General features: G+C 71.0%; 47 protein-coding genes. 17 read left to right on the top strand and 30 right to left on the bottom strand.

Annotated features, from left to right (window positions below; translation table 11 throughout):
• Window positions 1-418 precede the first annotated feature (418 nt).
• Genes guaA through DO944_RS14855 form a run of 5 tightly spaced genes read right to left on the bottom strand, consistent with a single transcriptional unit; the run spans window position 419 to window position 6,275 of the window.
• Window positions 419-1,999, bottom strand: coding sequence for a glutamine-hydrolyzing GMP synthase (guaA, locus tag DO944_RS14875; protein WP_112617904.1), 1,581 nt, complete (start codon window positions 1,997-1,999; stop codon window positions 419-421).
• The gene (locus tag DO944_RS14870) at window positions 1,996-2,517 is read right to left on the bottom strand and encodes a DUF3817 domain-containing protein (RefSeq protein WP_112617903.1); all 522 of its coding nucleotides are present in this window, start codon (window positions 2,515-2,517) and stop codon (window positions 1,996-1,998) included. Before DO944_RS14870 ends, guaA begins: the two co-directional genes overlap by 4 nt.
• 10 nt (window positions 2,518-2,527) lie before the next feature.
• Window positions 2,528-3,409, bottom strand: a complete 882-nt coding sequence (locus DO944_RS14865) for an SURF1 family protein (RefSeq protein WP_240309638.1) — start codon at window positions 3,407-3,409, stop codon at window positions 2,528-2,530.
• 1 nt (window position 3,410) lies between these two features.
• Window positions 3,411-4,529 (bottom strand): GuaB3 family IMP dehydrogenase-related protein, encoded by a 1,119-nt coding sequence (locus tag DO944_RS14860; protein ID WP_112617902.1) that lies wholly within the window; start codon window positions 4,527-4,529, stop codon window positions 3,411-3,413.
• Between the two features lie 57 nt (window positions 4,530-4,586).
• Window positions 4,587-6,275, bottom strand: coding sequence for an ABC-F family ATP-binding cassette domain-containing protein (locus DO944_RS14855; RefSeq protein WP_112617901.1), 1,689 nt, complete (start codon window positions 6,273-6,275; stop codon window positions 4,587-4,589).
• Between the two features lie 104 nt (window positions 6,276-6,379).
• On the opposite strand from DO944_RS14855, the gene DO944_RS14850 reads away from it, so the two are divergent.
• Window positions 6,380-7,492, top strand: a complete 1,113-nt coding sequence (locus tag DO944_RS14850; RefSeq protein ID WP_112617900.1) for an FAD-dependent oxidoreductase — start codon at window positions 6,380-6,382, stop codon at window positions 7,490-7,492.
• A gap of 205 nt (window positions 7,493-7,697) precedes the next feature.
• A complete protein-coding gene (locus DO944_RS14845) occupies window positions 7,698-8,531 on the top strand; it encodes a DUF559 domain-containing protein (RefSeq protein WP_112617899.1) in 834 nt (277 codons plus the stop codon).
• Window positions 8,532-8,649: 118 nt separating this feature from the next.
• Here the strand turns inward: DO944_RS14845 and guaB are convergent, their stop codons facing one another.
• The gene (gene guaB, locus DO944_RS14840; protein WP_112617898.1) at window positions 8,650-10,155 is read right to left on the bottom strand and encodes an IMP dehydrogenase; all 1,506 of its coding nucleotides are present in this window, start codon (window positions 10,153-10,155) and stop codon (window positions 8,650-8,652) included.
• Between the two features lie 251 nt (window positions 10,156-10,406).
• Between guaB and DO944_RS14835 the strand changes: the two genes are divergently transcribed.
• The 5 genes from DO944_RS14835 to DO944_RS14815 all read left to right on the top strand — a co-directional run bounded on the left by DO944_RS14835 (window position 10,407) and on the right by DO944_RS14815 (window position 15,527).
• Window positions 10,407-11,681 carry a branched-chain amino acid ABC transporter permease gene (locus DO944_RS14835; protein ID WP_181574274.1) on the top strand — a complete coding sequence of 425 codons (1,275 nt, stop codon included), beginning with the start codon at window positions 10,407-10,409 and terminating at the stop codon, window positions 11,679-11,681.
• Between the two features lie 5 nt (window positions 11,682-11,686).
• Window positions 11,687-12,667 (top strand): branched-chain amino acid ABC transporter permease, encoded by a 981-nt coding sequence (locus tag DO944_RS14830; RefSeq protein WP_112617897.1) that lies wholly within the window; start codon window positions 11,687-11,689, stop codon window positions 12,665-12,667.
• Entirely contained in the window at window positions 12,657-13,694 is a 1,038-nt protein-coding gene (locus DO944_RS14825) for an ABC transporter ATP-binding protein (RefSeq protein ID WP_112617896.1), read from the top strand. Before DO944_RS14830 ends, DO944_RS14825 begins: the two co-directional genes overlap by 11 nt.
• A complete protein-coding gene (locus DO944_RS14820) occupies window positions 13,691-14,413 on the top strand; it encodes an ABC transporter ATP-binding protein (protein ID WP_112617895.1) in 723 nt (240 codons plus the stop codon). The genes DO944_RS14825 and DO944_RS14820 overlap by 4 nt, the downstream gene beginning before the upstream one ends.
• A gap of 133 nt (window positions 14,414-14,546) precedes the next feature.
• Window positions 14,547-15,527, top strand: a complete 981-nt coding sequence (locus DO944_RS14815; RefSeq protein WP_112617894.1) for a hypothetical protein — start codon at window positions 14,547-14,549, stop codon at window positions 15,525-15,527.
• A 492-nt stretch (window positions 15,528-16,019) separates the two neighbouring features.
• On the opposite strand, the gene DO944_RS14810 is transcribed toward DO944_RS14815, so the two are convergent.
• The 3 genes from DO944_RS14810 to groES all read right to left on the bottom strand — a co-directional run bounded on the left by DO944_RS14810 (window position 16,020) and on the right by groES (window position 18,912).
• Window positions 16,020-17,378 carry an ABC transporter substrate-binding protein gene (locus DO944_RS14810; RefSeq protein WP_112617893.1) on the bottom strand — a complete coding sequence of 453 codons (1,359 nt, stop codon included), beginning with the start codon at window positions 17,376-17,378 and terminating at the stop codon, window positions 16,020-16,022.
• A gap of 173 nt (window positions 17,379-17,551) precedes the next feature.
• Window positions 17,552-18,493, bottom strand: coding sequence for an EamA family transporter RarD (rarD, locus tag DO944_RS14805; protein ID WP_112617892.1), 942 nt, complete (start codon window positions 18,491-18,493; stop codon window positions 17,552-17,554).
• 122 nt (window positions 18,494-18,615) lie between these two features.
• The gene (gene groES, locus DO944_RS14800; protein WP_023954390.1) at window positions 18,616-18,912 is read right to left on the bottom strand and encodes a co-chaperone GroES; all 297 of its coding nucleotides are present in this window, start codon (window positions 18,910-18,912) and stop codon (window positions 18,616-18,618) included.
• Window positions 18,913-19,054: 142 nt separating this feature from the next.
• On the opposite strand from groES, the gene DO944_RS14795 reads away from it, so the two are divergent.
• Window positions 19,055-20,290, top strand: coding sequence for a class I SAM-dependent methyltransferase (locus tag DO944_RS14795; RefSeq protein ID WP_112617891.1), 1,236 nt, complete (start codon window positions 19,055-19,057; stop codon window positions 20,288-20,290).
• Here the strand turns inward: DO944_RS14795 and DO944_RS14790 are convergent.
• The 10 genes from DO944_RS14790 to coaA form a co-directional block, all read right to left on the bottom strand.
• Window positions 20,269-20,730 (bottom strand): hypothetical protein, encoded by a 462-nt coding sequence (locus tag DO944_RS14790; protein WP_112617890.1) that lies wholly within the window; start codon window positions 20,728-20,730, stop codon window positions 20,269-20,271. The genes DO944_RS14795 and DO944_RS14790 overlap by 22 nt on opposite strands.
• Entirely contained in the window at window positions 20,727-21,782 is a 1,056-nt protein-coding gene (tsaD, locus tag DO944_RS14785) for a tRNA (adenosine(37)-N6)-threonylcarbamoyltransferase complex transferase subunit TsaD (RefSeq protein ID WP_112617939.1), read from the bottom strand. The genes DO944_RS14790 and tsaD overlap by 4 nt, the downstream gene beginning before the upstream one ends.
• 8 nt (window positions 21,783-21,790) lie before the next feature.
• Window positions 21,791-22,258: a ribosomal protein S18-alanine N-acetyltransferase gene (gene rimI / locus DO944_RS14780; protein WP_112617889.1), complete on the bottom strand. Its 468-nt coding sequence runs from the start codon at window positions 22,256-22,258 to the stop codon at window positions 21,791-21,793.
• Window positions 22,255-22,917, bottom strand: coding sequence for a tRNA (adenosine(37)-N6)-threonylcarbamoyltransferase complex dimerization subunit type 1 TsaB (gene tsaB / locus DO944_RS14775; protein ID WP_112617888.1), 663 nt, complete (start codon window positions 22,915-22,917; stop codon window positions 22,255-22,257). Before tsaB ends, rimI begins: the two co-directional genes overlap by 4 nt.
• A gap of 36 nt (window positions 22,918-22,953) precedes the next feature.
• Window positions 22,954-23,457 (bottom strand): tRNA (adenosine(37)-N6)-threonylcarbamoyltransferase complex ATPase subunit type 1 TsaE, encoded by a 504-nt coding sequence (gene tsaE, locus DO944_RS14770; protein WP_112617887.1) that lies wholly within the window; start codon window positions 23,455-23,457, stop codon window positions 22,954-22,956.
• Window positions 23,454-24,590 (bottom strand): alanine racemase, encoded by a 1,137-nt coding sequence (gene alr / locus DO944_RS14765; RefSeq protein ID WP_112617886.1) that lies wholly within the window; start codon window positions 24,588-24,590, stop codon window positions 23,454-23,456. The genes tsaE and alr overlap by 4 nt, the downstream gene beginning before the upstream one ends.
• Window positions 24,587-24,943 (bottom strand): holo-ACP synthase, encoded by a 357-nt coding sequence (locus tag DO944_RS14760; protein WP_112617885.1) that lies wholly within the window; start codon window positions 24,941-24,943, stop codon window positions 24,587-24,589. Before DO944_RS14760 ends, alr begins: the two co-directional genes overlap by 4 nt.
• A 25-nt stretch (window positions 24,944-24,968) precedes the next feature.
• Complete coding sequence (glmS, locus tag DO944_RS14755; RefSeq protein WP_112617884.1) at window positions 24,969-26,819, bottom strand: glutamine--fructose-6-phosphate transaminase (isomerizing); 1,851 nt, start codon at window positions 26,817-26,819, stop codon at window positions 24,969-24,971.
• 37 nt (window positions 26,820-26,856) lie between these two features.
• The gene (locus DO944_RS14750; protein ID WP_112617883.1) at window positions 26,857-28,071 is read right to left on the bottom strand and encodes a triacylglycerol lipase; all 1,215 of its coding nucleotides are present in this window, start codon (window positions 28,069-28,071) and stop codon (window positions 26,857-26,859) included.
• A 93-nt stretch (window positions 28,072-28,164) separates the two neighbouring features.
• Window positions 28,165-29,121, bottom strand: a complete 957-nt coding sequence (coaA, locus tag DO944_RS14745) for a type I pantothenate kinase (protein WP_378720060.1) — start codon at window positions 29,119-29,121, stop codon at window positions 28,165-28,167.
• Between the two features lie 64 nt (window positions 29,122-29,185).
• Here coaA and DO944_RS14740 point away from each other — a divergent pair, with 64 nt between their 5' ends.
• Window positions 29,186-30,130 carry a Ppx/GppA phosphatase family protein gene (locus tag DO944_RS14740; protein WP_112617881.1) on the top strand — a complete coding sequence of 315 codons (945 nt, stop codon included), beginning with the start codon at window positions 29,186-29,188 and terminating at the stop codon, window positions 30,128-30,130.
• 7 nt (window positions 30,131-30,137) lie between these two features.
• Here the strand turns inward: DO944_RS14740 and DO944_RS14735 are convergent, their stop codons facing one another.
• Window positions 30,138-31,868, bottom strand: a complete 1,731-nt coding sequence (locus DO944_RS14735) for a hypothetical protein (RefSeq protein ID WP_146752073.1) — start codon at window positions 31,866-31,868, stop codon at window positions 30,138-30,140.
• Window positions 31,869-32,019: 151 nt separating this feature from the next.
• Here DO944_RS14735 and DO944_RS14730 point away from each other — a divergent pair, with 151 nt between their 5' ends.
• Both DO944_RS14730 and DO944_RS14725 read left to right on the top strand, forming a co-directional pair.
• Window positions 32,020-33,222, top strand: a complete 1,203-nt coding sequence (locus DO944_RS14730; RefSeq protein ID WP_112617879.1) for an NAD(P)/FAD-dependent oxidoreductase — start codon at window positions 32,020-32,022, stop codon at window positions 33,220-33,222.
• 173 nt (window positions 33,223-33,395) lie between these two features.
• A complete protein-coding gene (locus DO944_RS14725; protein ID WP_112617878.1) occupies window positions 33,396-37,448 on the top strand; it encodes an IPT/TIG domain-containing protein in 4,053 nt (1,350 codons plus the stop codon).
• A gap of 72 nt (window positions 37,449-37,520) precedes the next feature.
• Here the strand turns inward: DO944_RS14725 and glmM are convergent, their stop codons facing one another.
• From glmM to rplM, 3 genes are read right to left on the bottom strand one after another with little or no spacing between them, the layout of a single operon-like run.
• A complete protein-coding gene (gene glmM, locus DO944_RS14720; protein WP_112617877.1) occupies window positions 37,521-38,879 on the bottom strand; it encodes a phosphoglucosamine mutase in 1,359 nt (452 codons plus the stop codon).
• A 5-nt stretch (window positions 38,880-38,884) separates the two neighbouring features.
• Complete coding sequence (gene rpsI, locus DO944_RS14715; protein ID WP_023954328.1) at window positions 38,885-39,376, bottom strand: 30S ribosomal protein S9; 492 nt, start codon at window positions 39,374-39,376, stop codon at window positions 38,885-38,887.
• Window positions 39,377-39,405: 29 nt separating this feature from the next.
• Window positions 39,406-39,852: a 50S ribosomal protein L13 gene (rplM, locus tag DO944_RS14710; protein WP_112617876.1), complete on the bottom strand. Its 447-nt coding sequence runs from the start codon at window positions 39,850-39,852 to the stop codon at window positions 39,406-39,408.
• A 228-nt stretch (window positions 39,853-40,080) separates the two neighbouring features.
• Here rplM and DO944_RS14705 point away from each other — a divergent pair, with 228 nt between their 5' ends.
• Together DO944_RS14705 and DO944_RS14700 are read left to right on the top strand one after the other, a co-directional pair.
• Window positions 40,081-41,778, top strand: a complete 1,698-nt coding sequence (locus DO944_RS14705; RefSeq protein WP_181574271.1) for a PAS domain-containing sensor histidine kinase — start codon at window positions 40,081-40,083, stop codon at window positions 41,776-41,778.
• Between the two features lie 51 nt (window positions 41,779-41,829).
• Window positions 41,830-42,891 carry a HAMP domain-containing sensor histidine kinase gene (locus DO944_RS14700; RefSeq protein ID WP_112617938.1) on the top strand — a complete coding sequence of 354 codons (1,062 nt, stop codon included), beginning with the start codon at window positions 41,830-41,832 and terminating at the stop codon, window positions 42,889-42,891.
• On the opposite strand, the gene DO944_RS14695 is transcribed toward DO944_RS14700, so the two are convergent.
• Window positions 42,883-44,529 carry a hypothetical protein gene (locus tag DO944_RS14695; RefSeq protein WP_112617874.1) on the bottom strand — a complete coding sequence of 549 codons (1,647 nt, stop codon included), beginning with the start codon at window positions 44,527-44,529 and terminating at the stop codon, window positions 42,883-42,885. The two genes, DO944_RS14700 and DO944_RS14695, sit on opposite strands and share 9 nt — an antisense overlap.
• 25 nt (window positions 44,530-44,554) lie before the next feature.
• Window positions 44,555-45,322 (bottom strand): CPBP family intramembrane glutamic endopeptidase, encoded by a 768-nt coding sequence (locus tag DO944_RS14690; protein ID WP_258524783.1) that lies wholly within the window; start codon window positions 45,320-45,322, stop codon window positions 44,555-44,557.
• Window positions 45,323-45,345: 23 nt separating this feature from the next.
• Between DO944_RS14690 and DO944_RS14685 the strand changes: the two genes are divergently transcribed.
• The 3 genes from DO944_RS14685 to DO944_RS14675 all read left to right on the top strand — a co-directional run bounded on the left by DO944_RS14685 (window position 45,346) and on the right by DO944_RS14675 (window position 48,507).
• Complete coding sequence (locus DO944_RS14685) at window positions 45,346-45,945, top strand: low molecular weight phosphatase family protein (RefSeq protein ID WP_112617872.1); 600 nt, start codon at window positions 45,346-45,348, stop codon at window positions 45,943-45,945.
• A gap of 96 nt (window positions 45,946-46,041) precedes the next feature.
• Window positions 46,042-47,580, top strand: a complete 1,539-nt coding sequence (locus DO944_RS14680; protein WP_112617871.1) for a polysaccharide biosynthesis tyrosine autokinase — start codon at window positions 46,042-46,044, stop codon at window positions 47,578-47,580.
• A 6-nt stretch (window positions 47,581-47,586) separates the two neighbouring features.
• Entirely contained in the window at window positions 47,587-48,507 is a 921-nt protein-coding gene (locus DO944_RS14675) for a hypothetical protein (RefSeq protein ID WP_112617870.1), read from the top strand.
• 154 nt (window positions 48,508-48,661) lie between these two features.
• On the opposite strand, the gene DO944_RS14670 is transcribed toward DO944_RS14675, so the two are convergent.
• The 5 genes from DO944_RS14670 to bsh all read right to left on the bottom strand — a co-directional run bounded on the left by DO944_RS14670 (window position 48,662) and on the right by bsh (window position 53,215).
• Entirely contained in the window at window positions 48,662-50,314 is a 1,653-nt protein-coding gene (locus tag DO944_RS14670) for an alpha-amylase family protein (protein ID WP_112617869.1), read from the bottom strand.
• Window positions 50,311-51,321, bottom strand: a complete 1,011-nt coding sequence (locus DO944_RS14665; protein WP_112617868.1) for an LLM class flavin-dependent oxidoreductase — start codon at window positions 51,319-51,321, stop codon at window positions 50,311-50,313. The genes DO944_RS14670 and DO944_RS14665 overlap by 4 nt, the downstream gene beginning before the upstream one ends.
• 75 nt (window positions 51,322-51,396) lie before the next feature.
• On the bottom strand, window positions 51,397-51,768 hold the full coding sequence (locus tag DO944_RS14660; RefSeq protein WP_146752072.1) for a sigma factor: 372 nt from the start codon (window positions 51,766-51,768) through the stop codon (window positions 51,397-51,399).
• A gap of 159 nt (window positions 51,769-51,927) precedes the next feature.
• Entirely contained in the window at window positions 51,928-52,098 is a 171-nt protein-coding gene (locus DO944_RS14655; protein ID WP_094260399.1) for a CsbD family protein, read from the bottom strand.
• A 139-nt stretch (window positions 52,099-52,237) separates the two neighbouring features.
• Window positions 52,238-53,215, bottom strand: coding sequence for a choloylglycine hydrolase (gene bsh, locus DO944_RS14650; RefSeq protein ID WP_112617866.1), 978 nt, complete (start codon window positions 53,213-53,215; stop codon window positions 52,238-52,240).
• 316 nt (window positions 53,216-53,531) lie between these two features.
• Here bsh and DO944_RS14645 point away from each other — a divergent pair.
• Window positions 53,532-54,450 (top strand): ABC transporter substrate-binding protein (locus tag DO944_RS14645; RefSeq protein WP_112617937.1); only part of this gene is annotated, 919 nt, incomplete at its 3' end.

Below are 54,450 nucleotides of genomic sequence, written 5' to 3'. Positions count from 1 at the left end.
ATCGGACGCTCCCCCAACTGACCTCACAGCCAGCCCAGAGGGCAACTTCACAACCATACCCCACCGCGACGCGCTTCGATCTGTCGTCGGAACGAGGTTCCGTGTCAGTCCAGGACTGCTGTTCGGGGTGGAGGTTCCATCCTAGACGCAAGCGCCTTGTTCTCGCAAGAGGTTTGGGATGGGATTCGTTCTCCGCTTGAGGGGGCGTAGGCCTTCCGGCCTTCTCGCTCTTCCCTGTGGGGCGAACAAGTAATAAGTTACGCGGCTCCCGGCATCGTGGCAAAGCGGCGTGACATCCCGGGCGTGTCGCGCGGCCTCGGGAGGCCTGCGATCCGCGCCATGACGCGGAAAACGGCGGGTGCCGCGGCTTGTTCGGCCGCGGCATCCGCCGTCTCGCTGTGGAGCGTCGCTCGCGCGCTCACTCCCACTCGATCGTCCCCGGGGGCTTCGACGTGACATCGAGCACCACGCGGTTGACCTCGCGGACCTCGTTCGTGATGCGGTTCGAGATCTTCGACAGCACGTCGTAGGGCAGCCGCGTCCAGTCGGCGGTCATGGCGTCTTCGCTCGAGACGGGACGGAGGACGATCGGGTGACCGTAGGTGCGGCCATCCCCCTGGACGCCCACCGATCGGACATCGGCGAGCAGCACGACGGGGCACTGCCAGATCTCGGCATCGAGCCCCGCCTTCGTCAGCTCGGCGCGCGCGATGGCGTCGGCGTCACGCAGGATCTCGAGACGATCAGCGGTGACCTCGCCCACGATGCGGATTCCGAGGCCGGGCCCCGGAAACGGCTGGCGCCCGACGATGGCCTCGGGCAGACCCAGCTCGCGCCCGATGGCACGGACCTCGTCCTTGAACAGGGTTCGCAGCGGCTCGATCAGCTCGAACTGCAGGTCTTCGGGCAATCCGCCGACGTTGTGGTGACTCTTGATGTTCGCCGTGCCGGCACCGCCGCCGGACTCCACGACATCCGGGTACAGCGTCCCCTGCACGAGGAAGCGGATCGGCTCCCCGTCGGCGGCCGCCTCGGCCATCAGGTCGCGCTCGGCCTGTTCGAACGCGCGGATGAACTCGCGGCCGATGATCTTGCGCTTCTGCTCCGGATCGCTGACGCCCGCGAGGGCCTCGAGGAAACGCTCGCGCGCATCGACCGTGATCAGCCGGACTCCCGTCGACGCGACGTAGTCGTTCTCGACCTGTTCCCGCTCACCCTTCCGGAGCAGCCCGTGGTCGACGAAGATCGCGGTCAGCTTGTCGCCGACCGCCTTGTGCACGAGCGCGGTCGATACCGCTGAGTCCACACCGCCCGACAGCGCCGAGATCACCCGGCCCGAGCCCACCTGCTGGCGGATGCGCTCGACCTGCTCGGCGATGACGTTGCCGCTGTTCCAGTCCGCCGGGAGTCCCGCGGCCTTGTGCAGGAAGTTCTCGAGCACGTTCTGCCCGTGGTCGGAGTGCTTCACCTCGGGGTGCCACTGCACGCCGTAGAACTTGCGCACGTCGTTGGCGAACGCTGCCACCGGGGTCGCCGCAGTCCGGGCGAGCACCTCGAAGCCCTCCGGCGCACGCGAGACCTGGTCGCCGTGGCTCATCCACACGTTCTGCTCGGGGGGCTGCCCCTCGAGCAGCGTGCCCTCCGTCACGATGGTCGCGTCGGTCGCGCCGTACTCGCGGAGTCCGGTGTTGGCGACCTCGCCGCCGAGCGTCTGAGCCATCACCTGGAAGCCGTAGCAGATGCCGAGCGTCGGGACGCCGAGATCGAACACTCCCGGATCGAGAGCCGGGGCACCGGGCTCGTACACCGACGAGGGGCCACCGGAGAGGATGATGCCCACCGGCTCCTTCGCTGCGATCTCCTCGGCCGTCGCGGTGTGCGGGACGAGCTCGCTGTACACCCCCGCCTCACGCACGCGGCGGGCGATGAGCTGGGCGTACTGCGCGCCGAAGTCGACGACGAGGACAGGACGCTGCGACGTTTCGGTCTGTGTGGTCATCGGGTGCCTTCCGTGGCGGGGATGGATGCGGCTGCCTCAGCGGCTTCGCGCTCGGCGAGGTACGTCCTCACCTCGCGTGCGACGCGGGCCTCCATGAAGAACGACAGGGCGGGAACGACGCCGCCGAGCGCGAGCAGGATGAAGCGGGGGAACGACCAGCGCATGAGACTCCACACGCGGAAGCACGAAAACAGGTACACGACGTAGAACCAACCGTGCACCACGAGGATCGCGAGCGAGATGTTGAACCCGTCGCCCGTCGAGAGCATCTCGCACGAGTTCGTCTGCGGCAGGAACAGCGACCACCACTCGCAGTCGGCGCCCGCGATCACCGGCGCGAACCAGAGCAACCCACCCGAGCCGCCGGCGAAGAGCTCGGTGTGGATCGGGGTGTACTTCAGGATCATCTCCGCGAGCAGGAGCAGCAGGCCGACACCCGTGATCACCGAACAGATCTGGTAGAAGCGCAGAGCGTTCCGGATCGCCGGGAACGTGGCGAGTTTCGGGGCGCGAGGCATGGCGTCCAGTCTAGTCGCGGCCCGACGGCGCGCTTCCCGCTGCGGGGACGTCGGCGTCCTCGTGCTCGTCCTCGAGGTCTTCGAGCTCCTTCTCCCACGCGTCCTTGGCGAGGCGGTACCACATGTAGAACGCGAAGCCCGCGAAGACCGCCCACTCCACGGCGTAGAAGATGTTGAGCCAGTTGACGTTCGACCGCTCTTCGGGTGCCGGCGAGTGGATCGCGGTGAGTCCCCCGAAGGATTCCGCGGAGGTGAGGTAGCCGCGGTAGACGTCGAGCCCCGCGGTGTCGTGCCAGCGGCTGAGGAGAGCTGCCGGCGACATCCGCGTCATCTCCTGCGGACCGGCCCCGCGTCCGGGCAGAGCAGGCCCCTCGTCGGAGATGATTCGCCCCGTGAGCACGACATCCTGCGGCGGATCGGCGTCGAGGGCTGCCGCAACGGCATCCGCCTCGGCCCGATCCGAGGTCCATCCCACCGCGACGGCGAGCGAGGTCGGCTCCGACGATCGCGCGGACTCGGGATCGACCCGCAATTGCCCCGTGACCCAGTACCCCTCTTCACCCCGGTCGAATCGCGACGACACGACGTCGAAGTCGCCGGCGACGAACGAGCCGCTCACCTCTACCCGCTGACCGACGAGCGGCTCGGGGAGATACTCCCCGGGTTCGGCGACGTCGGCGAGCGGGCGCACCTGCTCGGTCTGACCTGGCGGCGGGGGCGACGTGTCGACGGCGCGCGAGAGCTGCCATTGGCCGAGCCACGCGAAGACCGCCGCCACGAGCAGGGCGAACGCGAGCATGCCCAGCCACCACGGGCGCAGCATGACCTCGCGCAACGTCGGCGCGAAGGCCGCCGTCGACGCCTGTGGCGGAACCGAGTCGGTCGAGCTCATGTCACCGCACGCTGTACGGCGCCACCACGACCTCCACGCGCTGGAACTCCTTGAGATCGGAGTAGCCGGTCGTCGCCATCGACTTCTTCAGCGCGCCGATGAGGTTCGCGGTGCCGTCGGCCACCGGTGCCGGGCCGTAGAGCACCTCTTCGAGGGAGCCGACCTGCTCGACGGCGACGCGGCGGCCGCGCGGGAGCTGAGCGTGGTGGGCCTCGGGGCCCCAGTGGAACCCCTGGCCGGGGGCATCCGTCGCGCGCGCCAGGGCGACGCCGAGCATGACCGCGTCGGCGCCCATGGCGAGCGCCTTGACGATGTCGCCGGACGTGCCGACGCCGCCGTCGGCGATGACGTGGACGTACCGTCCGCCCGACTCGTCGAGGTAGTCACGGCGGGCCCCGGCGACATCGGCGACCGCCGTGGCCATGGGAGCGTGGAGGCCCAGCGTCGCGCGCGTGGTCGAGGCGGCACCGCCGCCGAAGCCGACGAGCACGCCCGCAGCACCGGTGCGCATGAGGTGCAGGGCCGCGGTGTAAGTCGCGGCGCCGCCGACGATCACCGGGACGTCGAGGTCGTAGATGAACTTCTTGAGGTTCAGCGGCTCGTCGACGCTCGAGACGTGCTCGGCCGACACCGTGGTGCCGCGGATGACGAACAGGTCGACGCCGGCGGCGACGACGGTCTCGTACAGCTCCTGCGTGCGCTGCGGGGTCAGCGAGCCGGCGACCGTGACGCCGGCCGCGCGGATCTCGGCCAGGCGGTCGCGCACGAGCTCGGGCTTGATCGGCTCGGCGTAGAGCTCTTGCATGCGTCGGGTCGCCGACGCGTCGGGCAGCCCCGCGATCTCGGCGAGCAGCGGCTCGGGGTCGTCGTACCGCGTCCAGAGCCCTTCGAGATCGAGCACGCCGAGTCCGCCGAGCTGACCGAGCATGATGGCCGTCCGAGGGCTCATGACCGAGTCCATCGGGGCGCCGAGCACCGGGATCGAGAACTGGAAGGCGTCGATCGACCACGCGGTCGACACGTCCTCGGTGTTGCGGGTGCGCCGCGAGGGCACCACAGCGATGTCGTCGAACGCGTAGGCCCGACGGGCGCGCTTGGCGCGGCCGAGCTCGATCTCCATGGTCACTCCTCCAGCCTACCGGCCGGTCCGGACACGACCGCCGGACCGGCCGTCAGCTCAACGGGCGCGCGCGACCCGCTGCTCGTCCCAGACGGGCTCATTCGACTCGTAGACGCGTCCGTCGCCGCCGAAGACGACGAAGCGGTCGAACGAACGCGCGAACCAACGGTCGTGGGTCACCGCGAGCACCGTCCCCTCGAAAGCGGTGAGCGCGAGCTCGAGCGCCTCGGCCGACGTGAGGTCGAGGTTGTCGGTGGGCTCGTCGAGCAGCAGCAGCGTCGCACCCGACAGCTCGAGCAGCAGCACCTGGAACCGCGCCTGCTGACCACCGGACAGGCTGTCGAAGCTCTGCTCCGCCTGGCGGACGAGCCCATAGCGGTCGAGCGCCGAGCTCGCGGCATCCCGCGGCATCCCGGCTCGGCGATCGTCGCCCCGATGCAGGATCTCGAGCAGCGTGCGGCCGGTGAACTCCGGATGCCGGTGGGTCTGGGCGAACCAGCCCGGGACGACCCGCGCGCCGAGCGTCACGGTCCCCGCGTGCTCGACCGGCTCGAGGGCGGAGCCGACGGCGGTGACGTGTCCGAGCAGGGCGTCGGGCTCCGTGCCGCCTGCGGCGAGGAGACGCAGGAAGTGCGACTTGCCCGAGCCGTTGGAGCCCAGCACCGCGACACGGTCGCCGAACCAGACCTCCAGGTCGAACGGCCGCATGAGGCCGACGAGTTCCAGCCCGTCGGCGACGACCGCGCGTTTGCCGGTGCGCGAGCCGCGCAGGCGCAGCTCGAGGTTCTGCTCGGCCGGCCGCTCCTCGGGCGGCCCGGCCTCCTCGAACCGGCGCAGCCGCGTCTGCGCCGCGCGGTATCGCGACGCGAACTCGTCGCTGGCCGCGGCCTTCGCCTTCATATCGGCGACGAATCTCTTCAGCTTCGCGTGCTCCTCGTCCCACCGGCGGCGCAGCTCGTCGAGCCGGGCCATCCGGTCGTCGCGGGCGCGGTGATAGGTCTCGAAGCTCCCGCCGTGGACCCAGGCGGTGCTGCCCGCTCCCCCGGCCTCGAGAGTGACGATGCGGTCGGCGGCACGGGCGAGCAGCTCGCGGTCGTGCGAAACGAGCAGGACCGTCTTCGCCGTCTCGCGCAGGCGGTCCTCGAGCCAGCGCTTGCCCGGGACGTCGAGATAGTTGTCGGGCTCGTCGAGGAGCAGCACCTCGTCGGGCCCGCGGAGCAGTGCCTCGAGAGCGAGCCGCTTCTGCTCGCCGCCCGAGAGCGTCGTCAGCTCGCGGTAGCGCGCCCGCTCGAACGGCACACCGAGGGCCGCCGTCGTGCAGGTGTCCCACACCGTCTCGTATTCGTAGCCGCCCGCGTCGGCGTAGTCGGCGATCGCGGCGGCGTAGCGCATCTGGGTGTCGAGCTCGTCGGACGCGATCACGGCGTTCTCGGCGTCATCCAGCTCACGGGCCGCACGACGGACGCGATCGGGCGCGACCGCGATCAGCAGGTCGTGGACGGTCTCACCGGCGCCGCCGTGCCCCACGAACTGGTCCATGACCCCGAGGCCGCCGTCGATCTGGACGACACCGCCGTGGGCCGCGGCATCCCCTCGGATGATGCGCAGCAGCGTCGTCTTTCCCGCGCCGTTCTGCCCGATCAGCGCGGTCGTCGAACCCGCGCCGACGCGGAACGTGACCTCGTCGAGCAGCGGCCTGCCGTCGGGGAGGGTGTACGAGACACCCTGTATGTCGAGCGATCCCATCGTGGACCGGGCCTTTCCGCTCCACTGCGGAGCCGACCAGGCTATCGCACGCCGGGGCGCGCTCGTGCGCGCGCCCGGACCGCGGCGGGTGGGATGCTGGCGGCATGACACGCATCGTGATCGTCGGCGCGGGCATCATGGGCCTCGCCACCGCGTGGGCCCTCGTCCGCCGGGGTGAGCGCCCCCTCGTCCTCGAGCGCTTCGGTCGGGGGCACACCCACGGCGCGTCGCACGGCGCGACCCGGAACTTCAACAACGCCTACGCCGACGCGCACTACCTCGATCTGCTGCAGCGGGCCCGCGACGGGTGGGACGCTCTCGGCGAGGTCGGCGGGGAGCCGCTGCTGCGACGGCACGGGCTGGTGACGCACGGCGTCGGCGGCGACCTCGGCGGCGGCGCGGACGACGCCGACGGGCTCGAGACGATCGCGCGGAGCCTCGGCGCGCGCGGCATCCCCGCGGAGATGCTGTCTGCCGTGGAGGCGGGCGCGCGGTGGCCGGGGATGCGATTCGAGACCGACGTCCTGTACTCGTCGGACGCCGGCGTGGCGCGGGCGTCGGCGGCGATGCTCGAGCTGGAGCGCCGCGTGCAGGGCGGCGGCGGCGAAGTGCGCTGGGGCGCGCCTGTCGCCGGCATCGAGGATCTCGGCGAGCGCGGCGCGCGGGTGCGGCTGGCGAGCGGCGGCGAGGTCGACGCGGATGTCGTCGTCGCGACGGCCGGAGCTTGGACCGAGGGCCTGCTGCCCGGCATCCGCTTGCCCCGCCTCACGGTCACGGAGGAGACCCCGGCGCATTTCGCTTCGACGACCGGTCCCTGGCCCTCGTTCAATCATCGGCTCGACCCCGCGCGCTACCCGGCGCCGGTGTACGGGATGCCGACGCCGGGCGAAGGGGTCAAGGTCGGGTTTCACCGCGTCGGGGACGTCGTCGATCCCGATGCGCGCCCGCACCGGGTGACGCACCACGAGACGCTCGTCGAGTACGTGCGGGAATGGATGCCGGGGCTCGACCCCGAATCCGCCGTGCACCTGTCGTGCACCTACACCTCGACCGACGACAGCGCCTTCGTGCTGGATCGCGTCGGCTCGGTGGTGGTGGGCGCGGGATTCTCGGGCCACGGCTTCAAGTTCGCGCCCGGTGTCGGCGCCACTCTGGCCGACCTCGCGCTGGATGCGACGGCGCGCGCGGCCGCGCCCTTCCGGCTGCCGGCGGGGTGAGTCCGGGTCGGGCGGGCTGCGTAGCGGAGGAGATCAGGGCAGCGGAGGAGGCGCAAGGCGCGAGCTCCCTCCCTGGCGCAGAACTCCTCTCGTAGGGGTGGGAAACCCCGGGGGGCGCTCCTCCCCCGCGCGTATCGGTGGGAGGGCGTCCCCAAACCGCCTCGGAGCCTCACCTCGGAGGCCGCGTGCGCCCGAGCATCGAGGCATGGACGAAAGCCAGCTCGCGTCGTGGATGCGGCGAAACGGCGGCGTCGCTCGAACTGCCGCGCTGCACGACGCCGGCGCCTCGCGCCACCGACTGCAGACCGCCATTGCGACGGGAGCTCTGCTCCGGGTGCGCCGTGGATGGGTCGCGCTCCCGGACACGGACCCGGAACTCCTCGCGGCCGCGCGTCACGGCGTCGTCATCGCGTGCATCAGCGCAGCGCGGCGACTCGGCCTGTGGGTCCTCGCCGATGATCGGCCCCACGTCGCGGCGAGACCGCACGCGGGCCGGGCCCCCACCCAGCGGGCGACGGTGCACTGGCACACGCCCGCCGTGCCGCGGCATCCGGACGCGCTCGTCGACCCGATCGAGAACGTCCTGGTCACCGTGGCGCGGTGTCAGCCGTTCGAACCCGCGCTCGTGATCTGGGAGTCCGCGCTGCGACGGCAGCTGACCTCGCGTGAGGTGCTGGGCAGGCTCGACCTGCCGCCGGCCGCGCGCCGACTGTGGGCTCAGGCGTCGCCTTACTCCGACTCCGGTCTCGAGACGATGCTTCCCCCGAGGTTGCGGTGGCTCGGGGTGCCGCTCCGGCAGCAGGTGTGGATACTGGGGCGGCCGGTCGACCTTCTCGTGGGCGAGCGCCTCGTCGTGCAGATCGACGGCGGTCACCACGTCGGGCGCCAACGTGCGTCCGACATCGAGCACGACGCACGGCTGATGCTGCAGGGCTATCACGTCATCCGCGTCACGTACGCGCAGGTCGTCAACGACTGGCCGCACGTGCACGGGCTCATCGCGACCGCCGTCGCCCAGGGGCTGCACCGTGCGAGCTGATGTGGGGCGCCGTAGGTTCCCGGCATACAGAAGGAGATCTGCAGATCAGAGGGGGGGCCGCCGCGTGACGGGCCTCCGAAGTGCAGATCTCCTCCGTGTGCGCGCGGGCGTGCGCGGATCAGCGCTTGTAGTTCGGGGCCTCCACCACGATCTGGACGTCGTGGGGGTGCGACTCCTTGAGCCCGGCCGAGGTGATGCGCACGAACTTGCCGCGAGCCTTCAGCTCTTCGACGGTGCGCGCGCCCACGTAGAACATCGACTGACGCAGGCCGCCGATGAGCTGGTAGGCCACGGCCGACACGGGGCCGCGGTAGGCGACCTGACCCTCGATGCCCTCGGGGATGAGCTTGTCGTCGCTCGGGACGTCGGCCTGGAAGTACCGGTCCTTGGAGTACGAGGTCTTCTTGCCGCGGGTCTGCAGCGCGCCGAGCGACCCCATGCCGCGGTACTGCTTGAACTGCTTGCCGCCCTGGAAGACGATCTCGCCCGGCGACTCGTCGGTTCCGGCGAGCAGCGACCCGAGCATGACCGAGTCGGCGCCGGCGACGAGGGCCTTGGCGATATCGCCCGAGTACTGCAGACCGCCGTCGGCGATGATCGGGATGCCGGCTTCGCGTGCGGCCAGCGACGCCTCGTAGATCGCGGTGACCTGGGGCACGCCGACACCCGCGACGACGCGCGTGGTGCAGATCGAGCCCGGACCGACGCCGACCTTGACGGCATCCACACCCGCGTCGATGAGCGCCTGCGCACCCTCGCGGGTCGCGACGTTGCCGCCGATGACGTCGATGTGCTCGAAGGATGCATCCGCCTTCAGGCGCTTGACCATGTCGATGACGCCCGCGGACTGTCCGTTCGCGGTGTCGACGACGATCACGTCGACGCCGGCGTCGCGGAGATCCTCGGCCCGCTGCCACGCGTCACCGAAGAAGCCGATGGCCGCGCCGACGCGCAGGCGCCCCTGGTCGTCCTTCGTCGCGAGGGGGTACTTCTCGCTCTTGTCGAAGTCCTTGATCGTGATGAGACCGGCGAGCTTGCCCTCCTCGTCGAGGAGGGGGAGCTTCTCGACGCGGTGGTGGGCGAAGAGTGCGATGACCTCGTTCGCCCCGATGCCGACGCGACCGGTGACGAGGTTCTCGCTCGTCATGACGTCGCGCACCTTGGTAGTCTGCCGCTCGAAGCCCGAGACGAAGCGCATGTCGCGGTTCGTGACGATGCCGAGCAGGTGCCCCTCGTCGTCGACGACCGGCAGGCCCGAGATGCGGTACTGCCCGCAGAGCGCGTCGACCTCTTCGATCGTCGCGTCGGGGGTCGTCGTGATCGGGTCGGTGATCATGCCCGACTCGCTGCGCTTGACCCGGTCGACCATCGCCGCCTGCTCCTCGATGGAGAGGTTGCGGTGGATGATGCCGATGCCGCCCTCACGCGCGATGGCGATCGCGAGGCGCGCCTCGGTGACGGTGTCCATTGCGGCCGACAGCAGCGGGGTGGCCACGGTGATGCGCCGCGTCACGCGCGACGACGTATCGGCCTCGGACGGGATGACGTCGGTGTGCCCCGGCAGGAGCAGGACGTCGTCGTAGGTGAGGCCGACGAATCCGAACGGGTCGTTGTAGTCGCTCATGCGCACTCCTTGGAAGTCTCAACGATTCTAAGCGCCCGGCGCCGCGCGGCATTCCCTCGCCCGAGATCCGCGAAACGACACACCGCATTCGTTGTTGCGCACCGGAAACACGCAAGCAACAATCAGCGCATACGTTCAGGTGTCGCCGAAGCCACCAGCAGAACCGGTACCTCTCGGCGTTCGTCCACTTATCTCAGGAGGTGCCAGTGGCGATCACTTCGATGACGCGCGCTGCTCGTCGCCCGAGGCGCATGTTCTCGACGTTGATCGCCGGCCTCCTGGCCGTCGTGGCGTTCCTGGGCATCGCCTCCCCCGCCATGGCCGCAGGAGACGACGCCGAGTCGTTGCCCTTCACGATCGCGGGCAACGTCCGCACCGGTGGTGAACCCGTCGAGGGTGCCACCATCGTCGTGACCGGCGGCGACTTCGAAGCCGAAGGCGAGACGAACGAGAGAGGCAGCTTCTCGATCGGCGTTCCGACGAAGGATGTCGCGTACACCGTCGAACTCGTCGAGGACAGCCTCCCCTCGGGGGTGACCGTCCCGGAGGGCTTCGAGTCGACGCTCGAGGTGGAGTTCGGCGCGACGAGCACGATCACGCGCAACTTCACACTCGAGGCGGCCGAGCGGCAGACGACGAGCTTCGTCGACCAGCTGCTCTCCCGCGCCGTCAACGGCCTGAACTTCGGCCTCATGCTGGCCCTCGCCGCGATCGGCCTCTCGCTCGTGTTCGGCACGACGGGACTGTCGAACTTCGCGCACGGCGAGATGGTCACCTTCGGAGCGCTCGCCGCGCTGCTCTTCTCGGCCGGGTTCAGCCTGCCGATCTGGATCGCGATCCCGTTGGCGGTCGCCGTCTCGGCCCTGTTCGGCCTGACGATGGATGCCGGCCTCTGGCGGCCGCTGCGACGCCGCGGCCTCGGCACCGTGCAACTCATGATCGTCTCGATCGGTCTCTCGCTCGCGCTGCGCTACATCTTCCAGATGTTCGTCGGCGGCGGGACGGCCCAGCTGCCCGGCGGCTCGACCTCGGTCATCCCCGGGCTCGGCCCCATCCGCCTCACCCTCACCGACGTGATCAGCATGGGCGTCTCGCTCGTGGTCATCGCCGGCTTCGCGTGGTGGCTCATGCGCACGCGCATCGGCCGCGCGACGCGGGCCGTGTCGGACAACCCCTCGCTCGCCGCCGCCAGCGGCATCGACGTCGATGCGGTGGTCCGGGTCGTGTGGGTCGTCGCCGCGGCGCTCGCCGGCCTGTCGGGTGTGCTGTGGGCCTACTTCCGTCCGGGCATCAAGTGGGACATGGGCACCAGCATCCTGCTGCTCATCTTCGCCGCCGTCACGCTCGGCGGCCTCGGAACCGCGTTCGGTGCGCTCGTGGGCGCCATCATCGTGGGGCTCCTCGTCGAGGTCTCGACGCTGTGGATCCCCTCCGACCTCAAGTACGTCGGCGCGCTGGTCGTGCTGATCGTCATCCTGCTGTTCCGCCCGCAGGGTCTCCTCGGGCGCCGAGAGCGAATCGGATAGGCATCGTGAACTTCCTTCAGATCCTCAGCAACACCGCGGCGCAGATCCTCGCCCCGGCGACCCTCGGGTACATCCTCGCGGCCATCGGCCTGTCGGTTCACTTCGGCTTCGCGGGCCTGCTCAACATGGGCGTCGCGGGCTTCATGGCGATCGGCGCCTACGGGTTCGCGATCTCGATCCTCACCTTCGGTCTCGCCTGGCCGGTGGCCGCCCTCATCGGCCTCATCGCCGCCGTGATCTTCGCGCTCGTCATGGGCATCCCGACCCTGCGGCTGCGCGGCGACTACCTCGCCATCGTGACGATCGCGGCTGCCGAGGTGCTGCGCCTGCTCTTCCTCACGTCGGCGTTCCGCAACCAGACGGGATCGGCCGACGGCCTCTCGGGCTTCCAGGCCGGGTTCCGCGCCAGCAACCCGCTTCCGCCCGGACGGTGGGGCTTCGGGCCGTGGACCTACCAGTCCGACCAGTGGTGGGTCATCATCGTCGGTCTGATCACGATCGCGATCGTCGTCACCCTCGTGTGGCTGCTCATGAGCAGCCCCTGGGGCCGCGTCATCCGCGGCATCCGCGAGGACGAGGACGCCGTCCGCTCGCTCGGCAAGAACGTCTTCGCATTCAAGATGCAGGCGCTCATCGTCGGCGGTGTCATCATCGCGGCCGGCGGCATCGTCACCGCCATGGGCACCAACGTCAACCCGAACGTCTACGTCACCTCGCAGACGTTCTACGTCTGGACGGCGCTGCTGCTCGGCGGCGCGGCCACCATCTTCGGCCCGGTGCTCGGCGCCGTGCTGTTCTGGGTGGTCCGCGCGTTCCTGTCGAACCTGCTGCCGGCCCTCGTCAACATCGGCTGGCTGCCGTTCCTGACCACCGAGCAGAGCCAGATGCTCGTGTTCGTGCTGGTCGGCGTCGCGCTCATGCTGCTGGTGATCTTCCGCCCGCAGGGCATCCTCGGAAGCAAGAAGGAGCTGACCTTTGTCCGCTGATGTCGTACCCCCGACGCCGCGCCCCAAGGCGACCGGCCTGCACAAAGACGACGGCAGCGGCGAGGTCCGCCCCGGCGTCGCGAAGAACGACCCGATCATCGTCGCAGACGGCGTCAAGCGCGTCTTCGGCGGCCTGACCGCCGTCGACGTCGAGCACCTCGAGATCCCGCGCGGCGCGATCACGGCCCTCATCGGCCCGAACGGTGCCGGCAAGACGACCCTGTTCAACCTGCTGACCGGCTTCGACAAGCCCAACGCGGGGTCGTGGTCGTTCGATGGGACCAACCTCGCCGGCATCCCCGCCTTCAAGGCCGCTCGCATGGGTCAGGTGCGCACGTTTCAGCTGACGAAGTCGCTCGGCCTGCTCACGGTGCTCGAGAACATGAAGCTCGGCGCTCCGAAGCAGAAGGGCGAGGGGATCCTCGCCGGCATCCTGCCCTTCCTCTGGCGCAAGCAGGAGGCCGAGATCGAGGAGAAGGCGCGCGGTCTGCTCGCCCGCTTCAAGCTCGACGCCAAGGAGAAGGACTTCGCCGCGTCGCTCTCGGGCGGACAGCGCAAGCTCCTCGAGATGGCGCGCGCTCTCATGAGCGACCCCGTGCTCGTCATGCTCGACGAGCCCATGGCCGGGGTGAACCCCGCGCTGACGCAGTCGCTGCTCGACCACATCCTCGACCTGAAGGACCTCGGCATGACCGTCGTGTTCGTCGAGCACGACATGCACATGGTGCGTCACATCGCCGACTGGGTCGTCGTGATGGCCGAAGGACGCGTCGTCGCCGAGGGCCCGCCCGACACCGTGATGCAGAACCCCGCGGTGATCGACGCCTACCTCGGCGCACATCAGGACGTCGACCTCGGCGTCGTGACGGGCCGGCACGCCGGCGAGCTGCCGCCCGAGGCGGAAGAGCTCGTCGAGACGGTTCACGAGCTCGACCAAGCGATCGACGAGGCGCCGACGACGGATGCCGCAGGCACGACGGATGCCGCGAGCGCCGTGGATGCCGAGAAGGATGGGGACCGCAAGTGACCGAGAACGTCGTCGAGCTGTCGGATGTGCACGCTGGCTATCTGCCCGGGGTGAACATCCTCAACGGCGCGAACCTCACCGCGGCTCCCGGCGAGCTCGTGGGGATCATCGGCCCCAACGGCGCCGGCAAGTCCACGATGCTCAAGGCCATCTTCGGGCAGGTGAAGGTGCGCTCCGGCTCGGTGAAGCTGAACGGCGAGGAGATCACCGGGCTGCGTGCCAACAAGCTCGTATCGAAGGGCATCGGCTTCGTGCCGCAGACGAACAACGTCTTCCCGAGCCTGACAATCGCGGAGAACCTGCAGATGGGGGCGTATCAGCGACCGAAGGTCGTCGCGGAGCGCACCGACTTCGTGACATCCATCTTCCCCGACCTCGCCAAGCGCCTGCAGCAGCGGGCCGGATCGCTGTCGGGCGGAGAGCGCCAGATGGTCGCGATGGGGCGCGCGCTGATGATGGATCCCTACGTGCTGCTGCTCGACGAGCCCTCCGCGGGGCTGTCGCCGTCGCGCCAGGACGAGGCGTTCCTGCGGGTGTCGGAGATCAACAAGGCCGGCGTGACGACGATCATGGTCGAGCAGAACGCCCGACGCTGCCTGCAGATCTGCGACCGGGGCTACGTGCTCGACCAGGGCCGCGACGCCTACACGGGCACCGGCCGTGAGCTGCTCAACGACCCCAAGGTCATCGGCCTGTACCTCGGCACGCTGGGGACCTGAGCCCGCTTCGCCTGGATCGCCTGGTTCGCCTGGTTCAGGGCGATTCCTCCCCCGCGAGGGATGCGCGCGGGCGACGCACAGGGCGTGGGCGTTGAGCCCCGCGGGGCGGACTACACCGGGAGAATCGGGGGGGATGCCGCGACTCCCGGAACCTCTGCCTGACGCCCTCGGCGAAGCGTTCTCGTGCGCCGACGCGTCGGCCGCAGGCGTATCGCTCAAGCGTCTGCGTGCCCTGGATCTCGACATCCCGTTCCGCGGGGTGCGCCGGAGAGCGGGAGCCGAGGATGCCGCGGCGACCGGCCCGCTCGCCGAGGATCACGCTGCGCGGCAGGGGGTGCTCGACCGCGCGCGGGCGTATGCCCAGATCATGAGCGGACACGCCTTCTACTGCGGGCGCACAGCCGCGGTGCTGTGGGGAACGGGTGCTCTGCCCTCCGGTGAGCTCGAGGTCGGGGTGGTCGCTCCAGAGCGAGCGCCGCGCCGGCGCGGCATCCGCGGACGCCAGCTCGCCCCGACGCACGTCGAGGTGAGGACTCTCGAGGGCCTGCGGCTGTCGTCGCCGGCGTCGACGTGGGCGATGCTCGGGCGGGATGCCGGGGTACGCGAGCTGGTCAGGATCGGCGATGTGCTCGTGCGGGTGCCGCGCGGTGAGCGGGGGCGGCGCCTGCCGGAGGAGCGGCTGAGCACGCTCGAGGAGCTGACCGATGCGGTCGCCGCGGGCCGACGAGTCGGCGCGGCGAAGCTCGTCGAAGCGCTGGGACTCATCCGCGAGGGGGCGATGTCTCCGCTGGAGACCGACTTCCGGCTCGCCGTCGTCGGGGCGGGGCTGCCCGAACCGCTGCTCGACCAGGAGATCCGCGATGGCTCGGGGCGGCTGGCGGGGATCGCGGATGCCGTCTGGCCCGAGTACCGCGTCATCGCCGAGGTCGAGGGCGACCACCATCGCACATCGCGGAGCCAGTGGGCGCGCGACATCGAGAAGCACACCGCCTACGTCGCTCTCGGCTTCGAGGTGGTGAGGCTCACCTCGGCGCACATCAGGCCATCGGGCTCGCCGGCGGTGGCTCTCGTCAGCGGTGCTCTCCGGCGACGCGGAGGGTCTCCCTCGCGCTGACGGCGCGCTTCACCTGGCAGCTCACGCCCCTTCGGCCCGAAGAAGAGGCGCATACTGCCAACTCAGTCCCAGCCCCAGCCCCAGCCCCAGCCCCAGCTCCAGCCCCAGCTCCAGCTCCAGCTCCAGCTCCAGCTCCAGCCCCAGTTCACCTGGCAGCTCACGCCCACTCAGCCCTCCGGATGGGGCACAAAGTGTCAACCCAAGCTCGGGCACGGGGCTCAGTTGACAGCTCACGCCCACTCAGACTCAGCGAAGGGGCACATAGTGCCAACCCAAGCCCAAGCCCAACCCCGACCCACGCCCAGACCCAGACCCGGACCCGGACCGAGACCCAGACCCAGACCCAGGCCCAAGCCCAAGCCCCGGCGCAGGGCTCACCTGGCAGCTCGCGCCTACTCGTGGCATATGAAGGGGCACAAACTGACAACCCAACCCAACCCCGCGCACGACGAAGGGCCCCGGCCGGGAGACCGGGGCCCTCGTGCGCGGGGATCAGCCGACGCGGACGAACTCGTAGTTGTTGTCGTCGCCGTACTCGAAGACGCCGATGGATGCCTCCGTCGGGTCGCCCACCTCGTTGAAGGTGATCGGGCCCGAGACACCGTCGTAGTCCGCGGCCTCACCGGCGATGATCAGGTCGGCGCACTCCGCGAAGGTCGTGCACTTCGTGCCCTCGCCCGAGCCGCCGGAGACCGCCTGCAGGTTCGCGGCGACGTCGGGGCCGGCCGTCGATCCGGCCTGCAGCGCCGCGAGGGCCAGCAGCACGACGGCGTCATACGACTCCGGCCCGTAGGTGAAGTCCTGCAGCTCGGCGTTGCCGGCACCGGTCCAGAACGCCTGCAGGTTGTCGCGGAAGGTTGCGATCGACGCGGGGTCGACGGCGGGGTAGGTGCCCTTCGCGCCGGCCATGGTGCCGGCTTCGAAGTCGTCGCCGAAGTTCGCCAGGTTCCCGTCGACGAGGTACAGCTGCTCGGGGGCTACCTCGGCACCGATCAGCTCGGGGATGATCGTCTTGACCTCTTCGAACGTGATCAGGGCGATCGCGTCCGGGCCGGCTGCGAGCACGTCCTCGACCTGGGCCGAGAAGTTCGTGTCACCGGTGTTGTAGAGCGAGGTCGCGACGACCTCGCCGCCGGCAGCCTCGAAGGCGGCCTTGGTGAAGCACGCGAGGCCGGTGCCGTAGGCGTCGTTGAGGACGATCATGCCGAGCGTCTCGTTGCCGTCGGCGCCGATCAGGTTGCCGAGCACCTCGCCCTGCAGGACGTCCGAGGGAGCGGTGCGCCAGTAGAGACCCTTGTCCTCGTAGCCGGTGAAGGCCGCCGAGGTGTTCGCCGGCGAGAACTGGATGGCGTTGGCGGCGATGACCTGGTCGATGAACTGCAGCGACGTGCCCGAGGATGCCGCGCCGATGATCGCCGTGGCGCCTTCGCCCAGCAGTCGCGGGATCTCCGTCTCGTACGCCTTGTTGTCGGTGTCACCCGAGTCGCCCTGCTTGAGGTCGATCGTGATGCCCTTGCCCGCGGCGTTGATCTCGGATGCGGCGAACTCGGTCGCCGAGATCTCGGGCGGGCCGAGGAAGGCGAGGTTGCCGGTCACGGGCAGAGCCGTGCCGATCGTGTAGGTGAGGTCGGTGCCGGGACCGGTGGAGGTCGAGGTGTACTCGGGGGTGTACGACGCCGGCTCGGCCGCTTCGCAGTCGATGGGGAAATCGGCCGAGGAGTTCCCTTCGGCGTCACCCGATGCAGCCGGTTCGCTGCCTCCGGCACAGCCTGCGAGGACGAGGGCACTCGCGCCGATCACGGCGATACCGCCGAGGACCTTCGCGGTGCGGGAACGGGTGAGAACGCCCATTGTGCTCCTTGATGAGTGGGAACGCGGCACCGAAGCCCCGCGAGGTTGGGTCAAACCTAGTGGTGCCGCTGCATCAGGGATGTTGCGATGTGTTAACGGTCTGTTACGCGACCTAATCGTTACTTCCGGCCCGCCGCGTCTCGCGCGATGACGCGCGTGGGACCGGTGCCACGTCAGACGACGGGGGCGACGTCGGATGCCTCGTCGACGCGTTTCGGACGACGAGCGGCGCGCAGCGAGTCGACGCTGAGCACGACGAGGGCGAGCCAGACGAGCCCGAAGCCGATCCAGCGCTCGAGAGGCATCGGCTCGCCGAGGATCCAGGCTCCCGTGATGAACTGCAGGATCGGCGCGACGAACTGCAGCAGGCCGATCACCGTGAGGCTGCTGCGACGGGCGCCGGCGGCGAAGAACAGCAGGGGCACGGCGGTGACGACCCCGGCGAGGGTGACCAGCGCGGTGTGGCCGGGGCTGACCGAGCCGAACACGAGCCCGCCGGTGACCGCGACGATGATCGCCTGCACGATCGCGACGGGCGCCAGCCAGAGCGACTCGAGGGTCAGGCCGCTGACGGCGTCGACCGAGGGCCCGATCTGCTTCTTGACCAGTCCGTAGGTGCCGAAGCTCGCGGCGAGGGTCAGGGCGATCCACGGGAAGGCCCCGTAGCCGATGACGATGACGCCGACCGCGACGGCGGCGATGCCGATCGCGACCCACTGGGCCACCCGCAGCCGCTCCTTCAGGACGAGGACGCCGAGGAGCACCGTGACGATCGGGTTGATGAAGTACCCGAGGCTCCCCTCGATCACGTGCCCCGTGAGGGTGCTGATGAGGAAGACCTGCCAGTTCACGTAGATGAGCAGCCCAGCCACGATGGTCCACAGCACCAGGCGCGGCGTGCGCAGGATCGCGATCAGCTTGCCCCAGGCCCGGAGCACCGTGAGGAGGATCGCGCAGAACACCAGCGAGAACAGGATGCGCCACGACACGACCTCGAACGGCCCCATCGGGGCGAGCGTGAGGAAGTAGAGGGGCATGAAGCCCCAGAGCACGTACGCCGAGAAAGCGTAGATCCCGCCGAGCGAGCGTTCACGGGCGGGATCGAGGGGTGTCACGAGCCAAGCATAGGACGGTCATGACACGGCGAGGCCACGACGGACTGCCATCCGCCGCCGCCCTCCTGCCATGACGAAGGCCCGGATGCGATGCACCCGGGCCTTCGTGGAAGAGCTCTGCGTCAGCGGACGACGACGGCGAGGACGTCGCGGGCCGAGAGCACGAGGAACTCGTCAGCGCCGAACTTGACCTCGGTTCCGCCGTACTTGCTGTAGATCACGCGGTCGCCGACGGCGACGTCGAGCGGAACACGGTTGCCGTTGTCATCGATGCGGCCGGGGCCGACCGCCACGACCTCGCCCTCCTGGGGCTTCTCCTTGGCGGTGTCGGGGATGACCAGACCACTCGCAGTGGTCTGCTCGGCCTCGACCTGCTTGATGACGATGCGGTCCTCGAGCGGCTTGATGGAAACCGACACGGTCTACCTCTTTCTTCGACAAGACTTGTTGGCAATCTCACCCTGAGAGTGCCAACTCCGAGTCTAGGGGGACGTTGGCACTCACGCAACGCGAGTGCCAACGTCCCTGAACCGGCCGCGCCGCCCCGCGTAGGCTGTCGTGGTGGATCACGCCGAGCTCTCCGCGTTGCTGACCCCTGAGGGACTCCGACTGGTCGACTCCCTCCGGATCTCGTCGACGGCGGATGCCGCGTCGGCGGTGTCGCGGCTGCGACGCGAGGGTCTCTCCCCCGACCTCGTGTCGGCCGTCGTCGGGCAAGCGCGGCTGCGCGAGCGCGCGCGGGCGAAGTTCGGTCCGTTCGCCGATCGGATGCTGTTCACCCGGGCCGGCCTCGAGCAGGCTACGCGTCTCGCTGTCGCTGCCCGCCACGCCGGCAGGTTCCGCGATGCCGGCATCGCCCGCGTCGCCGACCTCGGCTGCGGCATCGGCGGCGACTCGCTCGGCTTCGCCGGCATCGGACTCGAGGTCCTGGCCGTCGACGCAGACGAGATCACCGCCGCCCTGGCCGCCTACAACCTCGCCCCGTTCGGTGCAGCCGCTCGCGTGCGCCACGGGCGGGCGGAGGAGACCGATCTCGACGGCGTCGATGCCGTCTGGCTCGACCCCGCTCGCCGCACCTCGGGCCACAGCGAGACGCGGCGCATCGCGGCATCCGACTACACGCCGTCGCTCGAGTGGGCCTTCGACCTCGCAGGTCGGATGCCGACGGGCATCAAGCTCGGCCCTGCGTTCGACCGCGACGACCTTCCCGCCGACGGCGAGGCGCAGTGGATCAGCGCGGACGGCTCGACGATCGAGCTCGTCCTGTGGTGGGGCGCTCTCGCTCGCCCGGGCGTACGGCGGTCCGCCCTCGTGATCCGCGGCGATCGTGCCGCCGAGCTCACCGCCGCCGATGATGCTCCGGATGTCGATCCGCGCGATCTGGGCGCCTACCTGCACGAGCCCGACGGCGCCGTCATCCGCGCTCGACTGATCGGCGACGTGGCCCGCTCCCTCGACGCGGGGATGCTCGCCGGCGGCACGGCGTACATGACCTCCGACACGGGGCGTACCAGCGCGTTCGCGACGACGTTCCGGGTGCGCGAGGTCCTGCCGCTGAAGACCCGCGAGATCGGCGCCGCGCTCAAGCGCGCAGGGATCGGCATCCTGGAGATCAAGAAGCGCGGGGTCGACATCGATCCTGCGCAGTTCCGCAAGAAGCTGAGCCTGTCGGGGACCGCGTCGGCGACCCTCTTCCTCACGCGCGTCGGAGACCGCCGGGTGGCCGTCCTCGCCGACCGCGTCGAGGACGGTGAGGGCCACCCCGGCGACGGGGCTCAGTCCAGCAGCCCGGCCTGAGCCGCCGCCCAGACGAGCCAGCCCGCGCTGTAGAGGATCGACAACGCGGCGAGGCCGAGCGCCCACACCGCGACCCCGCGACGCTCCCACGGTCGGCGCAGCGCCAGCACCGCCATCACGACCGCTGCGATACCCAGCGGGAACGCCCACCCGACGAACAGCGACAGTACGAGCGCCACGATCGCCAGGGCCAGCGCCCACGCCCCCGACCGCGGCAGAATTTCGGGCGCCGGGGCCCACTCGACGCGCGGCTGCGACGCAGCGGGCTCGGCGCGCGGGCCGACCTCGGGGCTGCTCAGCAGCGGTGTCGGCTGCGTGAACTCGCGCTGGAACCCGCCGCGGTGCTCGCCTGGAAGCCTCGCGGCCTCGGGAGCCGACGCGACGTCATCCGTCGGCGCTGCCACGGCGGGGCGCCGACTGCGCCGACGGTCGTCGCTCACCCGCGTACCTGGATCTCGGTGACCGGAAGCGTCGAGTCGGCGCCGAACGAGAGGGTCGACGGCTCGGCGCCCGAGGAGATGAGCTCGGCGGCGAGCGCAGCGATCATCGCCCCGTTGTCGGTGCACAGGCTCAGCGGCGGGATGCGCACCGCGACGCCCGCGGCGGCGGCTCGTTCGAGCGCGACCTCGCGCAGCCGGCGATTGGCGATCACGCCGCCGCCGAGGAGCAGCCGGGGCACGCCGTGCTGCGCGCACGCGTCGAGCGCCTTGGTCACGAGGACGTCGACGACCGCTTCGCGGAAGGATGCCGCGACGTCGGCGACGGGCACGGACTCGCCCGCCGCCTCGCACTGCTCGATCCAGCGCGCCACGGCGGTCTTCAGCCCGGAGAAGGAGAAGTCGTACCGGTGCGCGGCCAGGTCGGACGCTCGGGAGAGTCCGCGCGGGAATCGGATGGCGTCGGGGTCGCCGCTGGCTGCGGCGCGATCGATCTCGGGGCCCCCGGGGTAGGGCAGACCGAGGATGCGGGCGATCTTGTCGAAGGCCTCGCCGGCGGCGTCATCCATCGTCTCGCCGAGCATCTCGACGTCGGAGACCAGATCGCGGACGAGGAGGAGCGAGGTGTGTCCGCCGCTGACCAGGAGGGCGACGGTCGGGTACTCGACGTCGTCACCGGTCAGGATGTCGGCCGCGATGTGACCGACCAGATGGTTGACCGCGTAGAGCGGCTTCCCGAGCGACACGGCGAGGGCCTTCGCAGCCCCGACGCCGACCATGAGCGCGCCGGCCAGCCCTGGGCCGCTCGTGACGGCGACCGCGTCGAGCTCCTGCAGCGAGACACCCGCTTCGGCCACGGCGGCCTCGATCGCCGGCTGGAGCGCCTCGAGGTGGGCGCGCGCGGCGACCTCGGGCACGACGCCGCCGTAACGGGCATGCTCGGCCATCGAGCTCGCGATCGTGTTCGACAGCAGCGTGCGCCCCCGGACGATGCCGATGCCGGTCTCGTCGCAGCTGGTCTCGATCCCCAGCACGAGGGGTTCGGAGCGGGTCAGGTCGGTGGTCACCGGTCGGTCCCTCCCTCACCGCGGAGGTTCAGCTGCATGATGATCGCGTCGACGTCGTCGGGCTGGTAGTACCGCGGACGGCGGGCGATCTCGACGAACCCCTCCGAGACGTAGAGCGCTTGGGCGACGGGGTTGTCAGCGCGCACCTCGAGGAAGAGCTCGCGAGCGCCGCGGTCGCGGGCTTCGGCGATGAGCGCCCGCAGCAGGGTTCGGCCGCGACCGGTGCCGCGCCGGGACGGTTCGAGGGCGATGGTCTGGATGTCGGCGTCATCCGCGCCCCGCACCGACCGGACACCGCCGTAACCGACGACGCGATCGTCCTCGACGTCGACGAGGTAGCGCCCGTGCGGCGAGGCGAGCTCTGCGGACATGGCGGTGCGGCTCCACGCATCGGTGGGGAACGACGCCTGCTCGAGCGCCATGATCGCGTCGAGGTCGTCACCGGTCGCGGTCCGCAGGCTCACGTGCCCACCTTCTTCGGTCCGGCCGGCACCGTCACGTCCGGGGCGCGGAGGTACAGGGGCTCGGCGGCCGACGCGTCGGCGGCGCCGGCGGACAGCCGTTCGGCCGCGATCCGGGCGAGGGCTGCGGCACTGATGGATGTCGTCTCCGGCAGCTCGGAGGCCGGAGCTCCGAACAGGGCGAGGGGCTCGGTCGACGCGCGCGGCACGAGATGCGCGTCGGTGAGGCGCACCGGCATCCCCCGTTCGACGCGATAGATCGAGACGGCGACCTCGCGACGGCGGGCATCGGTCACGATCGCGACCGGCTCGCCCTCGACGGGAGCCGCGCCGGCGGTGGCGTACGCGGGATCGACGTGTGCGCGCGCCGCCGCATCGTGGCTCGCGACCGCGATCAGGGGGACGCCGCGCCCGAGGGCGAACGCCCGCGCGGCCGCGATCCCGACCCGCAGTCCCGTGAACGGACCCGGCCCCATGCCTGCGGCGACGGCCGTGATCTCGACGGGGTCGACCCCCGCTTCGCGGAAGACGCGCACGAGCAGATCGCCGATGACCTCGGCGTGACCGCGGGGGTCGCGGCTGACGACCTCGGCGAGGACACGGCCCGCGGGGTCGACGATCGCGACGGCCGTGCCGATCGAGGTGTCGATGCCCAGAATCACGTCACCCAGGGTAGCCCGGGCCGTGCGGCCTCGCGCTCAGGGGCGTCGCGTGACCGTCACGAGGCGCGGGGCCGCGTCGGCCATCTCCGCTGCCGCCGGGCCGCTCGTGCCGCAGGCGTTGTCGAGCCCGGTGCCGCTCCAGCCCCGCTCGAGCTCGATCTCCCACCAGCTGTCGCGAAGACCGTCGACCATGCCGTGTCCCCACTCGACGATCGTGACACTGGCGTCCAGGTCGAGATCGAGGTCCGACAGCTCCTCCGGGGACCCCAGGCGGTAGGCGTCGACGTGGATCAGCGGCGGACCGTCGACGAGCGAGGGGTGGGTGCGTGCGATGACGAAGGTCGGACTCTGGATCGGTCCGCGGACGCCGAGGCCGGCGCCGATCCCCCGGGTCAGCGTCGTCTTGCCGGCGCCGAGAGGCCCGGTGAGGACGACGAGATCGCCGGCGCGGAGCCGCGATCCGATCTCCCTCCCCCAGGCCTCCATCTCGTCGGCCGAGGTCACCTCGCGTTCGCCGAGGTAGTCGTCCATTCCGCTCATCGCAGGCCTCCCGTCATCTCGGACGATACCGCCGTGCGGTGCACCCGCGGGCCGATACGGGTGACGATCTCGTAATCGATCGTGTCCGCAGCATCACCCCAGTCGGCGGCGGCCGGAAAACCCAGCGTAGGGTCGCCGAAGAGCACGACCTCGTCGCCGATCGAGACGTCGGCGTCACCGACGTCGACGACGAACTGGTCCATCGCGATCCGGCCCGAGACCGTGAACCGCCGGCCGCCGATGACCACCGGCCCGCGGCCGGAGGCCTGCCGGGGCACGCCGTCGGCATAGCCGAGCGGGACCAGGGCGAGCGTCGTCTCGGACGCGGTGCGGTGCGTGTAGCCGTAGGACACGCCTTGGCCGGCCGGCACGCGTCGCACCGCGGCGACCGAGGTGCGCAGGGTCATCGCCGGCCGCAGCCCGAGGTCTGCCGAGGAGCGACCCGGAAGCGGAGAGAGTCCGTAGATCGCGAGCCCCAGGCGGACGCAGTTCAGCCGCGTCTCGGGCAGCGCGATCGCCGCGTTCGACGCGGCGATGTGGCGCAGCGGCGGATGCACCCCCGCCGCGCTCGCCTCAGCGAGAGCGTCGTGGAATCGGGCGAGCGCGGCGCGGTCGTCCTCGATGCTCGTGTTGGAGAGGTGACTGAAGACGCCGATGACGCGCAGCTGGCCGATGCGCTCGAGTCTCGCCGCCTCCGCGCAGACGCGCTGCCACTCGCGCGGCTCGACGCCGTTGCGCCCGAGCCCTGTCTCCACCTTGAGGTGCACACCGACGGAGCGCCCGACGGACGCTGCCGCCGCGGCGGCCTGCAGCTGCGCGAAGCTCGAGATCCCGAGCTCGACGCCGTGCTCGGCCGCCTCGCGGAAATCCGCGCCGGGCGCGTGCAGCCACGCGACGATGGGTGCGGTGATTCCCGCTCGGCGCAGGGCGACGGCCTCGGCGATGTCCGCCACGCCGAGTCGCGTCGCGCCACCCGACAGGGCCGCGGTCGCCGCACGCACGGCGCCGTGCCCGTAACCATCGGCTTTCACGACGGCGATGATCTCGGTCTGGACGAGACGCCGCAGATGACGGACGTTGTGCTCGATCGCCTCGACGTCGATGAGGGCTTCGCGCAGCGGGCGTACGGTCACGATGCGGCCTCGGCGATCACGTAGGCGGTGGCGAGGTTCGCATCGTGCGAGAGCGACAGGTGCACCGCCGTCACGCCCCGTGCGGCCACCGTGGCGGCCGTCTCACCGGTGAGGGCGAAGACCGGACGCCCCGAAGACTCCGACGCCACCTCGATGTCGACCCAGTGCACGCCCTCCGAGCCGCCGAGGGCCTTGATGAGCGCCTCCTTCGCGGCGTACCGGGCCGCGAGGGACCGGGGCTTGAGGGCGCGCTCGGCGGGCGAGAAGAGCCTGTCGAGCAGGCGAGGGGTGCGTTCGAGCGAGCGCTCGAAGCGCGGGACGTCGACGAGATCGACGCCGATGCCGACGATCACGGCATCCCCTTCCAGCCCGACGGACTCACTCGACGGTGACCGACTTGGCGAGGTTGCGCGGCTGGTCGACGTCGAGGCCCTTGGCGGTGGCCAGGCCCATGGCGAAGATGTGCAGCGGAACGACCGCGAGGAGGGGCTCGAACAGCGGCTCGGCGAGCGGGATGCGCAGCACCTCGTCGGCGAACGGGAGGACGGCGGCATCCCCCTCTTCGGCGACCGCGATGATGCGCGCGCCGCGGGCACGGATCTCCTGGATGTTGGACACGACCTTCGCGTGCAGAAGCGGCGAGCTCGTCGGCGAGGGCACCATGACGAACACCGGCTGACCGGGCTCGATGAGCGCGATCGGGCCGTGCTTGAGCTCTCCGGCGGCGAAGCCCTCGGCGTGGATGTAGGAGATCTCCTTGAGCTTGAGCGCGCCCTCGAGCGCGATCGGGTAGCCGACGTGACGGCCGAGGAAGATCACCGAGCGGGTGTCGGCCATCCAGTGGGCGAACTGCTCGATGTGCTCCTGCTCGCTCGCGAGCACCCGGGCGATCTTCTCGGGCACCGCTTCGAGCTGAGCGACCTGCTCGGCGATCGCCTCAGCGCTCAGCGCACCTCGCACACGGCCAACGTGCAGGGCCAGCAGGTACAGCGCGGTGATCTGCGCGACGAACGCCTTCGTGGACGCGACGGCGACCTCGGGACCGGCGTGGGTGTAGACGATGGCATCGGACTCGCGCGGGATCGTCGCGCCCTGGGTGTTGCAGATCGACAGCGTCTTCGCGCCGGCCTCGCGGGCGTACTTGACTGCCATGAGCGTGTCCATCGTCTCGCCCGACTGGCTGATCGAGACGACGAGCGTGCGCGGGCCGATGACGGGATCCCGATAGCGGAACTCGTGGGCGAGCTCGACGTCGACGGGAACGCGCGCCCACTGCTCGAGGGCGTACTTGCCGACCATGCCGGCGTACGCGGCGGTGCCGCACGCGATGACGATGACGCGATCGATGCCGGTGAACAGCTCGTCGAGGCCGTCGAGCTCGGGGATCTGCACGAGACCGTCGTGCACGCGCCCGCGGATGGTGTTCGCGACGGCCTCGGGCTCCTCCGAGACTTCCTTGGCCATGAACGACGACCAGCCGCCCTTGTCCGCGGCGGCGGCATCCCATACGACCTCGAACGGCTCGACGTCGACGGCGGCACCGGAGAAGTCGGTGACCGTGACCTCCTGTGGGGTGATCGCGACGATCTCGTCCTGGCCGATCGCGAGCGCGTGGCGGGTGTGCTCGACGAAGGCGGCGACGTCGGAGCCGAGGAAGTTCTCGCCGTCGCCGAGGCCGATCACCAGCGGCGAGTTGCGGCGGGCGCCCACGACGAGACCGGGCTGGTCGCGGTGCAGGGCCAGGAGCGTGAATGCCCCCTCCAGGCGCGACACCGTCGCGCGGAACGCCTCGACCAGATCGCCGGATGCCCGGTACTCGCGGCCCAGCAGCACAGCGGCGACCTCGGTGTCGGTCTCGCTGCGGAAGGTGTGGCCCTCGGCGACGAGCTCGGACTTCAGCTCGGAGAAGTTCTCGATGATGCCGTTGTGGATGACCGCGAGCTTGTCGTCGTCGGCCAGGTGGGGGTGCGCGTTCGCGTCGGTCGGGCCGCCGTGCGTCGCCCACCGGGTGTGGCCGATCCCGGTCGTGCCGTCGGCCAGGGGGTGCGCCGCCAGGTCGTCGCGCAGGATCTGCAGCTTGCCCGCGCGCTTGCGCGTTCCCAGACCGCCCTCGCCGTCGATGACGGCGATGCCGGCGGAGTCGTAGCCGCGGTATTCGAGGCGGGCCAGACCCGAGATGAGGATGTCCTGCGAGGGACGAGGACCCACATAGCCGATGATTCCGCACATGGGGTCCATCCTAGATCGGGAGCCCGGGCGCTCGAGCTCAGCCGGACGCGGGCCCGCGCAACGCTGCTAGCACGGCGTCGACCACCTCGAGATTGGAGAAGACCGCGTCGTGCCCGCACGCGCCGCCGAACGGCGGTGCGGCGACCTGGCCCGACAGGATCATCCCGACTCCGCCGACGCCGGGCGGGAGGTCCGTGCGGCATGTGACCACCGTCGTGTCCGCCGCTCCGGCGAGGGCGGACGTCTCGGCGACCAGACCGTCGCCGAGGCGGGCCTCCCCGGTCTTCCCCGATGGGAGCGGCATCGCGACGACGGCGGACGCCGCGATCGCGTGCACGTGCAGACCCGCCGGCCAGTCGGGCAGATCGGCGAGCTCCGCCGACCCGGCGCGCAGGGACGTACCTGCCGGGCCGAGGGCGGCGATACCCGTCCGGATGACGGGTGGCAGATCGCAGCCGCCGCGCGCGTCATCCGCGAGCTGCTTGTTGCAGACCGCGCCGATCCAGGGCAGCACGAGGTTCTGCAGCACCGGCACCGTCGACATCGTGGCGCGGATAGCCCCGGCGATGTCGACCGCGACATTGGCGATGTCCGAGCCTTGCGTGGGAGCGGCGACCGTGACGACCTCGCCGATGAGCGCGGCGATGTCCGGGGCGTCGCGCAGGGCGTACCGCAGGGCCAGCCCGCCCATCGAATGGGTCACGACGTCGACGGGGCCGTGGACGGTGTCGGCTATCGAACGGATCGCGGCGGCGAGATTGTCGGCCGAACCGGTCGAGCCGACCCACCCGGCGGAGTTCGCGGAATAGTCGAACGCGTACACGGCGACCCCCGGCCGCGCTTCGAGCCGCTGCTGCAGCGACGCCGTCATCCCCCGCGCCACCGGCGCACCGGAACCGTCGCGCCACTGCACCGGGCGAGCGAACGGCGACCGGGCGTAGGAGCGCTGGCCGTCGGCGTCGGGGAGGACGGTGCTCAGCCACCCGTGGACGAGCAGCACCGCCCGCGAGTCCGGTTCCGCCTGCTCGCTCAGCCGCACGACACGGTCGCCGAGCGCCACGGCCGGGCCGGCCACTGCCGCAGGCGCGAACGCGGACGACGCCGCCGCGGGAGCGAGGGTCGCAGTCGCCGCGAGCACGACGACCGTGCTCAGCGCGACGAGGGACCGCCACCGGGACCGCCGGCGGCGCAGCCGCGAGCGCGCGCGTAACGCACCGCGCACGAGCGCGCGCGAACGCCGCCCCAGTTCCATGGATCCATACCTAGCAGGTTGCGGTGACGGGTGCGTAACAGAAGACACCGGAGCTTAGCGAGCACTCGCTGACAGAACGCCGGGTCGAGGCAGTCAGACCTTCCGCAGGAGCACGCGCTCGACGGCGTGCGAAGCGCCCTTGTGCAGGATCAGAGTCGCCCGGTGCTTCGTCGGCAGGACGTTCTCGACGAGGTTCGGGAGGTTGATGTCGTTCCAGAAGCCGCGCGCCATCGCCACCGCTTCGTCGTCGTCCAGGTCGGCGAAGGTGTTGAAGTACGACGAGGGGTTGTTGAATGCGCCCGCCTTGAGCGCCATGAAGCGCTCGACGTACCACTGACTGATGTGCTCGGCATCCGCATCGACGTAGATCGAGAAGTCGAACATGTCGCTGACGGCGACCTCGTGCGGCGCGGGCGGCGGTGCCAGGACGTTCAGCCCCTCGACGATCACGACGTCGGGGCGGCGGACGGTGATCTGCGCGTCCGGGACGATGTCGTACCGCATATGCGAGTAGAAAGGGGCGTGCACCTCGGCGGCGCCGGACTTCACCTCGGTGAGGAACTCGATCAGCGCGCGGCGATCGTAGCTCTCGGGGAAGCCCTTCCGAGCCATCAGCCCGCGACGCTCGAGCTCGGCGTTGGGGTACAGGAAGCCGTCGGTCGTGACGAGCTCCACCCGGGGCGTCCCGGGCCAGCGGCTCATCAGCTCGCGAAGCAGACGCGCGACGGTCGACTTCCCGACGGCGACCGATCCGGCCACGCCGACGACGAAGGGCGTCGTGCTGTCCTGCTCGCCGAGGAACGCGTCGGTGTCGGCCCCGAGGCGCCGGGTCGCGCTGGCGTACAGCGAGAGCAGCCGACTGAGCGGGAGGTAGACCTGCGACACCTCACCGAGGTCCATCCGGTCCCCGAGTCCGCGGAGCTGGACGATCTCGGTCTCGGTCAGCGGCTGGGTCACGCCCGCCGCGAGCCGGGACCAGTCGGAGCGGTCGATCTCGCGGTACAGGGCGGGAGCGAGCGGCGCCAGCGCCTGCACATCTTCAGGGGACATCGCGCTCATCGTAACCCCCGGCCGGAGCCCGGCGGCGCTGGCGGCCTGCCACTACTGTGAACCTGTGCGTCTGGGAGTCCTCGACATCGGTTCGAACACCGTCCACCTGCTCGTCGCCGATGTCCGCCCCGGAGGGCGCCCCCTCGCCCGGACGAGCAAGCGGACGGTGCTGCGACTGATGCGCTATCTCGAGCCCGACGGCTCGATCAGCGACGACGGCGTCCGCGCCCTCGTCGCGGCCGTGACCGAGGCGGTCGCGGTATCGCGCACGGACAACGTCGCCGAGCTCCTCGCCACCGCCACGAGCGCCGTGCGCGACGCCGCGAACGGACCGCAGGTCATCGCCGCGATCGAGGAGGCTCTGGGGCAGGACCTGCAGGTGCTCGGCGGCGAGTCGGAGGCGCGCTTCACCTTCCTGGCAGTGCGCCGCTGGTTCGGCTGGTCCGCGGGCGAGATCCTGCTGTTCGACATCGGCGGCGGTTCTCTCGAGATCGCGGCCGGCAGTGACGAGCTGCCCGACACGGCCGCCTCGGTGCCGCTCGGCGCAGGCCGGATGACGGTGCAGTTCCTGCCCGCCGACCCGCCGGGCGAGGATGCCGTCGACGTCCTGCGGGAGCACGCGCGCTCGACCCTGAAGCCGATCGTCGCGTCGATGGCGGACAGCCCTCGACCCGACCACGTCGTCGGCTCCTCCAAGACCATCCGTTCGCTGGCGAAGCTCGCGGGCGACCCGGTGCCGGGCTGGTCGGGGATCGAGCGGATGACCCTGCCCCGCTCGGCGCTGAACTCGTGGATCCCGCGGCTCGCCCGCATCCCGGCATCCGCCCGGCAGGAGCTCCCGGGGATCACCGCCGACCGCACCTTCCAGATCGTCGCGGGCGCCGTCGTCCTGCACGAGGCGATGCGCGCGTTCGACGTCGACGAGCTCGAGGTCTCGCCCTGGGCGCTGCGCGAAGGAGTCCTTCTCCGCTACATCGAATCGCTGTCATGGAGCGCTCCGCGCCCCTGACCGTCGATCACACGACCTCCGCGCCGACCGGCACGGACGCTTCGAGCACGACGTCACGGCCGTTCTGGAACACCCGCGCCGACGGTCCGAGCCCGGCGAGGCCGAGGCCCGCCGCCGCACCGGCGTCGCTGCGCAACCGCCCCGGGGTGCGGACGCGCACCGACAGGGATGCCCCGTCGGCGGCGGCCCGCACCTCGATGTCGGCCGAACGGGCCGCCGCATGCTTGACCGCGTTCACGAGCCCCTCGGCCACGACCGCGACGACGCGGGTGGTCACGAGGGCGTCCGACATGGCGATCGTCGCAGCAGGATCCACCGCGGAAGACACCGTCAGCACGGGTTGCCAGATCGCCACGGTCTCCGCGAGGTCCGCCGCTCGCGCCGCCCCGGGCCGACCCGCCCCCAGAGCGTCGGTCAGCCCCGCGCCGATCGCGAGCTCGAAGTCGCGGATGTCGGCGTCGGTCGCGATCTCGTCGTCTACCCGGGCCGCGAGGATCACGCACGTGCTCTGGAGCCGGCTGTGAAGAACGTCTGAGGCGTGCGTCAGGTCCTGCCTCGTGCTCGAGGTCTGGTCCGCGGCGGAGCGGACGAGTGCCTGCAGCGCCCGGCCCAGCCGACGGGTCTCGACCCGGCCCCGGTGAATCGCCTCGGCGCACAGCGCCGCCACGATCGCTATGCCCGGCAGCGCGATCGCCGGGATGACGGGGATGAAGCTGGGCAGCCCCACGATGACCGCCGCCGCCGCAGCCACCACGATCCCCGCGCCGAGCCACAGCCCGACGAGGCGTCTCCCGCGTCGACGCGCGGACGAACGGCAGGCGATGCCGCGGGTGAGCCGGTCGACCACGAGACACAGGGCGAAGACGCCGACGATGAGGACCGCTGCGAAGACGGGGCCCTCGGTGCGCAGCGCGAACGGGGCGCTCCCCGCAGCGAAGATCACGCCGACGAGGCCCGGCGCGGGCGGACGCAGTCGTTCGAACGCGGTGCGCGCCGTCTCGATCGCCGACGGCGCCGCGTGGTCGGGAGCGATGTCGGCGAGCTCGAGGCCCGCTCGGCCCCGGGCGCGGTGGCTCACCGAACGGACTTCGTCGGAGAAACCCCGCACCCGCTCGAAGTCGAGCGGGGAAGCGACGAGGGCGGCCAGCGCGGTGCGCAGGGCGCCGATCTCGGACGTGAGGAACTCGCGCGTGTCCCGTTCGTAGCGACCGGCGCGGCGCTGCTCGTCGGTCACCGCCCGTAGCGCGTCGGCGAGGCGCGTCCTCGCGGTCCGCGAGCTGACGTAGAGCTGTTCGGTGACGGCGACGAGCGACAGCACGCTCACCCACGCGACGATGTTGGTCACGATGCGCTCGCTCCACGCGGGGTCCGTTCCGAGGCCGAACGCACCGACCGCCAGAGCGTCGTTGAGGAAGGGTCGTGCGACGGCCGCGGCGACGAGAGCCGCCAGCACGAGCACCCCGCGGGCTGTCGATGACGGTATCCGTCGTTCCGCGAGCACGACCGGCAGCAGGGCCACAGCCAGGATCACCGCGACGAGCAGGCCGGAGATCTGCGCCGACAGCAGCTCCAGGGGCGTGTCGACGGTCGCGTAGGGGGCGAGGACGACGGCGGAGACCGGAACAGCGACGAGGGCGCTCCAGGGTGTGAAGAACCGCCCGCTCGACACGGCATCCCACCAGATCGCGACGCCCGGACGAACCCGGGCTCGACGTCGCGATGTTCGCCCCCGGCTCACATCCGCCCCTTCGACTTCGGCGGGCCGCTGCCGCACCGGCCGAAATCCTAGCGAATCCGAGCGACGTCGCCGTTAACGCGCGCATCATACGCTCGGCTGGAGTCGGCGGCACGCGCTGGGATCCGATCACGCTCGCCCCTAGCGTGGCCGGATGCAGAGCTACGACTACCTCATCGTCGGCGGCGGGATGGTCGCCGACGCGGCCGCCCGCGGCATCCGCGAGCTCGACGAGAGCGGCACCATCGGCATCCTCAGCGCCGACGTCGACGAACCGTACACACGCCCGGCACTCACCAAGAAGCTGTGGACCGATCCCGATTTCACCTGGGATCAGGTGCCGCTCGGCACGGCCGACGCCACGGGCGCCGAGATCCGGCTGCGGACCACCGTGACCGCGATCGACCGTGACGGGCGCACGGTCGAGGACAAAGCCGGCGGGCGCTTCGGCTATCGTCGGCTGCTCCTCGCGACCGGTTCGCGTCCGCACGAGGTCGATGCACCCGACAGCGACCGGGTGCTCTTCTTCCGCTCCGCCGACGACTACCGGCGGCTGCGGGAGCTCGCGGCCGAGGGCGAGCGGATCGTCGTGGTCGGCGGTGGCTACATCGGCGCGGAGCTCGCCGCCGCCCTCGTACAGAACGACGTGGACGTCGACCTCGTCTTCCCGAGCACCACGCTCGGCGACGGCACGTTCCCCCCTCCGCTCGCCGAGCGGTACGAGCAGATGTTCCGAGACGCCGGTGTGCGCCTGGTGCCCGGCCGCCGGGTCGAGGAGGTGGTCACGGACGCGTCGGCCGACGACGACCTCGAGGTCGTGCTCGACGACGGATCGCGGGTGCGAGGCGACGCGGTCGTGCTCGGGCTCGGCGTCTCGCCGGTGACCGACCTGGCCGAACAGTCCGGTCTCGCCGTCGACGACGGGGTCGTCGTCGACGCGTTCCTCGCCACGACCGATGACGCGATCTGGGCGGCCGGAGACATCGCGTCATACCCTGACCGCCTGCTCGGTCGCACTCGCGTCGAGCACGTGGACAACGCCCAGGAGATGGGCCGGGCGGCCGGGCGATCGATGGCGGGCAGCAGCGAGGCCTACCGCCACACCCCGTACTTCTACTCGCAGGTGTTCGGCGTCCGGTGGGAGGCGGTCGGCACGCTCGACCCCGATCTCGACACCCTCGTGGTGGAGATCGGCGACGACGAATCCGGACCGCGGACAGTGGTGTACTACCGCGACGAGACGGGCGCGCCGGTCGGCGTGCTGCTCTGGAACGTCGCCGATGCCACGGATGCCGCACGCCTCGTCCTCGCCGAGGCGCCCACCAACGAGGCGGAGTTGCGAGGACGCATCGCCTGAGCGCTCCTCAGCAAATACTGAGCGGATTCTGATGGTTCGCTCAGGCGGTGTCAAGACGTTTCCTCCCCTCAGTCGACCCTCCCTAGCTTCTCCGGCAGACGCGCGCCCCGCGGGGCCGCGGTCGCCCGCGTGACGATGGTCACGCGGCTCCGTTCGATGATGAGGGGGACCCGGTGGTCGATGCGAGCACGGGAACGAGGAAGCGGCCCACGACCCGGAGGGGAGGACGCGCACCCGACCGGCCGCCACGACGCTGGCTCCCGTTCCTGGCGGCGGGAACAGCGCTCGGCCTGACGGCGGGCTCGCTCGGCGCCGGCGCGGCGATCGCGGCGCCCACGGACCGCGCGGAATCGGAGGCGGTGTTCCTCTCGAGCAGCGGAGCGCTCGACCTGGACAGCGTGGCGGCCCTCGCCGGCGCCTACGGCGCCTTCCCGCCGGCATCCGAGTCCTTCAGCTCGCTCGACCTCTCGCTGCTGAGCGCGATCGACATCGGCCTCGGGCTGCAGCTGTTCGGACCGAACAGCATCGTCGCGGTGGGTGCGACCGAGCAGTATCAGCGGAGCACCGCCGCCGAGGCGTACGCCGCGACCGGCCTGCTGGCAGCCGACGGCGCCATCGCCGTCGGGGACGGCAGCCCCGGCCAGAACACGACGCTCAACCTCACGCCCGTCCTCGGCGCCGTGGGGGCCGACGGGCTCATCAGCGAGCTGTCGGTGGAGCTGGGCGCGGTTTCGGCATCCGCTCTCGCGACCCGCGCGGCGGGCGGCGTGACGACCACCGGCGACTATCAGATCGCCAGCGGGCTCGTCTCCGCGAACGCGCCCGCCCTGACGGACCTCACCGCCGCGCTGGATGCCGACCTCGCGACGATCGGCGAGTCCGTCACGGCGCTCGGTGCGACCGGCGGCCCCATCGACACGACGGTGGGCGGGCTGCTCGGCGGCATCGACACCGTGCTCGAGACCGCCCTCGGCGGCCTCGTCGACCTCGAGGACCCGACCGTGACCACGGGACTCGCTCTCGACCTCAGCGGGGTCCTGGACACGGCGACGGCGACTCCCTTCGTCTCCGGCCCGCTGACCGTGACTCTCAGCACGGGCGAGATCGTCATCGACCTCGACGAGGTGTACGACCTCAACGCGCTGGCGCCCGGGACCGAGCTCATCGACGCGGCGACCCTGAACGGCGAGGTGACGGCTGCGCTCAGCGACATCCTCACCGCCCAGCTGCCCGCACGCGTCGGAACGGCGCTGACCGCGACGCTCAACGGCACGGCGGCCACCATCGTGATCGACACCGGTGTCGCGGTCGCGCTGCCGCTGGCGCCCCCGAGCGTCGGCGACCTCACCATCACCGTCGACGGCACCGTCGGCGGGCTGCTGGGCACGCCCGGCTCGGCCGCACCGGTCGTGACCGCTGACGGGACGCTGCTCGGACTGCCGCTCGGGCCGCTCGCCGCCCCGATCGTCGATGTCGTGGTCGACTCGATCCTGCCGGCCGTCGGCGACCTCATCGAGACCGTGCTCAGCACCGACGGGATCGAGGACCTCGTCACGACGGCGGCGACCGGCACCGTGACGACACTCGCGCCGCTCGTGGACGTGCTCCAGGATGTCGTGTCGCTCACCGCGAACGTCCAGGAGACCCCGGGCGACTTCCGCGACCCGCGCGGCTTCGACGACGGCTCCTTTACGCAGCGCGCGCTCGTCGTCGCCGTCGCACCCGCGCTCCTGGGCGTGGAGCTGAACCTCGCGTCCGCGACCGTGCGGGCCGTGCCGCTCGCTGTTCCGGCGGACCTGACGATCGACCCGGCTCGCGGCCCGGTGACCGGCGGAACCACCACCACCATCTCGGGAACGGGACTCGATTCCGTGACCGCGGTCGACTTCGGGGGCGTTCCGGCCGATTCGTTCACGATCAACCCGGACGGGACGATCACCGCGGTCACTCCGCCGCAGGCCGCGGCCGGAGTCGTTCCGGTGACCGTCACGAACGTCGACGGCGCCGATGACTCGCTCGCATTCGAGTACTTCGACGTCACCGCCGTGGATGCGATCGCGCCGCCGTCGGGCTCGACGCTCGGCGGCGACAGCGTCACGATCACCGGAACGTGTCTGACCGGGACGACCGCCGTCCTGTTCGACGGCGTCGCCGGAACCGACCTCACCGTCGTCAGCGACACGCAGCTGACCGTGACGACGCCGGCCGGAACCGCGGGCGCGGTCGACGTCGAGATCGTCAACCCCACCGACTGCGGCGGCACCGTCGTCGACGACGGATTCGTCTACGTCGAGCCCGGTGCACCGACCCTCGCCGCGATCACTCCGGAGCGCGGCACCGAGCTGGGCGGCACGGTGGTGACGATCACGGGTGAGGACTTCACCGGGACCACCGCGGTCACCTTCGACGGCATCGACGCCACCGACTTCGAGGTCGTCAGCGACACCGTCATCGAGGCCACGACGCCGGCCCACGCGCCCGGTGTCGTGGACGTCGTGGTCACGAACGAGGCGGGCGCGTCCGCACCGCTGGACTTCGAGTACTTCGACGTCGCCGAGATCGATGACGTCACCCCCGGCAGCGGGCCCGAGGCCGGCGGCAACACCGTCGTGATCACGGGCGACTGCTTCACCGGTGCCACCGGAGTCACCTTCGGCGGAGTCCCCGCGACGAGCTTCACCGTCGACGGGCCGACTCAGATCACGGTGGTCGTCCCCGCGGGGACGGCCGGCGCCGTCGATGTCGTCGTGGTGGGTGCGGGCGACTGCGGCACCGCGGAGATCCCCGACGGCTACGAGTACGTGGCGCCGCCGGTGGTGACCGGCCTCGAGCCGGCATCCGGCCCCGAGACGGGTGGGACCGTCGTGACGATCGACGGCGAGGGCTTCACGGGCACCACCGGCGTCAGCTTCGGCGAGGCGGCCGGCATGGACCTCGAGGTGGTCAGCGACACCGAGATCCGGGTGACGACGCCTCCGGGCGCACCCGGGACGGTTCCCGTGGTGATCAGCCACCCCGGCGGTGACGTCGTCGCGGGCGACTTCGAGTACCTGGACGTGCCCGCCGTGACGTCGATCGACCCGGCGATCGGGCCCGAGGACGGTGGCACGGTCGTGACGATCGTCGGCGAAGGCTTCCTCGGAGCCACCGCGGTCACGTTCGACGGGCTCGCCGGCACCGACCTCGAGGTCGTCAGCGACACCGAGATCCGGGTGACGACGCCCGCGCACGCGCCGGCACTCGTCGACGTCGTGGTGGTCCACCCGAACGGCGACAGCGCACCGTTCGACTTCACCTACGTCGCGGGAACCGAGATCGACGGTGTCACTCCTCCGGGCGGACCGGAAGAGGGCGGGAACACCGTGGTGATCACGGGCTCGTGCTTCACGGGCGCGACGGCGGTCCTCTTCGGCGGCGTGCCGGCGACCAGCTTCACCGTCGAGAGCGACACGCGCATCACCGCGGTCGTCCCGGCCGGCACCGGCGTGGTCGACGTCGAGGTCGTGGGGGCTGCCGCGTGCGGCAGCGAGACGCTGCCGGACGGCTACGAGTACACCGATGAGCCGGTCATCGGCACGATCGCCCCGGATCGCGGCCCCGAGACGGGCGGAACCGTCGTGACCATCACGGGCACGAACTTCACGGGGACGACATCGGTCACCTTCGACGGCGTCGCGGGGTCGGCTCTGACCGTCGTGTCGGACACCGAGCTGCGCGTCACCACTCCGGCCCACGCAGCGGGTGACGCCGCGGTGGTCGTGACCACCCCGGCGGGGTCGAGCGACGCGGGTGTGTTCACCTTCTACCCGGTCGCCGACATCGGAGGGGTCGCGCCGGGCACCGGCCCGATCTCGGGCGGAACGGTCGTCACCATCACCGGGCAGTGCTTCACCGGGGCGACCGCGGTGCTGTTCGGCGAGGTGCCCGCACAGTTCGAGGTGATCAACGACGGCGTGATCCGCGCGATCTCACCGTCGGCTGCGACGACAGGCACGGTGCCGGTCACGGTCGTGGGCGCGGACGAGTGCGGCACGGCCGTCGAACCGGGCGCGTTCACCTACGCGGCCGGTTCGGCCGGGTCCGGCGCGTCCGGATCGAGCGGCACCGGCAGCAGCTCTCTCGCTGCCACCGGTGGGGACGGCGACGGGGCAGGCGCGCTCGCGATCACGGCGCTGCTGCTCATGCTCGGCGGGGCGCTGATGATCGCGCGACGCCGGCTCGCCTGAGCCCTGAGCCCGACGGCACGAGCGGCCCTCTCCCCCGCGAGGAGGAGGGGGCCGCTCGGCTGTCAGGGCGACTCAGAGCGCGAGGCGGTCGGCCACGACGGCCGCGAGCTCGTCGGCGATCGCCTGGGCCTCGGCCTCGGTGGTCGCCTCGACCATCACCCGCACGAGGGGCTCGGTACCCGAGGCGCGCAGCAGCACACGGCCGGAGTCGCCGAGGCGCGCGGACGCCGAGGCGACGGCATCCTGCACGCCGGCGTCGCTCTCGACCCGGTCGCGATCGACGCCGCGGACGTTCACGAGGACCTGGGGATACACCGTCATGACGGCCGCGAGCTCGGCCGCGGTCTTGCCCTGCCGCGCCATCTCGGCGGCGAGGTGCAGCCCGGTCAGCAGGCCGTCGCCGGTCGTCGCGTAGCGGCTCATGATGACGTGCCCGCTCTGCTCTCCGCCGAGCCCGAAGCGACCCTGGTTCATCCGCTCCAGCACGTAGCGGTCGCCGACCGCGGTCTGCTCGACGGTGATGCCGTGCTCGGCCATGGCCCGGTGCAGACCGAGGTTGCTCATGACGGTCGCGACGAGGGTGCTGAACGGCAGCCGCCCCCGCTGCTTCATCGCCACGGCGAGGATCGCCATGATCTGGTCGCCGTCGATGACACGACCGTCGGCGTCGACGGCGAGGCAGCGATCGGCGTCGCCGTCGTGGGCGATGCCGATGTCGGCTCCGGTCCGGATCACCTCTGCTGCGACGCGGTCGAGGTGGGTCGAGCCGACCCCGTCGTTGATGTTGAGACCGTCCGGGTCGGCACCGATGACAGTGACCTTCGCACCCGCGTCGCGGAACGTCTGCGGAGACACCCCGGATGCCGCTCCGTGAGCGCAGTCGAGCACGACGTGCAGCCCGTCGAGGGTATGCGGCAGCGAGCCCAGCAGGTGGACGACGTAGCGGTCCTCGGCATCGGCGAAAACACGGATGCGGCCGACGTCGGCGCCGGTGGGCTGGAGTTTGGGCCCGGCGAGGGCCTCCTCGATACGGCGCTCGACCTCGTCGGGGAGCTTGACCCCGCCGCGGGCGAAGATCTTGATGCCGTTGTCGGGCGCGGGATTGTGGGACGCGGAGACCATGACGCCGAAGTCGGCGTCGATGTCGCTGACGAGGAACGCCGCAGCGGGCGTCGGCAGCACCCCGGCGTCGAGAACGTCGACTCCCGAGGACGCCAGCCCGGCGGCGACCGCGGCGGAGAGGAACTCCCCCGAGACGCGCGGGTCGCGCGCCACAACGGCGGTCAGCCTCTTGCCGGCTGCCTTGCGCGCCTCCGCGATACGGCCCTGGCCCAGGACGACGGCAGTCGCCTGGGCCAGGGTGAGTGCGAGTTCGGCGGTGAGGGGGCCGTTGGCCAACCCCCGAACACCGTCCGTACCGAACAGCGCCACGGAGCTTAACGCTTCGAGTACTGAGGAGCCTTACGGGCCTTCTTGAGACCAGCCTTCTTGCGCTCCTTGACGCGAGCGTCGCGCGAGAGGAAGCCGGCCTTCTTCAGGGTCGGGCGGTTGTTCTCGGCGTCGATCTCGTTGAGCGCACGGGCGATGCCGAGGCGCAGCGCGCCGGCCTGGCCCGAGGGGCCGCCACCGGAGATGCGGGCGATGACGTCATACGAGCCGGCGAGCTCGAGCACCGTGAACGGGTCGTTGATGAGCTGCTGGTGGAGCTTGTTCGGGAAGTAGTCCTCGAGCGTGCGCCCGTTGACCGTGATCGTGCCCGAACCGGGGATGAGGCGCACGCGGGCGATGGCCTGCTTGCGGCGACCCACGGCGGCACCGGGGACCGAGAGGACCGGACGGGGCGCGGCGGCTGCAGCAGCCTCCGAGGCGGGCGTCTCGGTCGAGTAGTTCTGGGGGGTCTCCTCGAGGGAGTCAGCGATCTTCGCCATCAGTGTTTCCTTGAGTGTTTTCGCGGCGCTTACTGGGCGACCTGGTCGAAGGTGTAGGTGGTGGGCTGCTGCGCAGCGTGCGGGTGCTCGGCACCGGCGTAGACCTTGAGCTTCGAGAGCTGCTGGCGGCCCAGGCTGTTCTTCGGGAGCATGCCGCGGATGGCCTTCTCGACCGCGCGGACGGGGTTCTTCTCGAGCAGCTCCTCGTAGGAGACCGACTTGAGGCCGCCCGGGTAGCCCGAGTGGCGGTAGGCCATCTTCTTCTGGAGCTTCTGACCCGTCAGGGCCACCTTGTCGGCGTTGACGACGATGACGAAGTCACCGGTGTCGACGTGAGGGGCGAACGAAGCCTTGTGCTTGCCGCGGAGGAGGACGGCGGCGTGCGAGGCGAGGCGGCCGAGGACGACGTCGGTTGCGTCGATGACCAGCCACTCGCGCTGGATCTCGCCAGCCTTGGGGGTGAAAGTGCGCGTCACAGTAGTGCTGCTTTCTTGAATCGAACGGAGGAGTTCGTGAATCCCGCTCCGGGGTGGTTGGTCCGAAATCGGACGAACACGCCAGTGGAGGGCTCACGTTCGTAGCGGCACGCCTGCGTAGCACGCGCACCAAAGAGACAGCGTACGCTATCTGTCGACGTTATCAAAGCCGCGCCTGTCCCCCCGGGCCGTCCTCGATCTCTCATGCACCCCGATCGGAGACCCCGGATGCCCCTGTTCGAACTGCGGCGCTCTCGCCTCGGTCGCATCCGCGTCTTCACGCGGGCGCAGCTGCCGTTCGTCGTCGGCACGTTCGTCGTGATCGTCGCGCTCGCCTTCGGAGCACCAGAGTCGCTCTCGTCGCCGTTCATGTGCGCCGCGGTCGTGATCGTCATCCTCGCGTCGATGGCCGGCGCCCTCCTCCCGTGGGAGCGGTTCTCGCCCTCCTGGCTGGTCACCCTCGCCGTGACGGACATCGTCGCCGTCGCGCTCGTGCGCACCGAGGTGGTCTGGCTCCTGCCCGGTGTCAGCATGCTGGCGATCTTCCCCATCCTCTGGATCGCCTACGGCTTCCCGCCCATCGCCTTCACCGCCGCCGTGGGCGGGGCGGCGCTCATGACCTCGCTCCCCTTCTTCGTCCGCGGCAGCTGGCCGGTCACGCCGCTCGAGTGGGCGAACGTCTTCACCCTCCCGGGCCTCATCCTCGCCGTCGCCGTCGTCGTCAACATCGCCGCCCAGCATCTGCGGCGCAGCGGCCGCCGCCTGCGCGCATCCCACGAGGAACGGGAGCGCGCGCTCGCCCGGGCCCGCGACAACGAACTCGTCCTGCGCACGGTGCTCGACACCGTCCGCAGCGGTGTCGCCCTCTACGACGACGCGGGACGGCTCATGCTCGCGAACCGCACCGCCGAGGACCTCTCCCGAGCGATGGGGTTCTCGCTGAGCGAGGCTCCCTACGCGGGTGACGCCGTGCTGGCAGCGGACCGCACGACGCCGGTACCCCATCATCAGCAACTCATCCCCCGCGCCCTGCGCGGCGACAAGGTGAGCGACGCCGTCGAGTGGGTCGGCCCGCCGGCGGCGCAGCGGGCCATCCTCGCCGACGCCGACCGCGTGCGCCGCGCCGACGGGACTCTCCTGGGCACGTTGGTGGTCGCCCACGACGTGACGGAGATGGCCGATGCCGCGCAGCTGCGACACGACTTCCTCCGCACGGTGTCGCACGAGCTGCGGACGCCGCTGACGAGCGTGACCGGCTACCTCGATCTTCTGACCGACCACGTCCGGCCCGACGACGCCGCAGCGACGCGCTACCTCTCGCTGGTCGAGCGCAACGTGCTGGTGCTCACCGACCGCATCAACGAACTGCTCGCCGCCGCGTCGACCGACACCGAGGTCTCGCCACGTCCGGTGACGCTCAGCGACCTGATCGCCTCGGCCGTGCGCGCCGTCTCGCCGCGCGCCGAGCGTCGCGGCAGCTCGATCCAGCAGATCGGTGCGACGCACGACCGGGTCGTGCTCGACCCGGTGCGCATCCGCCAGTCGCTCGAGGAGCTGCTGATCAACGCCGTGAAGTTCAGCCCGCCCTCGTCCGCGGTCGTCATCGGCCAGCGCGTCGACGAGTCGGGTGTGCACATCGTCGTCAGCGACAACGGCCCCGGGCTCACCTCGATCGAGCGGACGCGCGTGTTCGATCCGTTCTACCGGACGCCCTACGCCCGGCAGAACGCGATCCAGGGGTTCGGCATCGGCCTCTCGGTCGTCCGCAACGCCGTCGTCGCGCACGGTGGGCGTGTTCGGGTGGGCGCTTCGGCATCGGGCGGCACGGCGATGGCGATCGTGCTGCCCGGCGCGACGCGCGACGATCGTGCACTCGACGACCCCCTGTCAAGTGCGGGCGGCACATTCGTCACGACGGGAGAATGACCTCGACGCTGAGATTCTCGACAACTCGGCCCGTTCGAGGTGACGACGACGATGAGCGCTTCCCCCTATGACCACGCCCGCGCGACGGGTGCCGTCCTCGCGGGCACGGCCACCGACTGGGCCGCGCAGGTGACGTCGGTCGCGATCGTCGAGCTCGACGACGCCGGCGTGGTGCGGTCATGGAACCCCGGGGCCGAGCGTCTGAAGCGCTACCCCGCGGATGAGGTCATCGGCACGTCGTTCTCGCGCTTCTACCGCCGCGAGGACCGCGAGCGCGGTCGGCCGGCGCGACTGCTCGCCGCCGCACGCACCGACGGGTCGGTCGAGGACACCGGCTGGCGGGTGCGCGGCGACGGCACGCTGTTCTGGGCGCATGTGCTGATCACCGCGGTCCGCGACGACGACGGCGAACCCGCGGGCTTCGTCAAGATCGTGCGCGACCTGAGCGAGGCCAAGCGCCTGGACGACGAGAAGGACGGCTTCCTGCGGGCCTTCGCCCACGACCTCCTCTCGCCGATCACCGCTCTGCGCGGCTACGTCGACCTGCTCGAGGACGAGATCCCGGAGGCGCAGTCGGGTCTGCTGCAGCACGTGTCACGCGTGACCGACCACATCATCGCCATGGCCGCGGAGCTCTCGGCGCACGTGCGGGGAACCGACGGCGATGAGAGCGAGGAGACCGACCTGCTGACTCTCGCCCGTGAGGCGGCGGAGCTCGTGCTGCCGGGCGACGTCAACGAGCGCGTGGATGTCCGCGGCGCCGGCCGCGCCCACGTCTCGACCGATCGCGCGCTCTTGCGACGCGCTCTCGCGAACGTCATCGACAACGCTGCCAAGTACAGCGAGGACACCATCGTCGTGTCGGTGTCGGAGGAGCCGGATGCCGCCGTGGTGACGGTCGCCGACAGCGGCCGGGGCATCGACTCCGACGACCTCGCCTCGATCTTCGAGCCCTATCACCGCGGCCGCCTCTCCGATCCGGGCGACGGCGGCACGGGCGTCGGCCTCGCGAGCGTCCGCGACATCGCGCGACGACTCGGCGGAGAGGCATCCATCGAGAGCATCAGGGGAACCGGGACGACCGTCACCCTGCGCCTGCCGCCCTCACAGTGACGGCAGCGTGATGACCGTCTCCAGGACGACGTCGTCGCCGTCCTGGTACACGCGTCGCCCGACGGTCCCGAGACCGCGTCCGGAAACGGGCCCGAGCCGCCCGGGCGACGACACCCGCAGCAGCAGCGAACCCGATCCGGTGACCCGCGCCACCACCCGGGCACGCCGTGCCCCGGAGTGCTTGACGGCGTTGACGAGCGCCTCGGTGACGACGGAGACGACGCGCTCGGCCGCGTCGGGGTCGCTCAACCGCAGCCGGACCGCGTCGTCGATGCGCTGCGTGACCGCGACGGCGGGCGCCCACGCCTCGATCAGGCGATCCAGCGACTCGCTCACCGGCATCCGCTCGGGGTCCCCGGCCTCGAGGATCTCCTCGAACGCGGCCTCGGTACGGCACCGGAAGTCGTCCACCTCGTCGGGGGTCGGAGCGCGCTCGTCGACGCGGGCCGCGAAGACGACGCAGGCGCCCTGCGCGCGCCCGTGCAGCACGTCGATGGCGCGCCGCGGGCCCGCGCTCTCATCGATCTCGGCGGCCTCGCGTGCGACCTCGGCGAGCCCGGCCGCCGCCCGGCGCTCATCGGTACGGGCGCGCGACAGCGCGTCGCGGCAGAGGCCGACCAGCACCGCGACGACGGGGACGGCGAGCACGGGGACGAGGCCGAGCACACCGATGCGCGGGAGGAAGAGGTAGGTGACGACGCTCATCGCGCACCCGGCGGCGATCCACACCAGCAGGAAGACGACCGGGCGCGGCGGCCGGGCCCACCGGCGCACCGCACCGCCGGCGATGACATCGACGACGACTCCCCCTGCGATGCCGGCGAGGCCCACGCCGACGCCGCCGGCGGAGACGGCGTAGGGGAAGCACGCCAGCGCGTAGAGCGGCGCGACGCTGAACCACGGCGGCGCGACCAGCCGCATCGACAGGCCCGGGCCTCTCTCGTGCGACGCGGGGCCGGCGTCGTCGCGCTCGTCGTCGCGCTCGTCGTCGCGCTCGCGCAACACGCGGTCGACGCGGTGGCTGAGCCCGCGGACATCCTCCGAGAAGGTGCGGACGGCGTCGAAATCGATCGGGCCGGCGAGCATCCGCTCGCGTGAGCGGCGCAGGGCCGCGATGCCCGCCACGAGCGCGGCCCGGGCCTCGGCCGCGACATGCTGCCGGCGCGCCTCCGCGCGCTCGACCCGCACGAGCGCCGCGCGCAGCCGGTCGGCGGCCGCCCGCGCGGCGGCGTGACGCGACGTGATGACGGCGACGATGGACAGCAGTGCGAGCGCGGTGACGAGGTTGGTCGCGATCCGCGACGACGCCGGACCGCTCGGGACGATGTCGAACAGCGCGGCACTGATGGCGTCGTTGACGGCGGGCCGGATCGTCGCGACGACGACGAGCGCCGCGAGCACGACGGCGCCGCGGGCGGGACGTGACGCGAGCCGCCGTTCGGCCGCGGCGACGGGGACGACGATCGCCGCGAGCACGGACCAGCCGAGGACGGCCACCGTGGCACCGCGCAGGTACGCCTCGATTCCGGCACCCCCGACGGACGGCACGGAGAACACACCGGCCACCAGCAGCGACACCGCCGCGCTCCACCGCGTGTAGAAGGCGCCCCCGGAGACCGCGTTCCACCAGGTCGTCATGCCGGCTCCGCGCTCCCCGGCGTTCTCAGCCCGCGAACGCCCCGACGAGGGCGAGGCCCACGCCCGAGAGGTTGAACACGACGTGTGCGACGACGCCGGTCCAGATGCGCCCGGTCAGGAGGACGAGGCCGGCGCACACGACCCCGACCAGCGCGATCGAGAGGACGCCGTCGACACCGAGGGCCCCGCCGACGAGATGACTCACGAGGAAGACGGCCGTCGACACCAGCAGTGCCGCCACGCCGGCCGTGGCCGGCCCCGCGCCCCGGCGCAGCAGCGTGTAGACCGCGACGAGCATGACCCCGCGGAAGAAGAACTCCTCGAGGACCGGGGCGACCAGCCCCGCGGCGGCGGCATCCGTCAGCCACCAGCTCGCGGGAAGCCGCCCGTCGACGAGCAGGAGCCCGGGGAAGCGGGCCTGCCCCTCGACCCCCTGCTGGATGAGCCCCTGCACCAGACGGAGCACGATGCCGAAGCCGAGCCCGATGAGGAGGTCGGCGGCTCGGAACCGGAGGAGACCCGCGGGTCGCGAGACTCGAAGCGCGAGGACGACGGGGATCAGCATCCCGAGCCAGAGCGCCGCCGTCGCGGCGAGGCCCGACCACGACGCCGCGGGCTGGAGCCACAGCACGAGATACCCCAGCAGGATTCCCGCGCCCAGGCTCACGAGCGCCCAGGCGAGCATCATCTCGCGCCACCGGCGCACGCTCGATCCGCCCTGGCGCCAGTCGACGCGACGGTGACGTGGGCGCCGCGACGTCGTCGCGACCGGCTCGCTAGGGTGGGTGTGCACGCGCCCACGTTAGCGGAGGTCCCATGATCGAGATCGCGACCATCTGCACGGGGAACATCTGCCGTTCGCCCCTGGCGGCTCTGATGCTCCAGACTCGTCTGGCCGACCGGGGAGTGCGCGTCACGAGCGCCGGGACGCGAGGCCTGGCCGATCACGGGATGACGCCCGAGGCGCAGCGCCTGGCGCTGGCGCGCGGAATCTCGGCCTCGGATGCCGAGGCGCACCGGGCTCGTTTCCTGACCGAGCAGCACCTCGTCTCGGCCGACCTCGTCCTGGCGATGGCCCGCGAGCACCGGCGCGCCGTGGCGGAGCTCGTCCCCGCGCGGACACGCGTGGCGTTCACCGTGCGCGAGTTCGCGCGCCTGGCCTCGTCGCTGTCGGACGCCGCGCTGCAGGGGGCCGTCGCGACGGCGGCCGACCAGGATGCCGCGGGCAGACTGCGGGCGGCGGTCGCAGCGGTCGCGGGCCAGCGCGGCCTCGTCCTCCCGCCCGCCGATCCGACGGACGATGACGTCGTCGACCCCTACCGCCGGTCGTGGTCGACATATGAGACGTCGGCGGCGCAGCTCGATCCCGCGATCGACCAGGTGGTGCGCGTCGTGGCGGTCGCGACGACCTTCTGATCCGAGGTGCGCGATCCGACCCCGGCCGGAAACATGGCTGTGGCAGACTGATCCGAGTTTCCGCCGATGCCCTCGTGGCGCGCACCGAAGGGCAGCATGGAGCTCTCCGACTACATTCGCATCCTCCGCAAGAACTGGATCGTGATCCTCGTGGTCACCCTCGTCGGTGTGGGCGCCGCGGCTGCGTACTCGCTGACGCGCACGCCCACCTACGAATCGTCCAGCACGGTCTTCGTCTCGACGCAGACCTCCGGCAGCGTCGCCGAGCTGCAGCAGGGGTCGACGTTCGCGCAGGCGCGGATCAACACGTACGTCGGCCTCGTCTCGACACCGATCGTGATGAACCCGGTGATCGCCGAGCTCGGCCTCGGGACGACGGCGGGCCAGCTCGCCGAGAAGGTGAACGCGAGCGCCGCCCTGAACACGACGCTCATCACGATCACCGTGGTCGACACCGATCCGGTCGCGGCGGCGGACATCGCCAACGCCCTGGCTGCGAGCCTGTCGGCGGCGGTCCCCGCGATCGAGCCCGCGAGCGAGTCGGGGGCGAGCCCCATTCAGCTGTCGCGCGTCCGCGACGCCCAGCCCGCCCTCAGCCCGTCGAGCCCGAACGTTCCCCTCAACCTCGCGCTCGGCCTCCTCGTGGGCCTGGCGCTCGGCATTGGGATCGCGGTCCTGCGCACCGTGCTCGACACCCGCATCCGCAGCTCGCGCGATGTGGAGCAGGTCACCGAGTCGCCCCTCATCGGCGCCATCGCCTTCGACCCGAAGGCGAAGGACCGGCCGCTCATCGTGCACGCCGATCCGTTGAGCCCCCGCGCGGAATCGTTCCGGGCGCTGCGCACCAACCTGCAGTTCCTCGACATGGGCGGCCGCTCCAGCTTCGTCGTCACGAGCTCGGTGCCGAGCGAGGGCAAGTCGACCACGACCATCAACCTCGCGATCGCCCTCGCCGACGCCGGCAAGAAGGTCGCCCTGCTCGACACCGACCTGCGCAAGCCGAAGGTCGACGAGTATCTCGGCCTCGAGGGCGGAGCGGGCCTCACCGATGTGCTGATCGGCCGAGCACGCCTGGGCGACGTCATGCTGCCCTGGGGCGGTCGCAGCCTGTATGTGCTGCCGTCGGGCAAGATCCCGCCGAACCCGAGCGAGCTGCTCGCATCGCCCCAGATGCGTCAGCTGCTCGAGGTCCTGGAGCGCGACTTCGACGTGGTGCTGTGCGACGCCCCGCCGCTCCTGCCCGTGACGGACGCGGCCATCCTCGCCCGTGCGACCAGCGGAGCGATCGTCGGCGTCGCGGCGGGCCGGACGACCCGCCACCAGCTCACGGGTGCCATCGACGCTCTCCAGACCGTCGACGCCAAGGTCGCCGGCGTGGTGCTGACGATGGTGCCCACCCGCGGGCCCGACGCGTACTACGGCGGTTACGGCTACGGCTACGGCTACACGCAGGAGGAGAACGCGGCCCGCGAGGCTCGCCGCGGCAAGCCCGCCGCCCCGGCGAAGCAGCCGCGTGGTCGTCGGGGACGCCGCGCCGAGCCGGTCGAGACCGGTCCGGCTCCGACGCTCGATGACCTCGGCTTCCGCGCTCGCTCCTCCGACGAGTCCCGCCGCTCCGGTCCTTCTGCGAGCTGATGGCGCATGACGCGACGTGACCTGACCGCACCGCCCATCGCCCGCGCGTTGTCGGTGGCCGGCGTCGGCGCGCTCGCGCTCGTCGTGATCGCGCTCACGGCGCTGGCGCTGCAGCACGACCGCAGTCCGCAGCCGTCGGGCGCGCCGACCGCGGGCCCCGTGCCGACCTTCTCGTTCCGGGGGCCGGGGCCGGACGAGAGCGCTTCACCGTCGTCGAGCGCGACCCCCGCCACGGGCGGTGCCGAGGAGCGCTTCCTCGCTCGCTCAGCCGAGGGCATGCTGTGGCGCGCGACGGCGGGAGCCTGCGGCGCCGGCGAACCGGTCGTCGAGCGATCAGACGACGGCGGCACCACCTGGGTAGACGTCACCCCGCGTTCCCGCGGCATCGCTCAGGTCCGCGCGCTGTCGGGTCTGTCCGGCACCGAGGCCGAGCTGATCGCCGATGCGGCGGACTGCTCTCCCCAGCTGCTGCGGACGTACACGCAGGGCCGATTCTGGGACCCGTACCCCGATCTCCTGGCGCGAGCGACCTATCCCTCGGGCTCCGCACCCACGGTGCTGGCGTCGCCCTCGGGCGAGGTCGCGGTCCCCTGCGCCACCCCCGCCAGCGTGCGAGTGGGGGCGCAGCAGACCGCTCTGGTGTGCGACGGGGTCGCCCACACCCGCGTCGGCAGCGGTGCGTTCGCTCCTCTGCCGCTCGCGGATGTCGTCGCTCTCGATGTCCTGGGCCGCGCGACCGCGCTCGTGAGCGCCGGGACGGATGCCTGCGCGGGAACCTTGGCCCTGACGTGGGTCGACGCGGCGGGCACGGCCTCGGCCCCCGAGTGCATCCCCGACAGCGATCCGGCCGCGCCTGCGGCGATCGCCGCGTTCGACGACGAGGTCATCGTGTGGTCGGGCGATGCCGTGACGACAATCGCCCGCTAGCACCGACGGGGCCCGGAGGCGGGGAACGGACGATCCCCCCGGCCGTCCGTTCCCCGTCTCCCGGGCTCTCGTCCCCATCCTGCTCGCGAACCGGACGCGCACACCGCCCCCCGGGGAGGATTTCACCCGAGGCTTCACCCGCGGATTAACCCCCTCAGCGCAGGCGCCCGTCACCCGGGCGCGTGACGCGCAGGCGGCGCGCACCGTAGCCGTCGAGCTCCATCGAGACCGTGGCCCCCTCGAGCGCCCAGCTCTCACCCGAGGCCAGGCAGACGAGCTCGGTGCCGTCGGGCTCTTCGCCGAGGTCGATCTCGAAGGCGACCGGCTCCCCCGCGAAGTTGTGCACGGCGACGAATCGGCTCTCGCTCGTGCGGGCGCCGTGCGCGAGAACGGACGGCGCGGTGGCGGGCACGAGCTCGAGGTCGCCCCAGCCGATCTCCGGAGACTGCCGGTAGCTCCGTGCGAGCCCGCGGACGAACGCGAACAGCGAGTCGGGGGCCATGAGCTGCGCCTCGACGTTCACGTGCTGGGGCCCATACGGCCCTTCGGGGGACGGTAGCGGATGCGCGCTCGCGGCGGCGGTGGAGAATCCGCCGTCGGGACGCCACTGCATCGGCACGCGGACGGCGTCCCGCTCGTCGATGTCGAGGTTCTCACCCATCCCGATCTCCTCGCCGTACAGCAGCACCGGTGTTCCGGGGAGCGAGAAGAGCAGGCTGTAGACGAGGCGGATGCGGCGCGGATCGCCGCCCAGCATCGGAGGGAGGCGTCGCCGAATGCCGCGCCCGAAGACCTGCATCGACTCCTCGGGGGCGAAGGCGGCGAAGACCTCTTCGCGCTCGGCGTCCGACAGCTGATCGAGGGTGAGCTCATCGTGGTTGCGGACGAAGTTCGCCCACTGCGAGATCGTCGAGATGTCGGGCCGGCTCTCGAGCGCGGAGCGCAGTGGCTGCGGGTCTTCTCGCGCGAGCGAGAGATACAGCGCCTGGTTGCTGGCGAAGTCGAACTGCATGTGCAGTTCGCCGTCGCCGTCGGCCCCGAAGTACGCCGCCTGCTCATCGTGCGGGACGTTGACCTCGCCCACGAGCATCGCCGCGCTCGAGCGCCGCTGGGCGAAGCGCCGCAGCGCGCGCAGGACATCGTGATCACGCTGCGGCTCGCGGCGCTCGGGCGAGGAGACGAACGAGGGCACCGCGTCCACCCGGAAGCCGGAGACTCCCAGCTGCAGCCAGAAGCCCATGACCTTCGCGAGTTCGCGCTGGACGGCCGGGTTCTCGGCGTTCAGATCGGGCTGGTGGGCGTAGAAGCTGTGGAGGTAGTACTGCCCGGTCTTCTCGTCCCACTCCCAGACGCCGTCCTCCTCGCCGGGGAACTGCGTCTCACGGGGGTCGTCGGGGATCTCGTCCCGCCACACGTAGAAGTCGCGGTAGGGCGAGTCGCGGCTCTCGCGCGCCGAGAGGAACCAGGGATGCCGGTCGGAGGTGTGGTTCATGACGAGATCGACGATGACCCGGATGCCGCGGTCCTCAGCGGTACGGATGAGCTCGACGAAGTCGCCGTGGGACCCCACCCGAGGATCGACCCCGTAGTAGTCCGACACGTCGTAGCCGTTGTCGCGTCCGGGCGTCGGGTAGAAGGGCATGAGCCAGAGGCAGGTGACACCGAGGTCGGCGAGGTAGGGCAGCCGCCGAGCGAGGCCCTGCAGATCGCCGTCGCCGTCGCCGTCGTCATCGAGGTACTTCTCGACGTCCACGCAGTACAGCACCGCGTTCTTCCACCAGAGGTCGCTCGTGTCGGAGATCTTCATCGTGCGCCTCCGGGGAGGTCGGTGCCGGCGCCGAGCCGTTCGCGCAGCGCGCGCAGGAGCGCCCCCGCACGCTCGCCGAGGAAGGCACGTTGGTCCTGGGAGATCTCGTGGATGTAGAGCCGGTCGAAGCCGGTGTCGACGAGACCGGCGAGACGGTCCGCCAGCTCGGCGATCCCGCTCGGCGAGTCGACTGCGACGATGACGTGCTCGGCGAGTTCGGCGTCGGTGGGGTCGCCCGCGCGGGCCGCGAAGTCCTCCGGCTGAGCGATGTCCCATGCCTCCGGCGGCGTCACGACGCCGTGGAGCCACTGGTCGCGCACGAGCGCAGCGGCTTCGTCCGATGAGCCGGCGAGGGCGATGTGGACCTGCAGGCACGTGGGACCGAGGCCGCCGGCATCCAGGTAGGCGTCGACGATCTCGGCGACCTGCTCGCGGCTCGTCCCGACCGTGACGAGGCCGTCGGCCCACCCGGCAGCCCAGCGCGCCGTCTCGGGCGAGGCCGCCGTGGCCATGAGCGTCGCCGGTCCGCTGGGCAGGCTCCACAGACGGGCCTCGTGCACGCGGACACGGCCGTCGTGATCGACCTTCTCACCCGCGAGCAGCCCCCGCATGACGTCGACGCACTCTCCCAGGCGCGCCGTGCGCTCGTCCTTGGATGGCCAGGGCGCCCCCGTGACGTGCTCGTTGAGCAGCTCACCGCTGCCGAGCGCCGCGAAGTAGCGGCCGGGGAACATCTCGGCGAGGGTGGCGATCGCCTGTGCGCTGACGACGGGGTGATAGAGCTGCCCGGGAGTCGACACGGACCCGATGGGGAAGCGCGTCGACGCGAGCGCGGCCCCCAGCCAAGCGATCGTGTTCCCGGAATGCCCCTGACGCGGCGTCCACGGGGCGAGATGGTCAGCGCTGAACGCCCCGTCGAAGCCGATGCGCTCGGCTTCGATGACGGCTTCCAGGAGCGCGCTGGGCGCGAGCTGTTCGTGCGAAGCGTGATATCCGATGAAGGCCATGCCCCAGTCTTTCGGTCACGCGCACCCGACGACGTCAGGTTGCCCGAAGCCTTCGGGTGCGGTAGGGGCCGGCGCTCAGGCGGGCCCGCTCGTCTCGCGGACGCGTGTCAGCGCTTCGCGCAGCCCGGCCAGCCCACCGCGGTCGAGGACGCAACGCCAGAGGTGCCCGAGGATCCACGCGCGGACCGGGCCCGCACCGGGGTCGTACCGGCGGGCGTCGCGCCAGACGGTCAGGAACGCTTCCCGCACCACCTCTTCGGCGGCCGCCCGGTTCGCGGTCAGCCGGAGCGCGAGCCCGAAGGCGGCGGCCGACGTCGCGTCGTACAGATCGGCGAGCGCTGCCCGGTCGCCGGCGGCGACGGCGGTGAGAAGCGCGCCGAGCTCGGCGTCGCTGCCAGGACGCGCGGGCTCGTCCGCCGCCGTGTCCGGCGCGAGCAGGTCTGTCATGAGGGAATAGTCCGCCACCGGCGTCGAGGCGGAAAGCGCTTGAGTCCGGCGAGTGCCCGTGGTAGGTCGATCCACTCACATGAATGGATCCTGCGCGCCGCACGCACAGCGAAGCGCCCCGGGTCTCGGGGACCCGGGGCGCTCGCGTGAGGGAGCGTCTTACTTGAAGGCGTCCTTGACGTTCTCGCCGGCCTTCTTGACGTTGGCCGCGGTCTGGTCCTTGTGACCTTCGGCTTCGAGACGCTCGTTGTCGGTCGCCTTGCCGGTGGCCTCCTTGGCCTTGCCGGCGACGTCCTGAGCTGCGTTCTTGATCTTGTCGTCGAGTCCCATATCGGCCCCTTCCGTCGATCTGCGTCCGGGTCTGGTCCCCGGATGCCGGGACGATTCATCCCGGTCATCACACGGTAGGTCGACTGATTCCGCCCGCGCACCCGCTCGCGTTCCCGGCGCGAATGCGATATGAAAGCCGTCAGTTCTGCATGTTGATCTGCTGTCCCGTCACCAGCGGGTAGTGCACGAGAGCGTCGGCGTCGAGGTCTTCCCGATGCATGTCGACACCGGAGACCTGGCTGTTCTCGTACGTCGTGTAGTAGTACACGCCGGTGTCGGTGTTGCAGCACGACGAGTAGATGGTGATCTCGAACTTCCCCTCCTCGCCGACGTGGACGCACCCGCGCTGTTGCGCAACGGATCCGAGGATCTGGAAGAACTGACTGATCGACTCCGACTCCGACTCGCCCGCGACGGAGTTCATCCGCGTGAAAGCGGCCTTGACGAACCGGGAGGACGAGGAGAGATCGCCGGGGAGCCCGATCGCCCCCATGCCGCGGCTGTAGCGATCCAGCGGCAGCTCCGGCGAGAAGTGGTTCTCCGGCGGATAGGTCGACAGGTGCATGTAGTTGTTGAGGCCGAACAGCTGGATGTCGAAGGTCGGGTTGTTGGTGAGAACGCCGACCGGGTTGTCGTAGACGCGCAGACCCTCCCGAACGCTCTCGACCGTGATCGAACGCGAGCGGTCGGCGATGATCCAGTGCAGCGGCGACGCCGGGAAGGCCTCGCTGAACGAGACGTCGATGATCGTGACGTCAGCCAGGGCGGCCTCGACCTCGTCGACGGTCTCGAATCGTCCGAGCACCCAGGGGATGAACTCGAAGGACGCGATGTTGGTGGAGCCCGGCGCCTCGGGCTTGTAGTCGGCGTTGTCGGGGAAGTTCAACCCCGCCATGCCGAGGCCGCGCTCGTTGACCGCGTCGTAGTAGAGCGGGAACCCGTCGGCGATCGTCGCGATGCCGATGATCGCGTGGTGCGTCTCGAGCGGGTCGACCCGGCGGAACCGGAACGGGAAGTTCCGCGGGGTCACGACCACCTCCTCGTGATACGAGAACTCGAGGTCGAGATTCCGGCCGAAGTAGTGATCGCGGGTGGTGTAACTGACTCCTGTGCACACGGTGCCGCCTCCTGTCGTGACGGGCCGCCCCTCGGCCCTGGCCCAGCCCTATCCCGATCCGCGCGACGCTCGGTAGGGCACTTGACACCGGCATCGCCGCTCGGTGCAGTCATGGCCCACCGCTCTTGTGAGCGCTCACCTCGATGAAACGGATCACCGAGGCGACCTATGGCGCAGAACCCCTGGCGTTGCGCATTCGTGACCCGAGACGCTCTTGACAGCACCCGTGTTGTGAGCGCTAACATTCGAGCGTCCCCGAGAGGTGACACGCATCAGAGATCCGGCGACGCCGCCGGACGAAACGAGGAGGTTTCCGATGTCCCAGGTGAAGTCCGTCGTCACCGCGATCGCCATGCTCGGCGTCGTTGCGCTCAGCGCCACGGCGTGCGCGAGCTCCAGCTCCCCCGGCGCGTCCGGCGGCGACGACGTCATCACGGTCGGGTTCGCCCAGACCGGCTCCGAGAGCGGATGGCGCAGCGCCAACACCGAGTCGATCAAGGAGGCGTTCTCGGCTGAGAACGGCTTCGACCTGATCTTCAACGCCGCCGACAACAAGCCCGAGGCGCAGATCGCCGCGGTGCGCAGCTTCATCAACCAGGGCGTCGACGCGATCGTCCTGGCCCCCATCGTCAGCGACGGCTGGGACGACGTGCTGAAGGAGGCGAAGGATGCCGGAATCCCCGTCATCCTCGAAGACCGCACGGTCTCGGCATCCGAGGACCTCTACGCCAGCTGGATCGGGCTCGACTTCGAGCAGGAGGGCAAGACCGCCGGCGAGTGGGTCGCCGAGAACTTCGGCTCGAAGCCGACGAACATGGTGATCCTCGAGGGGACGACCGGATCGTCCGCCGCGACCGACCGGCAGACCGGCTTCGACGCCGCCGTGGCCGGCACCGACATCACGGTGCTGGACTCGCAGACCGGCAACTTCACCCGCGCCGAGGGCAAGACCGTGATGGAGGGCTTCCTGCAGAAGTTCGGCTCCGAGATCAACGTGCTCTTCGCTCACAACGACGACATGGGTCTCGGTGCCCTCGACGCCATCAAGGCGGCCGGCATGAAGCCGGGCACCGACATCCAGATCGTGACGATCGATGCGGTCAAGGACGGCATGACCGCTCTCGCGAACGGCGAGTTCAACTACATCGTCGAGTGCAACCCGCTGCTCGGCGAGAAGACGGCCGAGGTCGTGAAGTCCGTCGTCGCGGGCGAGTCGGTCGACAAGACCTACATCG

Source organism: Microbacterium sp. SMR1 (assembly GCF_003289625.1).
GTDB classification, from domain to species: domain Bacteria; phylum Actinomycetota; class Actinomycetes; order Actinomycetales; family Microbacteriaceae; genus Microbacterium; species Microbacterium plantarum.
Note: the sequence above shows the minus strand (reverse complement) of the source record. Positions and strands in the feature narration are given on the sequence as shown.

Bases quoted from the DNA above. Each gene is read 5' to 3' on its own strand.
- DO944_RS14835 (WP_181574274.1), top strand. From the start codon at position 10,407: ATGTTCTCGACGTTGATCGCCGGCCTCCTGGCCGTCGTGGCGTTCCTG.
- DO944_RS14855 (WP_112617901.1), bottom strand. From the start codon at position 6,275: ATGGGATCGCTCGACATACAGGGTGTCTCGTACACCCTCCCCGACGGC.
- DO944_RS14705 (WP_181574271.1), top strand. From the start codon at position 40,081: ATGCCCCTGTTCGAACTGCGGCGCTCTCGCCTCGGTCGCATCCGCGTC.
- DO944_RS14665 (WP_112617868.1), bottom strand. From the start codon at position 51,321: ATGGCCTTCATCGGATATCACGCTTCGCACGAACAGCTCGCGCCCAGC.
- rpsI (WP_023954328.1), bottom strand. From the start codon at position 39,376: ATGGCGAAGATCGCTGACTCCCTCGAGGAGACCCCCCAGAACTACTCG.
- DO944_RS14750 (WP_112617883.1), bottom strand. From the start codon at position 28,071: ATGGAACTGGGGCGGCGTTCGCGCGCGCTCGTGCGCGGTGCGTTACGC.
- DO944_RS14695 (WP_112617874.1), bottom strand. From the start codon at position 44,529: ATGACGACCTGGTGGAACGCGGTCTCCGGGGGCGCCTTCTACACGCGG.
- DO944_RS14700 (WP_112617938.1), top strand. From the start codon at position 41,830: ATGAGCGCTTCCCCCTATGACCACGCCCGCGCGACGGGTGCCGTCCTC.
- DO944_RS14870 (WP_112617903.1), bottom strand. From the start codon at position 2,517: ATGCCTCGCGCCCCGAAACTCGCCACGTTCCCGGCGATCCGGAACGCT.
- DO944_RS14860 (WP_112617902.1), bottom strand. From the start codon at position 4,529: ATGGAGATCGAGCTCGGCCGCGCCAAGCGCGCCCGTCGGGCCTACGCG.
- guaB (WP_112617898.1), bottom strand. From the start codon at position 10,155: ATGAGCGACTACAACGACCCGTTCGGATTCGTCGGCCTCACCTACGAC.
- DO944_RS14660 (WP_146752072.1), bottom strand. From the start codon at position 51,768: ATGACAGACCTGCTCGCGCCGGACACGGCGGCGGACGAGCCCGCGCGT.
- DO944_RS14670 (WP_112617869.1), bottom strand. From the start codon at position 50,314: ATGAAGATCTCCGACACGAGCGACCTCTGGTGGAAGAACGCGGTGCTG.
- glmS (WP_112617884.1), bottom strand. From the start codon at position 26,819: ATGTGCGGAATCATCGGCTATGTGGGTCCTCGTCCCTCGCAGGACATC.
- coaA (WP_378720060.1), bottom strand. From the start codon at position 29,121: ATGTCCCCTGAAGATGTGCAGGCGCTGGCGCCGCTCGCTCCCGCCCTG.
- DO944_RS14675 (WP_112617870.1), top strand. From the start codon at position 47,587: ATGACGCGACGTGACCTGACCGCACCGCCCATCGCCCGCGCGTTGTCG.
- DO944_RS14815 (WP_112617894.1), top strand. From the start codon at position 14,547: ATGCCGCGACTCCCGGAACCTCTGCCTGACGCCCTCGGCGAAGCGTTC.
- DO944_RS14810 (WP_112617893.1), bottom strand. From the start codon at position 17,378: ATGGGCGTTCTCACCCGTTCCCGCACCGCGAAGGTCCTCGGCGGTATC.
- DO944_RS14655 (WP_094260399.1), bottom strand. From the start codon at position 52,098: ATGGGACTCGACGACAAGATCAAGAACGCAGCTCAGGACGTCGCCGGC.
- DO944_RS14845 (WP_112617899.1), top strand. From the start codon at position 7,698: ATGGACGAAAGCCAGCTCGCGTCGTGGATGCGGCGAAACGGCGGCGTC.
- guaA (WP_112617904.1), bottom strand. From the start codon at position 1,999: ATGACCACACAGACCGAAACGTCGCAGCGTCCTGTCCTCGTCGTCGAC.
- DO944_RS14680 (WP_112617871.1), top strand. From the start codon at position 46,042: ATGGAGCTCTCCGACTACATTCGCATCCTCCGCAAGAACTGGATCGTG.
- DO944_RS14850 (WP_112617900.1), top strand. From the start codon at position 6,380: ATGACACGCATCGTGATCGTCGGCGCGGGCATCATGGGCCTCGCCACC.
- DO944_RS14865 (WP_240309638.1), bottom strand. From the start codon at position 3,409: ATGAGCTCGACCGACTCGGTTCCGCCACAGGCGTCGACGGCGGCCTTC.
- DO944_RS14685 (WP_112617872.1), top strand. From the start codon at position 45,346: ATGATCGAGATCGCGACCATCTGCACGGGGAACATCTGCCGTTCGCCC.
- tsaE (WP_112617887.1), bottom strand. From the start codon at position 23,457: ATGAGCGGAATGGACGACTACCTCGGCGAACGCGAGGTGACCTCGGCC.
- DO944_RS14730 (WP_112617879.1), top strand. From the start codon at position 32,020: ATGCAGAGCTACGACTACCTCATCGTCGGCGGCGGGATGGTCGCCGAC.